46 protein-coding genes and 4 pseudogenes (2 of these 50 running past the window's edge) are annotated in these 57671 nt (G+C 35.2%); 22 read left to right on the plus strand and 28 right to left on the minus strand.

The genetic code is table 11. The features are described from left to right. The 5 genes from LEP1GSC059_RS08090 to LEP1GSC059_RS08110 form a co-directional block, all read right to left on the minus strand. Positions 1–344, minus strand: partial view of a hypothetical protein gene (locus LEP1GSC059_RS08090; protein ID WP_017213880.1) — the 5' portion only. Its footprint begins 1474 nt before the window's first position; 344 of the gene's 1818 nt are visible here — the first part of the coding sequence; the start codon lies at positions 342–344; its stop codon lies beyond the left edge, outside the window. 6 nt (positions 345–350) lie between these two features. After that, positions 351–944: a LolA family protein gene (locus LEP1GSC059_RS08095; RefSeq protein WP_000874918.1), complete on the minus strand. Its 594-nt coding sequence runs from the start codon at positions 942–944 to the stop codon at positions 351–353. Positions 945–1174: 230 nt separating this feature from the next. After that, positions 1175–2134, minus strand: a complete 960-nt coding sequence (locus tag LEP1GSC059_RS08100) for an electron transfer flavoprotein subunit alpha/FixB family protein (RefSeq protein ID WP_002155900.1) — start codon at positions 2132–2134, stop codon at positions 1175–1177. Between the two features lie 11 nt (positions 2135–2145). Next, entirely contained in the window at positions 2146–2907 is a 762-nt protein-coding gene (locus tag LEP1GSC059_RS08105) for an electron transfer flavoprotein subunit beta/FixA family protein (protein ID WP_017213881.1), read from the minus strand. An 83-nt stretch (positions 2908–2990) separates the two neighbouring features. After that, positions 2991–3392: an LIC10362 family protein gene (locus LEP1GSC059_RS08110; RefSeq protein ID WP_036026960.1), complete on the minus strand. Its 402-nt coding sequence runs from the start codon at positions 3390–3392 to the stop codon at positions 2991–2993. An 88-nt stretch (positions 3393–3480) separates the two neighbouring features. On the opposite strand from LEP1GSC059_RS08110, the gene LEP1GSC059_RS08115 reads away from it, so the two are divergent. Both LEP1GSC059_RS08115 and LEP1GSC059_RS08120 read left to right on the plus strand, forming a co-directional pair. Continuing rightward, on the plus strand, positions 3481–4665 hold the full coding sequence (locus tag LEP1GSC059_RS08115) for an acyl-CoA dehydrogenase family protein (protein ID WP_017213882.1): 1185 nt from the start codon (positions 3481–3483) through the stop codon (positions 4663–4665). Further along, the gene (locus LEP1GSC059_RS08120; RefSeq protein WP_020980579.1) at positions 4662–5366 is read left to right on the plus strand and encodes an O-methyltransferase; all 705 of its coding nucleotides are present in this window, start codon (positions 4662–4664) and stop codon (positions 5364–5366) included. Before LEP1GSC059_RS08115 ends, LEP1GSC059_RS08120 begins: the two co-directional genes overlap by 4 nt. A 389-nt stretch (positions 5367–5755) precedes the next feature. Here LEP1GSC059_RS08120 and LEP1GSC059_RS08125 read toward each other — a convergent pair whose 3' ends face one another. The 10 genes from LEP1GSC059_RS08125 to LEP1GSC059_RS08180 form a co-directional block, all read right to left on the minus strand. Beyond that, entirely contained in the window at positions 5756–6304 is a 549-nt protein-coding gene (locus LEP1GSC059_RS08125; RefSeq protein ID WP_002179860.1) for a hypothetical protein, read from the minus strand. Between the two features lie 487 nt (positions 6305–6791). Next, complete coding sequence (locus LEP1GSC059_RS08130; protein WP_036057349.1) at positions 6792–7331, minus strand: Ig domain-containing protein; 540 nt, start codon at positions 7329–7331, stop codon at positions 6792–6794. An 81-nt stretch (positions 7332–7412) separates the two neighbouring features. After that, positions 7413–7955 carry an Ig domain-containing protein gene (locus LEP1GSC059_RS08135; RefSeq protein ID WP_020980585.1) on the minus strand — a complete coding sequence of 181 codons (543 nt, stop codon included), beginning with the start codon at positions 7953–7955 and terminating at the stop codon, positions 7413–7415. A gap of 667 nt (positions 7956–8622) precedes the next feature. Then, entirely contained in the window at positions 8623–10056 is a 1434-nt protein-coding gene (locus tag LEP1GSC059_RS23410; RefSeq protein WP_036057352.1) for an SBBP repeat beta-propeller lipoprotein, LipL53 family, read from the minus strand. Positions 10057–10781: 725 nt separating this feature from the next. Further along, a protein-coding gene (locus tag LEP1GSC059_RS22950) for an IS5 family transposase (RefSeq protein WP_238323700.1) occupies positions 10782–11557 on the minus strand; the annotation gives its coding sequence in 2 pieces (ribosomal slippage) (positions 10782–11233 and positions 11233–11557; 777 coding nt in all). A 726-nt stretch (positions 11558–12283) separates the two neighbouring features. Continuing rightward, a complete protein-coding gene (locus LEP1GSC059_RS08160; RefSeq protein ID WP_017213890.1) occupies positions 12284–13525 on the minus strand; it encodes a hypothetical protein in 1242 nt (413 codons plus the stop codon). 261 nt (positions 13526–13786) lie between these two features. Beyond that, positions 13787–15334: an SBBP repeat beta-propeller lipoprotein, LipL53 family gene (locus LEP1GSC059_RS08165; RefSeq protein ID WP_017213891.1), complete on the minus strand. Its 1548-nt coding sequence runs from the start codon at positions 15332–15334 to the stop codon at positions 13787–13789. 786 nt (positions 15335–16120) lie between these two features. Beyond that, positions 16121–16840, minus strand: a complete 720-nt coding sequence (locus tag LEP1GSC059_RS08170) for a PPK2 family polyphosphate kinase (RefSeq protein ID WP_002150102.1) — start codon at positions 16838–16840, stop codon at positions 16121–16123. Positions 16841–16857: 17 nt separating this feature from the next. Further along, positions 16858–17544 (minus strand): TetR/AcrR family transcriptional regulator, encoded by a 687-nt coding sequence (locus LEP1GSC059_RS08175; protein WP_017213892.1) that lies wholly within the window; start codon positions 17542–17544, stop codon positions 16858–16860. An 8-nt stretch (positions 17545–17552) separates the two neighbouring features. Continuing rightward, entirely contained in the window at positions 17553–18380 is an 828-nt protein-coding gene (locus LEP1GSC059_RS08180; RefSeq protein ID WP_020980631.1) for an ankyrin repeat domain-containing protein, read from the minus strand. Between the two features lie 306 nt (positions 18381–18686). On the opposite strand from LEP1GSC059_RS08180, the gene srpB reads away from it, so the two are divergent. From srpB to LEP1GSC059_RS08200, 4 genes are all read left to right on the plus strand, one after another. Further along, the gene (gene srpB, locus LEP1GSC059_RS08185; protein WP_004422780.1) at positions 18687–19424 is read left to right on the plus strand and encodes a sigma factor SigX-regulated lipoprotein SrpB; all 738 of its coding nucleotides are present in this window, start codon (positions 18687–18689) and stop codon (positions 19422–19424) included. A gap of 873 nt (positions 19425–20297) precedes the next feature. Then, complete coding sequence (locus LEP1GSC059_RS08190) at positions 20298–20648, plus strand: PadR family transcriptional regulator (protein ID WP_017213895.1); 351 nt, start codon at positions 20298–20300, stop codon at positions 20646–20648. 2 nt (positions 20649–20650) lie between these two features. Beyond that, on the plus strand, positions 20651–21157 hold the full coding sequence (locus LEP1GSC059_RS08195; RefSeq protein WP_017213896.1) for a hypothetical protein: 507 nt from the start codon (positions 20651–20653) through the stop codon (positions 21155–21157). 7 nt (positions 21158–21164) lie between these two features. Then, a complete protein-coding gene (locus LEP1GSC059_RS08200) occupies positions 21165–21710 on the plus strand; it encodes a GyrI-like domain-containing protein (RefSeq protein WP_002154933.1) in 546 nt (181 codons plus the stop codon). 1301 nt (positions 21711–23011) lie between these two features. On the opposite strand, the gene LEP1GSC059_RS08210 is transcribed toward LEP1GSC059_RS08200, so the two are convergent. Beyond that, positions 23012–24709, minus strand: a complete 1698-nt coding sequence (locus LEP1GSC059_RS08210; protein WP_002180058.1) for an acyl-CoA dehydrogenase family protein — start codon at positions 24707–24709, stop codon at positions 23012–23014. A gap of 319 nt (positions 24710–25028) precedes the next feature. Then, positions 25029–26675, minus strand: coding sequence for a 2,3-bisphosphoglycerate-independent phosphoglycerate mutase (gene gpmI, locus LEP1GSC059_RS08215; protein WP_036057354.1), 1647 nt, complete (start codon positions 26673–26675; stop codon positions 25029–25031). A gap of 386 nt (positions 26676–27061) precedes the next feature. Between gpmI and LEP1GSC059_RS08220 the strand changes: the two genes are divergently transcribed. Further along, positions 27062–29080 (plus strand): hypothetical protein, encoded by a 2019-nt coding sequence (locus LEP1GSC059_RS08220; protein ID WP_017213900.1) that lies wholly within the window; start codon positions 27062–27064, stop codon positions 29078–29080. Between the two features lie 858 nt (positions 29081–29938). Here LEP1GSC059_RS08220 and LEP1GSC059_RS08225 read toward each other — a convergent pair. Beyond that, positions 29939–30778: an LA_0442/LA_0875 N-terminal domain-containing protein gene (locus LEP1GSC059_RS08225; protein ID WP_036057329.1), complete on the minus strand. Its 840-nt coding sequence runs from the start codon at positions 30776–30778 to the stop codon at positions 29939–29941. 103 nt (positions 30779–30881) lie between these two features. On the opposite strand from LEP1GSC059_RS08225, the gene LEP1GSC059_RS08230 reads away from it, so the two are divergent. Both LEP1GSC059_RS08230 and LEP1GSC059_RS08235 read left to right on the plus strand, forming a co-directional pair. Continuing rightward, positions 30882–31430 carry an RNA polymerase sigma factor gene (locus tag LEP1GSC059_RS08230; protein ID WP_002179770.1) on the plus strand — a complete coding sequence of 183 codons (549 nt, stop codon included), beginning with the start codon at positions 30882–30884 and terminating at the stop codon, positions 31428–31430. 150 nt (positions 31431–31580) lie between these two features. Next, positions 31581–32624, plus strand: a complete 1044-nt coding sequence (locus LEP1GSC059_RS08235) for a FecR family protein (protein WP_020980619.1) — start codon at positions 31581–31583, stop codon at positions 32622–32624. Between the two features lie 239 nt (positions 32625–32863). Here LEP1GSC059_RS08235 and LEP1GSC059_RS08240 read toward each other — a convergent pair whose 3' ends face one another. Then, positions 32864–33313, minus strand: a complete 450-nt coding sequence (locus LEP1GSC059_RS08240; protein ID WP_017213902.1) for a DoxX family protein — start codon at positions 33311–33313, stop codon at positions 32864–32866. 962 nt (positions 33314–34275) lie between these two features. Between LEP1GSC059_RS08240 and LEP1GSC059_RS23620 the strand changes: the two genes are divergently transcribed. From LEP1GSC059_RS23620 to LEP1GSC059_RS08250, 3 genes are all read left to right on the plus strand, one after another. Continuing rightward, on the plus strand, positions 34276–34446 hold the full coding sequence (locus LEP1GSC059_RS23620; RefSeq protein ID WP_001288293.1) for a hypothetical protein: 171 nt from the start codon (positions 34276–34278) through the stop codon (positions 34444–34446). Positions 34447–34562: 116 nt separating this feature from the next. Next, entirely contained in the window at positions 34563–36458 is a 1896-nt protein-coding gene (locus LEP1GSC059_RS08245; RefSeq protein WP_017213903.1) for an ABC-F family ATP-binding cassette domain-containing protein, read from the plus strand. A 465-nt stretch (positions 36459–36923) separates the two neighbouring features. Further along, a complete protein-coding gene (locus LEP1GSC059_RS08250; protein WP_002178260.1) occupies positions 36924–37259 on the plus strand; it encodes a rhodanese-like domain-containing protein in 336 nt (111 codons plus the stop codon). Positions 37260–37725: 466 nt separating this feature from the next. Here LEP1GSC059_RS08250 and LEP1GSC059_RS24150 read toward each other — a convergent pair. The 4 genes and pseudogenes from LEP1GSC059_RS24150 to LEP1GSC059_RS08275 form a co-directional block, all read right to left on the minus strand. After that, positions 37726–38235 (minus strand): annotated as a pseudogene (locus tag LEP1GSC059_RS24150) (transposase family protein). Continuing rightward, positions 38147–38635: a helix-turn-helix domain-containing protein gene (locus LEP1GSC059_RS08260; RefSeq protein ID WP_020980605.1), complete on the minus strand. Its 489-nt coding sequence runs from the start codon at positions 38633–38635 to the stop codon at positions 38147–38149. The pseudogene LEP1GSC059_RS24150 and the gene LEP1GSC059_RS08260 overlap by 89 nt, the downstream one beginning before the upstream one ends. A 97-nt stretch (positions 38636–38732) precedes the next feature. After that, complete coding sequence (locus LEP1GSC059_RS24655) at positions 38733–39269, minus strand: imm11 family protein (RefSeq protein ID WP_017213905.1); 537 nt, start codon at positions 39267–39269, stop codon at positions 38733–38735. A gap of 484 nt (positions 39270–39753) precedes the next feature. Next, on the minus strand, positions 39754–40365 hold the full coding sequence (locus tag LEP1GSC059_RS08275) for a TetR/AcrR family transcriptional regulator (protein WP_002178265.1): 612 nt from the start codon (positions 40363–40365) through the stop codon (positions 39754–39756). Between the two features lie 979 nt (positions 40366–41344). Here LEP1GSC059_RS08275 and LEP1GSC059_RS08280 point away from each other — a divergent pair. Then, the gene (locus LEP1GSC059_RS08280; protein WP_002178262.1) at positions 41345–42526 is read left to right on the plus strand and encodes an acetyl-CoA C-acetyltransferase; all 1182 of its coding nucleotides are present in this window, start codon (positions 41345–41347) and stop codon (positions 42524–42526) included. Between the two features lie 280 nt (positions 42527–42806). Here the strand turns inward: LEP1GSC059_RS08280 and LEP1GSC059_RS08285 are convergent, their stop codons facing one another. Both LEP1GSC059_RS08285 and LEP1GSC059_RS08290 read right to left on the minus strand, forming a co-directional pair. Beyond that, on the minus strand, positions 42807–44138 hold the full coding sequence (locus tag LEP1GSC059_RS08285) for a peptidoglycan recognition protein family protein (RefSeq protein WP_020980588.1): 1332 nt from the start codon (positions 44136–44138) through the stop codon (positions 42807–42809). Next, on the minus strand, positions 44135–44716 hold the full coding sequence (locus tag LEP1GSC059_RS08290; RefSeq protein ID WP_017213907.1) for a hypothetical protein: 582 nt from the start codon (positions 44714–44716) through the stop codon (positions 44135–44137). Before LEP1GSC059_RS08290 ends, LEP1GSC059_RS08285 begins: the two co-directional genes overlap by 4 nt. Before the next feature lie 109 nt (positions 44717–44825). Between LEP1GSC059_RS08290 and LEP1GSC059_RS22965 the strand changes: the two genes are divergently transcribed. Next, positions 44826–44978 carry a hypothetical protein gene (locus LEP1GSC059_RS22965; RefSeq protein WP_002149550.1) on the plus strand — a complete coding sequence of 51 codons (153 nt, stop codon included), beginning with the start codon at positions 44826–44828 and terminating at the stop codon, positions 44976–44978. Positions 44979–45138: 160 nt separating this feature from the next. Here LEP1GSC059_RS22965 and LEP1GSC059_RS08295 read toward each other — a convergent pair whose 3' ends face one another. Next, positions 45139–45948, minus strand: coding sequence for a tetratricopeptide repeat protein (locus LEP1GSC059_RS08295; RefSeq protein ID WP_020980609.1), 810 nt, complete (start codon positions 45946–45948; stop codon positions 45139–45141). Positions 45949–46057: 109 nt separating this feature from the next. On the opposite strand from LEP1GSC059_RS08295, the gene ribH reads away from it, so the two are divergent. From ribH to LEP1GSC059_RS08315, 4 genes are read left to right on the plus strand one after another with little or no spacing between them, the layout of a single operon-like run. Then, positions 46058–46513: a 6,7-dimethyl-8-ribityllumazine synthase gene (ribH, locus tag LEP1GSC059_RS08300; RefSeq protein ID WP_002178264.1), complete on the plus strand. Its 456-nt coding sequence runs from the start codon at positions 46058–46060 to the stop codon at positions 46511–46513. Next, positions 46514–46930 (plus strand): transcription antitermination factor NusB, encoded by a 417-nt coding sequence (gene nusB / locus LEP1GSC059_RS08305; protein ID WP_004451044.1) that lies wholly within the window; start codon positions 46514–46516, stop codon positions 46928–46930. Further along, positions 46923–48989, plus strand: a complete 2067-nt coding sequence (locus LEP1GSC059_RS08310; RefSeq protein WP_017213909.1) for a tetratricopeptide repeat protein — start codon at positions 46923–46925, stop codon at positions 48987–48989. Before nusB ends, LEP1GSC059_RS08310 begins: the two co-directional genes overlap by 8 nt. A 20-nt stretch (positions 48990–49009) precedes the next feature. Continuing rightward, the gene (locus tag LEP1GSC059_RS08315) at positions 49010–50326 is read left to right on the plus strand and encodes a HEAT repeat domain-containing protein (RefSeq protein WP_017213910.1); all 1317 of its coding nucleotides are present in this window, start codon (positions 49010–49012) and stop codon (positions 50324–50326) included. 605 nt (positions 50327–50931) lie between these two features. Here the strand turns inward: LEP1GSC059_RS08315 and LEP1GSC059_RS24155 are convergent. Next, positions 50932–51772: pseudogene (locus LEP1GSC059_RS24155) on the minus strand (hypothetical protein). Between the two features lie 230 nt (positions 51773–52002). On the opposite strand from LEP1GSC059_RS24155, the pseudogene LEP1GSC059_RS22970 reads away from it, so the two are divergent. Together LEP1GSC059_RS22970 and leuA2 are read left to right on the plus strand one after the other, a co-directional pair. Continuing rightward, positions 52003–53149: pseudogene (locus LEP1GSC059_RS22970) on the plus strand (IS3 family transposase). Positions 53150–53700: 551 nt separating this feature from the next. Beyond that, positions 53701–54984 carry a 2-isopropylmalate synthase LeuA2 gene (leuA2, locus tag LEP1GSC059_RS08335; protein WP_017213916.1) on the plus strand — a complete coding sequence of 428 codons (1284 nt, stop codon included), beginning with the start codon at positions 53701–53703 and terminating at the stop codon, positions 54982–54984. An 805-nt stretch (positions 54985–55789) separates the two neighbouring features. Here leuA2 and LEP1GSC059_RS08340 read toward each other — a convergent pair. Beyond that, positions 55790–56263, minus strand: a complete 474-nt coding sequence (locus tag LEP1GSC059_RS08340) for a HEAT repeat domain-containing protein (protein WP_002149643.1) — start codon at positions 56261–56263, stop codon at positions 55790–55792. 632 nt (positions 56264–56895) lie between these two features. Between LEP1GSC059_RS08340 and LEP1GSC059_RS23630 the strand changes: the two are divergent. Together LEP1GSC059_RS23630 and LEP1GSC059_RS08345 are read left to right on the plus strand one after the other, a co-directional pair. Next, positions 56896–57097, plus strand: a pseudogene (locus LEP1GSC059_RS23630) (hypothetical protein). 16 nt (positions 57098–57113) lie between these two features. After that, on the plus strand, positions 57114–57671 hold the 5' portion of the coding sequence (locus LEP1GSC059_RS08345; RefSeq protein ID WP_017213917.1) for an LptF/LptG family permease. 603 nt of this gene lie beyond the right edge of the window; 558 of the gene's 1161 nt are visible here — the first part of the coding sequence; its start codon is at positions 57114–57116; the stop codon falls past the right edge of the window.

Here is a 57671-nt window from a genome sequence, read left to right on the forward strand (position 1 = left end):
TTGGCGAACTTATTGATGGCAGGATTTCCTCCAAATAAATTTGTTAAAAATCCTATCCCAGCGGAAGAAGATTCGGTTTTTCGAGGGATTTTAGCGGGGCTTTTGGAAGTAGTCGATTTTTCTGCTGTCTTTTTAGACTTGTCTTCGTCTTCGGATTTTTTGTTGTCTTCTTGTCTTTTTTTCTCGAACTCTTCGTCTACCTTCTTCATCAAATCGATACGAATAAAAATGTCGTTCGACTTCTGGATTACTTCGTCGATTTTTTCCTGATGTTCGGGGCTTCTCTGTTTTCTATAGAGATCCGCGAATGTTTTATGGGCGTCGGTCCTTGAACTTCCAGACAAGAGAGTTTATTCCTTTTCGTTCAGAGGATTTTCTACGATCTGCGCGCTAGAAGGAGCGCTGAAGTTGAACAGAGAAGCGGAAAGTCCTACGTTTGTTTGTACACCTGAAAAACTGATGGATGTGTATTCACTGCTTCCTCTTTTTTTCATTCTTAAAGATTTAGGAGTGTTATCTGAATTCATGGTCACTACAATCTCTTCGTATGTTTTTGTAGGAGATTTGAGTCGAATCGAACCTCCAACTTGAGTAACTTCTTCGTAACCGCTTAGTAAACCAAAAACTCCCCCGGAAGTTCCGCGAAGATCTTGTTTTCCTACGATAGCCCTTGCGGGAGAATAAAACCAAAGAAATCTACCATTGGAAGATACAACCCTGCCATCTGAAAATTTGACGTGTAAATAGTTCGGTTTTTTAAAGGAAAGTGTTCCTGATATTTCGTTATTGATCGTTACGCTGGCTCTGAGGCTAGAAATTTCGCTCATTCTTCCTAAGAGTGCACCTAATCTGTCTCTTCCAGGATCTCCTGAAACAGAAATGCCGCAGACTAAGATCAGTCCTGCGGCACCCGGGAGAATTCTCCTGATTTTTAAAAATGCCATAGTTTCAAACTATGCGCGAAGGTTGATTATCCAAGTACTTTTTTGAATAAAAACTCATGCTCAACTTCCTCTAACGCAATTTCGCTCTCTGAACTCAATATCTCGCTTCCTAAGGGGCGCTCGATAGATCGCGAAATTCTCAATTCTGAGAATAACCAAAAATTACGCTCCGCTATTTTTGGTTTATTTCGCTCTCTAAGGATCGCGAAATAGGGCGTTTCGAAGGTTGGTTATCCAAGTACTTTTTTGAACTCTGCAGTTACTGCAGGAACTACTTCAAAAAGATCTCCTACGATACCGTAAGTCGCTACTTTAAAGATAGGAGCGTCTCCGTCTTTGTTGATCGCAACGATATACTTAGAAGACCCCATTCCGGCTAAATGTTGGATTGCACCAGAAATTCCACAAGCGATGTAACAGTTTGGAGAAACCGTCTTTCCCGTTTGTCCTACTTGATGAGAGTGAGAAATCCACCCTGCATCCACTGCCGCACGAGAAGCTCCCAGAGCCGCTCCAAGTGTATCAGCCAATTCTTGAAGGATGGGCCAGTTTTCTGGTCCTTTGATCCCGCGCCCACCGGATACAATGATAGAAGCTTCCGTTAGTTGAACTTTAGAACCACCACTTAAGTCGGAAGATACGATTTTGACTTTTGCATTTCCTGCAGAAGGGGAAGCGGCTTCTACTGCGCCAGCGCCTGCTTTTTGAGTGATTTCTTGAGAGTTCGGACGAACTGTAAAAATTTGGATCGGACTTGTAACCTTAAAGTTAGCGTAAGCTTTTCCAGAATAGATTGGTTTTTTCGCTACTACCTTTCCGCCATCTACGGAAAATCCTACAACATCCGCGATGATTCCAGCACCTACTTTTACGGCTACTCTAGGAGAATAATCTTTTCCTTGAGAGGTATGTGGAAGAAGAACTACAGCAGGGTTTTGCGCTTTGATCATTTCCGCAACTTGATTGGAATACGTTTCTGCGTTATACTCGCTTGCGTTTACGGTAAGAATTGTATCTGCTCCAACTGCGGCCAATTCAGGAGCGTGTTTTTCAACTCCATTTCCGATCAGAAGGGCAACTACTTTTCCACCGATAGAATCTGCGATTTTTCTACCTGCAGAAGTGATTTCTCTGGAGATTTTTTTCAGTTCTCCGTCTTTTAATTCGCCAACAATGAATACGTTGCTCACTTGTGTTCTCCTTATATAACCTTAGCTTCTTCTCTCAGAGCCTTGACGAGTTGAGATGCAAAACCGTTTGCGTCCGCTGCGTCTAATTTTCTACCTGGAATTCTTGGAGGGGGAGGTTCGAGTCCAACAATTTCGATTTTACTAGCGGGGTTACCTAGATCAGCTGCAGATTTAGTTTCTACAGGTTTTTTCTTAGCGGTCATGATCCCTTTGAGAGAAGGATAACGAGGTTCGTTTAATCCTTTTTGTGCGGTAAGAGCTACTGGAGTTGAGGTTTCAACGGTTTGAGTTCCACCTTCTACTTCTTTTGTGGCCTTTACTGCAGTTCCGTTGATTTCAAGATTGATTGCAAATGCGATATGAGGAATTCCTAAAAGTTCTGCAACTTGGATGACAACTTGAGAAGAATCCGTATCGATGGATTGTCTTCCTCCGATAATTACGTCTGCGTTTTCTGCTTTTGCAAAATTTGAAATCAGTTCTGCGGTATTATTCGTATCGAAAGGAACGTAGTTATCTACTTTGATATGAACTGCTCGGTCTGCGCCCATTGCGTAAGCGGTTCTAAGAGCTTCTACGACTCTGTCTGGTCCGAGGGAAACGGCGATTACTTCTCCACCGTGTTTTTCACGAAGTCTGATTCCTTCTTCGATGGCAAATTCATCATAAGGAGAGATAATCCATTTGATTCCGGTTTCGTTGATGGATTTGTCCCCTACTTTAATACTCGTTTCGGTGTCAGGTACCTGTTTCACTAATACGATGATTTTCATTCGATGGGTACTCCAAAAAAAATTAGTGCTGTTAACACAAAAATCTTGTGTCTATGTAGTGCAAACCACTTTTTTAAACGAGTCTAAACTGTCTCATCCGTTGAAAGTAGATATTTCAACCAATAATAAGTCCAGATCATAAATCCAATTACGATCAAAACGTTTGCGTCTGTTTTTAAGAAAAATGTTAATCCCCAAAATAAAGGTAAAAGCATCCAAGTACAAAGAGACAAAAGTAGAAAGATGGATTCTTTTTGAAAGGGAGAATGAAGCGCACTTTGGAATTGAGAACGAAGAACTGACGGTTTGAATAAGTTCGATTTGTTTTTTTTTATAGATTCGTTTTTTAAAGAACCTGTTCTTTTTGTCTCGGCTTCTTGCTGTTTTGAATCTTTTTGCAATAGAGTATCTGATTTTTGAAAGAAGCTGTAAGATAAAAAGAAAAAAAGCACACAAAGGATTGTCAAAATCAGAGCGTAGATCATAAGATAGTTTTTGGAGAACAAAGATTCTCTGTCGAGCTGTTTTAGTCTTGAGAAAGAGAATATTAGAGAATATTAGAGAAGAGGAAACATGAGAGCTTTACTTGAAAAATCAAATGATTTATTTAATCCGACGGAGAACCATCTTGCACTTCGAGAAAACGTTGCAAAGTTCGCGAAAGAAAATATGGACACTCAGGCAAAAGAACACGATGACCATGAAACTTTTAATCTATCGCTCTTTCGTAGAATCGGCTCTGAACTTGGACTTTTTGGGGTTACTGTTCCAGAAGAAGACGGTGGAATGGGAATGGATGCGGTTGCTGCAGTTATCATTCACGAAGAGTTGTCCGCTTATGATCCTGGGTTTACTCTTTCTTATTTGGCTCACGAAGTTTTGTTTGTAAATAATTTTTATCATAGTTCTAATCCTACTCAAAGAGCGAAATATCTTTCGAAAGTAATTTCCGGAGAATGGATCGGCGGAATGGGAATGACCGAGCCAGGAGCGGGAACGGACGTTTTAGGAATGAGAACGATTGCCATAAAGAAAGGCGACAAATACGTGTTAAACGGTTCCAAACAATATATCACCAACGGGAACATAGGGAGTGTATTTTTAGTATATGCAAAAATGAATAAAGATTCAAAAAGAACCACTTCCTTTATCGTAGAAAGTTCTTTTCCAGGATTTAGCGTTGGTAAAAAAGAAGAGAAGATGGGAATGCGTTCTTCTCCTACAACTCAGCTTATATTCGAAGATTGTGAAGTTCCTGTGGAGAACTTAGTCGGTCAAGAAGACAACGCACTCGTTCACATGATGAGAAATTTAGAAATTGAGAGAGTAACTCTGGCGGCTCAGTCTTTAGGTATCGCAAAACGTTGTGTAGACGTTATGGCGGATTACACAATTCGTCACAGAGAGGCGTTTGGAAAAAAACTTTCCGAGTTCGGACAAATCCAAAGACTTTTAGCGGAATCTTATGCAGATTATCAAGCGGCTAGAGCACTTGTATATCAAGTAGCAAGTGGAATTCATCCGGAAAGTAGGAATTCTCTTGGCGCCGCCTCTGCAAAGTTAGTTGCTACCCAAATGGCAGAAAGAGTTTCTCGAAACGCCATTCAGGCGTTAGGCGGTTATGGATATTGTCGCGAATATCCAGTGGAAAGATTACATAGAGATTCTATTCTTCTTTCGATCGGTGGAGGAACCAACGAAGCGATGCAAAAGAATATCATTGCCGATTTGAAAAAAATCTACGAGGGCACTCCTTGAGTCGAAAAAATATTTCCCTTACGGAAAATCTTGAGGATTACATCTTTCGGAATTCCGTAAGAGAGCCGGACTCTTTTCTAAAATTGAGAGAAGAAACCGGTAAGTTGGCTCAGGCAAACATGCAAATCAGTCCTGAAGAAGGACAATTTTTAAACATTCTCACTAAAATCAGCGGAGCAAAAAGAATTATAGAAATTGGTACGTTTACCGGCTATTCGTCCCTTTGTTTTGCTTCGGCCTTGCCAGAAGACGGTAAAATTCTTTGTTGTGATATTAGTGAAGAATGGACAAATATAGCCAGAAAATATTGGAAAGACAACGGTTTAGAAAATAAGATTTTTCTAAAACTCGGGTCTGCATTAGAAACTTTGCAAGTATTGTTAGATTCGAAATCTGCACCGGCTTGGGCCTCTGATTTTGCTTTTGGACCTTCTTCGATCGATTTGTTTTTTTTAGACGCGGATAAAGAAAATTATCCGAACTATTATCCTTTGATTTTAAAACTTATTAAACCAGGTGGGCTTTTAATTGCGGATAACGTTCTTTGGGATGGAAGTGTGGCCGATCCTTCTCATCAAGAGCCTTCTACGATTGGAATTCGTAAATTCAATGAACTTGTATATAATGATTCTTTGGTGGATGTCAGTTTGGTTCCGATTGCGGACGGAGTTTCGCTCATAAGAAAGAAATTGATTGAATGAGATAGAAACTTATATTTTTGGAAAACTCTTTCTCATTTTCTTACGCCGAACTCACGTTAATTTAGAGCCTGTCCCAAAACCTCAAAGAATTTTACGCGATCATTCTTTAGAAATTTTTAATAAAATGCAGTAGTTCCTACAAATTAAGTCCATTTGACAATTTAGGAACTTTCGAGCAATTCTAATGTCCTTAAATTTTTGTAATAGTGTCCACATTCATTTTATAAAACTAAAGTGTTTCACTTCCCATGGATCGCGTTCTATATTGAAACTAAAGATGTAATATTGTATTACGTTTCTTTTATGCAATTGATTGACCAGAGTTGAGAGCCCGGTCCGGCTGCTTATTACAGCCGGATTCGCCCAGGTTTTCTTACGTCGAGCTTACATTAGAATACGTCTACATGAATATCTCCGGGTAAACTTGCGCCTAAATTTTTACCGACGATTAATATAATCCCATCATAATCGGTGGTAAATTTAAATTGAGTTAAATTTACCGTATTCGTGTTTCCTAAAAAGACATTCGTATAACTAGCTCCTGAATAGGTTGCGATTTCCGAGTTCGTGCCGTGGCAACCTTCTTTTCTAAAAAGAAAAGTTAAGTTCTGATTTGTCGCTTCATACTTAACATTGGTCGTGACACTGGATACTTGAATTGTCTGTCCCTTTTTAATCGAGATCGGCATAATTGCTTTTGGAACTACGTTTCCACTGGGTGAATTGTAATACTGAGGTTTGTATTCGAAAGTTATTGCTGTTTTATTATAAGTATCAGATATTATCTCGGAACTAGTAACACAATCGTATTGAGTGGTTGCATTTATGAGAACACTATATAAAATATAAGTACTCAGTTCATTTTCCTTTTTTTCATCTGGACAAGAAACGAAAAAAAATAACATAAGTGATAAAATTAAAATCATTTTATTTTTCATGTTTACGACAAAAAATAATTCTAATCAAAACGTCAATTGTTAAACGAAGTAGAATATTCAATAAGAAGAATTAAACTTTGTTTTAAAACTTAGATGGTTCTTTTTACAAAAAAGTGATTTGCTGAACAACTACTTAAAATTAAATTTCAAGTTCACCCAGGTTAAGATGAGTAAGAAGAAATTATTTTTTGAAATTCAAATTCTTCGATTAATGTTAAAAACAATCTCTAAAAAACTTAATTAAAATTTTTTAAAAATTAATTCTCCATCTGTTTTCGTTCTATTGAAATGGAAAATTCAAGCAGTTTTTGCTAATCTCCACTATGTATCACCAACTCTATTGAAAAAATTGTTCTTAGAGACGATCTGTCTTAAGGATTTGTTCTTGTTGTAAGGTTTTTAGAAACAGTTTTCAATTTCTGATTGAAGTACGGTCAGAATTAAATCTTTTACTTTGCTGAGTTCGTAAATCTTAGAATTTAAACATTCAATAACAGTAAACGTCTTGCTTACAGTGTGATAATTCTCTATAACAAGTAGTAGGTTGAATTGCATCAGAGCAAGAATAAGGCTGTTCCGGACTACAACCTGGAAAAATTCCGGTAGTATTACAAGCTCCGCTTTCAAAACTTTCCTCGATCAAAATATAAAACTGGCTACTTTGTACTATATTTCCGGCGTTCTCATATTGAACTCGATACGTCGACTTGATCAGTGTTTGCGTTGGAGTTCCTGAAATAATCCCTGTGGAGTTATCCAAATACAAAGAAGTTGGTAAATCGGGGGCGATTGCAAAGGTTCCTTCGGTTGGAGTTATTTTTTTGGTTTCAGGAGTATAACTTGTATTTACGTTTTTTGTAAATATAAGCGGAGAATAACTATTGTACGTTATTGAAGGAGGTTCTAATCCGAGCACGATTGCATAACAATATATGTCACAGCTAATATTAATAGTAAGCCAAGAAGACGAACAACTAAAAGTTTGGATTGCAAAAATAAAAATATATAATTTTTTTCGAATATTCATTTTTTCTCCTTTAACATATTGAAAGATTCCAAATAAAGATTTTTGAAGAAGATTCAATTTATGATTATTTCATTTTACATTTTAATAACAGTAGACGTCGTTCTGACAATCGGAAACCTTAAAATAGCAATTGGCCGGTCGAATTGCGTTCGAACATGAAAACGGTCGTTTTGAATCGCAGCCGGAAAATACTCCGGTCGTATTACAAGCTCCACTTCCCTCAGTTTCTTCTACAAAAATACTGAATGGATTACTTTGAATCTGAGTTTCTTGATTTATAAAATCTACAATATAAACGGACTTAATTTGGGATAAAGTAGGTGTTCCGGAAATGGTTCCGGTGGAAACGTTTAAAGATAAGGAATTGGATAAATTTGGAGAAATCGCAAACGAACCGTTCGTCAAAGATGCGTTTTTTAAAACGGGAGAGTAACTTGTGTTTACATTTTTTTTGAATACCAACAGAGTTTTTTCGTAAGTTATAGATGGTCTTAACGCTAAGAACAAAATAAGATTTTTAAAATTTTCATCCTCGTCGTTATCGGTTCCGTAAGGGTTGAATTTCTTTGGATCACAATTTAGAATCATGATTACAATGAATGTAACTAGTAAAACCCTTTTCATAATTTGATTGCCTTATATGTTTTTGGCAACAGTACCCTACCTTCGTTATTCGAGAAGTTTTATTTTGAGTTACCTGCGATCTAGAACGCGATCCATAGAGAGGTATAACCTTACTTATTCATAGTTGAAGAGGATTTTAGAATCAAGAAGGATTCAAAACGCACATTTTTTAAGTGTTCCCACGAATGATTCTTTTTACTTGCTAAAAGTATGTTTTTCTGATAGAGAAAATCTCTCAAACCTTCTGAATTCAGAGACTCGTTTCTGGAAACTCAATGCATCGCTCCCTATGAGTCGCTTTGCAGGTCGTTCGACAGATCGCGTTAAACTCAGCAGAACGCTCTCTATGGATCGCGTTCTAAATTGAAAACTACGACGATAAATCTTATAATGTTCCTATATACAATTTATTGACCAGAGTTGAGCCCGGTTCGGCTGCTTATGGCAGCCGGATTCGCCCAGGTTTTCTTACGTCGAATTCACATTAAAATATTATTATATGATAATTGTTAAATAATTTGGAAAATTAAAATATTTTTCCTGAATTTTCATATTAGACTCCATGGGTTAATTTAGCCTGTGTTTGTGTCAAAACTCCGGAAATGATTCTAATTGGATGATTCAAAGACAAAGAAATCGGGCACGAATCATTATCCTTGTAAATGAATCATCTAAACTTCATTAGGAATGTGTCTACTGTTCCTCTCATTTTGTTTTGAAATAAGTCGCTAGTTGTCCATCCGGTAGTGTAGAGATTTCCATCTAAATCGATTCCGATTCCTGAACCGATCATATATTCTTGTATATTTCCCCATTGCCATAGTTTCAAAACTTCTCCCGAAGAACTGTGTTTTGTTACAAATACATCTTCTTTTCCTTCTGAAGGACTGTCGCCAAACTTAATAAGTCCACTGGTTGAACCAGTTGTAAAAATATTTCCAGCTCTATCGGTTGTGATTTCGTTGATTACAGTCGATTTTTGACGTGAACCCGGACCAAATTGTCGGATCCATTGTTGAGCACCGGATGAATTATATTTGACTATGGTTCCTATAAGGCTCTCTTTCTTTTCCCCTAACGTGAAATCTATATTTGAGTATGCACCTACTAGAACATTTCCAAATCGATCTACGGTAATTGTGTTACCAAAAACTGATCCCAAGGCAGAGCCTAACTGAGCAAAGAATTGCCTATTTCCGTTCTGATCATATTTAAGAATGAAAAGGTCGTCTTGTCCGATTCCCGGATTTGTATTGGTTTTAAAGTTTGCGTTGTGTCCCGATCCACACACATAAATATTACCAGAGAGTTTATCAAATACAACTCCAGTCGGCAAAATATTGCTACCTTCGATAGAGAGTTGTTTTATCCAGATCTGATTTCCGTCTGTATCAAACTTGATGATAAAACCATTTCCGTATCTTGCGCTGTCGCCTCCGAAAGGTCCGTTTGAAGTTCCGATAATATAAGAATTTCCGAATGTATCTACGGTGATTTTTCTAGGATTAACTTCGTAGATTCCTCCAGCCGGCCCCGTTTCTTTGATCCAATTTGGACTTCCGTCCGAGTTGACTTTAAATACGAACAAATACTGATTTTTATCGCTACCAGGTCCTTTAAAAGAACTACTTTTGGAACCGGTTATATATGCATTTCCTTTGGAGTCGACTGCAATTCCTGCAACGTCGAAATTGATACTGGGACTTCCCATTTGGTATAGCCAGATTTCATTTTTCTGAGAGTCATACTTTCCAAGAAGTAAGTTTTTACCTACTATTAACTTATTTATAGATTCTTCATAGAAAGGATCACTGTCTGTATCGGCTGCGACGTAAATAAAACCGTTTTCACCGACTGCAAGTGTAGAGTCTTTTGTAAGTTTATGAGGACCTCCGCCATATAACAAACTCCATTCAAGGTTGACTGAGTTTTCTCGAACCGATTCTGGATCCAAGGAATCTAAATTTTCACGAAGGGTAATCGAGCCGATTTCTTTTCCCTGTATTAAAGAAATCAAAAGAGGGATTATTGTTTGCTGATTAGAGGTTGGCAAACAAGCCTGAAAGAATATTATAAAAATTAGAATTGTTAAACGAACCAAAATTTTTCTCTCCACATAGAATTTTCCCGAGTAATTTTTTATTTATTTGATGTTTGGGAAGAGTTCCAGTATACTTTCTATTTTTTGACTAAGAATGTCTAAAAAATTTTAAAGAGATCTTGAGAGAGGAGTAGGGTATTTTCCCCTACTTTGAAATTGTTTTTTTTGAATTTATCAATAATTGTTTATAACTTAAAAACAGCTTGTATTAGAGTTTTTGAAAAAATTCGTATTAACTAACAAAACGGCTTTTTACCATTCGTTTTAATGAAAAAATGGAATTCACGAATTTTAATTTTTTGAACGAACTTATTAATCGGACACATGAAAACAATATTATGAATTTGTTTTCAAGAAAATTAGAATGTGGGATTTCCTTCATAAAGCTATGAAATTTCAGGTTAGATGTAATTTTTGAGAACTTCTGCATGTTCGCAAAATTGCACATTACTACTCGGATGCATAAGTAGAATACTTGGGTTAGATTGTTTCAATAATTTGAATGTTTTGGTCCCGTTCTAAAATGCAGTAAATCTCGCATTTGCGTTGTTTTTTAAGTATCGCTATTTTTTCCTAAATATCGACCGTTAATAACTTGGTGCTATTTTCATGAGTCTGGGTAGTATTCTTTTCATGTTTTTGTAATAAACGAAGAATATTCAAATACGTATCATTCTAATATAGAACTGTTAAAATGGCGAAGTTGCTAAGAGCCGGTCTCAAAACTACCTATCAAAAAAGTTAAAAGCAATGATAGAGCTTGCGAGATAAAGAGATGCAAGATAATTTTCAGATTTTCTTTCCCAACGAATTAGGATAGCCCTGAATCGATTGTGCCAACTGTTAGTTCTTTCAACGACCCAACGTCTAGGTTTTCCTTTATATTTACCGATGAGAGGCTTTTCACCTTTTTTCCGAATATGAGATTGAATGTTTCTTCTTTTGATTAAAACTTCTATATCTTTGAAATCATAACCTTTATCTAAACAAATATGTTTTGGCTTCTTTCTTCTTTTTCCGGAAAATATTAGGATTGAATTCAACGTATCTTTTACACCGTGTTTGTCATGAACGTTAGCTCCAGTCAATGTAATTGCCAAAGGAATTCCATTTCCATCTGTAAGAATATGCCGTTTAACACCTAATTTGGCACGGTCTGTAGGGTTTTTCCCAGTTAAGCTCCCCCTTTGGGAGCTTTAACCATTGCCGAATCCATCGAAGCCCAGTCCCATGCTATTTGATTCTTTACATCATAATATTTTAAAATAGATTTATAAATCTTTTTGAATACTCCTGCTCGTTCCCATTCTTGAAATCTTCTGTGACAAGTTTGGCCTGATCCAAACTCATTCGGAATGGCACGCCACTGACAGCCTGTTTTCATTCGATAGATGATACCTGACATTACTACTCGTGTTGGTACTCGATTGCGACCTCCTTTCGGATTTACATTTTCTTTCGGGATTAATGGGGCTATTTGTTTCCAAAGTGCATCCGGTATCTCTGAATAATATTTGTCCATTTCACATTGATATTATTACCCTTTCTCTCTACAAACAGTTTTGAGACCGGCTCTTAGTCACCTTGAATTTGCAGGCGAAACACTTCAAAGTGAAATTTCCGAAAATCTGCTATGCAACTCTTACTGATCTCTATCAAATTGAGTACCGTTAATTTTATCACAAAACACTGATTCCATAAAAAATATTAGTACTTTATAATGTACTTATCAGTAGTAAGTTTATATTATGCTTACTGTTGTGTAAAAAATATACAAACTTACATAATTAACGTGAGTTCGACGTAACAAAATTGGGGCGAATCGCTCGCAAATTTCATAGTTAAAATGGCTCACGACCGCGCTTTTCGCTCCAATTCCTTCGGAATTTTTCAAACTCAATGCTGCTCACTATGGATCGCAGCATAATAATCGCTTTCGCATTTGTTATGCCGAACTCACGTTAATTAATATTTAATTTAGAACATGTCCCAAAAATTCCATAAAATTTTAAAAAAGCCAATAGGTTTGAAAAAAAATACTACAAGCTATCTCAAAGATATTTTATCTTTGCCTAAAATTCCGATTATTAGATATTTTTGATATAGCTCGTAATAGTCAAATGGTGGTTTTATGCAAAAAAGCAATTCATCAAATTGTTGCTTCGAAATTTTGTAACTCTTGTTGTAAATTTTGTCTAAGAAAAAGTATTTGTGCTGACTTAAGCTTTTAATTCCCAAAAAATCCTTTTTCTGAAAAATTGATAAGAAGTTCTCTTGCTCGATCTGTATTAGGGAACGTTTTATATTCTAAACATTCTGTCATACAAGCTTTATCGATCATAATTTTATTTTTTTGAATCTTGAGTTGCGGAATATTGAGAAGATTTGTGTTATAATAAAAAACCAACGCAAAGAACAAGATTAATAGAAAATGCTTTTTGATTCTGATAAATGGGTATAAACAAATATAGATTAAAGAGTAAAGAAATAGAGTATTGATATGATAACGAGATGAAAAGGCTTGTTCAAATCCGAAACCTCCCCTTGTAATTACAAGCGAACTTAAACTAAAAAGTAGAAAAGAAATCATTGAAAGGTGAAGTTTTGAAATTTTGCTGTAGTTTTTATAAAGATATAAAATAGTTAAAAATGGAATCATTCCGAAAATGAATACGAATTTAGAATCGAATACGTTAGATAATAAAGCGAATCCATAATAAGCTCGACTTAAAAAGAAAAATTTTGTATTAGAAAAAAATTCAGGATGTTCTATCGGTTTTGTATAAGGGAAGATGATAAAGTATAATAAAATGATCATTATAAAAATGAGTAACCAAAAGAATAATTTAGATTTATTTTTGAATAAAAGAGAAACTCCGCTAAGAAAGACGAACATTCCGTTTCCTTGACAAAATACTGCAATTACTGCAAAAAAAATTCCTAAAACGAAATTGATATATTTATCTTTGGAGAGAAAGTATAAAGATAAGAATCCAAAATAAATTACAGGATAATTAGAAAGGGATGCCATTGCCCAAGTTTGGGTTTCCCAATTCGAAAAATTGAATATGACTAAAAATATTGGAGATATAAGAATCAATTTTCTTTTGTCTTTGATTGTATAATAAAGTAACAAAATACATAAAACGATAAATGTGTTTCCTATTAGAATCAAATGAGAAAAGTTTATTGTATGAAACACTTTGAAGTAAATTAGGCTTACAATTCTTAGAAAAACTAGTCTATGTTCATTGTATTGAGCAAATAAAATGGAAATTTTTGAATCACTTTCTTCCCAGAGATTTAGGAAACCAAGGATTGTATTATAATCGTCTCCAAAAGGAAAATTAACTGAATATTTACGAATCGTATGAAAATATGTATAAACACTGAAAAGAAAAATGAAAGACGTAACAATTTGAAAAATCAAAATTCTATTTTTCTTTAAGAACTGAATAGTTAGGTTCATTTTTAAATTTTAGTTTTACAAAAAAGAATAAAGTGAAGCTAAGGTTTCTTTCAGAATGAAAAATTCTTTTGAATCATTTCATTCTGAAAGATATAAATTAATTTCTATCGGGTTCACATGCTATTCGGCCGCATGAAAAGAATACTATACTTGTTTCAAAATTTATAATGTGAGATCCAAGTAGTAAGTGTATTTTCAAAATTAACTTCGAAAAGATCCATTCAAAAATTATAAAGTGAGAAACTAGGTTATGAAGTTGAATCATCTAAATTTCATGAGGAATAGATCTAAATTTCCACCTATAACTTGATAGTCTTTTCCGTTGTCGTCTGTAAGTCCGGTAATATATTGATTTCCATCAAAGTCGATTCCAATTCCACCAGAATATAAAGTTTCTTTTGGTCTTCCGATTTGACGTATCCATTCGATTCGTCCGAAATAATTGAATTTTGTTAAGAAAACATCTTGGTTTCCTAATGAATCGCTACGTTCATTAATGATGTTTCCGTTGGTTGTACCCGTAGTAAAAATATTTCCATTCTCATCGGATAAAATTCCGGTGATTTTAGTTGATCTATTAATAAATTGAACATCATTTCGAGGCCCCAATTGTCTGATCCATCTTTGAACACCATCGAAACCATATTTTATTAAAGTTCCACGAACGAACGTCCTTTCATCTGTGCCAAATTCTAGATCTATATAACTATATCCTCCAACTAAAACGTTTCCGAATGGATCTACAGTAAGAGAATTGAGCATTATACTATCTCTATATAAATTTGTTTGGGCAAAGAATTCTTGATTCCCGTTTTCGTCGAATTTGAGAATAAAAAGGTCTTCACCTCCTGCACCATTGGAATAATTAAAAGTTCTATTGGTTTTAAAGTTTGCATTTTTTGATGTTCCTGCTACATAAACATCTCCTGAATTTTCATCCACTGCGACTTTCTTTGGGTAGATACTGGCGTCAACTATCGAAATCTGTTTTACCCAAGTTTGATTTCCATTAGAATCAAATTTAATAATGTATCCACCGCCAAGATTACCATTTGCATTATCTCCGAATGGTCCATTAGAAGTTCCAACAATATAAGAATTTCCGAATGTATCTACTGTAATTCCTTCTGTAAAAACTTTATAAGTGTTATACACTCCTCTTACTTTTTGAGGAGCGGCCTGTTTTTTCCAGGCGATACTTCCATCAGGATTGAACTTAATTACGAACATATCCTGATCGGATATAAGCGTTTTTTCGAATGGACCATTGGTATAACCGGTTACATACGCGTTTCCGTTTATATCCGCCGCTAAACCGGTAACCATTAAATGAGTATTTCGGGAGCCGATTCGTTTCATCCAAAGTTCATTGTGATGAGAATCATATTTTTTTAAAATTATATCTCTAGTTCCAATTTTTAACTCATCTCCAATTAGATTAGCATTTGAATCAGAAGCCACATAAATGAAGCCATTCCCATCAATTGCAATATTTGGAATCTTAATCGCATCATCGGAAGGTATTTCAAGTAGCGTAGCCAATTCCAAATAAAGCGGATTCTCGCCAAAAACAAATGGTTTTTCCTTGGGAATAACTGCGTTTTCACCAATGATAATTGGATCTTCTTCTAAGATATTCGGATTTTGATCAAGATCAATCGGTTGTTCCTCTGGATTGTAAGTAGATGAATTTTTAGGAAAACTTGAGCTTCCTTGTATTAAAGGAATTAAAAAGTTTTTTATCTCTTTAGAAGTTGGCGTACAAGCCTGAAAGAATATTATAAAAATTAGAATTGTTAAACGAACCAAAATTTTCTCTCCACCTAGAATCCTCCCGAGTAATTTTTTATTTATTTAATGTATGGGAAGAGTTCCAGTATACTTTCTATTTTTTGACTAAAAATGTCTAAAAAATTTTAAAGAGATGTTGAGAGAAGAGTAGGGTCTTTTCCCCTACTTTTAAACGGTTCTTTTTAATTAACGTGAGTTCGACGTAAGAAAATTGGGGCGAATAATAAACTCAGGTGCAACGACTCCCTGAACGCCGACCCATAGGTAGGCGTTCACTGAGTTTCCAACGCAACCCATAGGAAAGCGTTGTGCTGAGTTCTTTTCGCTCCAATTCCTTCGGAATTTTTCAAACTTAGGTGCTGCTCACTATGGATCGCAGCATAATAATCGCTTTCGCATTTGTTATGCCGAACTCACGTTAACTATAGTGTATTATAAATGATATGAGTTTGACGCAAGAAAATGAGAAAGAATTTTTTATAAGTATAATATTTTTCTAATTTTAGAATTTGATTGTAGAATTATAGTTTTACAAACAATCATAAAACAAAATCTATTTTATAACAATTTCCTTAAGATAAATTTAAAAAACGAACGCTCTAATTTTTAAATTACTCATAACTATATAATAAAGTGCCTAATATTTTGCGTGGAATCAGTGGTTTATAATAAAATTAACTGTACTCAATTTTATAGAGATCAGTAAAACAGAAAACGTTTTAATACATTTATATAGTATAATATATTACTATTAAAAAAGTAAGTTTCGTGTAAATTGAGAAAACTTCAAAAAGAGGTTTTATTTTAGGAAATCATTTTTTCCAGTTCTTTACAGATAATTTTTACAACTTGATAATTCCGAAACCATTTCTTATCCGAAGGAATAAGATGCCATTCCTTGGATTGGTGTTTATCGTTCAAAATCATTTCATAGGCAGATTGATAATCATCCCAACGATCTTGAGTTGTTTGATCAGAAGGATCGTATTTCCAATTTTTATCCGGATCAGAAATTCTCTCTTGAATTCTTTTTAGTTGTTCTTCTTTGGAAATGTGCAGAAAAAATTTCAAAGTCACGGTTCCGTTTTCTCTGAAAAGGTGTTTCTCGAAATTTCGGATCGATTCCATTCTTTCTTCGATTCTTTGATCCGAAAGAGTTCCTTGAATTTTAGGCATAATTACGTCTTCGTAATGGGAACGATTGTGAATATAGATCATACCTTTCGAAGGAACGTATTTATGGATTCTCCAAAGAAAATCAAATTGTGCCTCTTCCGAATTTGGTATTGACCAAGATTTAACGTAACAACCTTGAGGATTGACTCCGGCAAAGACGTGTTTGATCGTGCTATCTTTACCAGCCGTATCTACACCTTGTAGAATGATAAGAATCGAATGTTTTTTCAGTGCATATAATTTTTCTTGAAGATAAGAAAGATTTCTAACGTATTCTTCTGTTTTCTGAATCACTTCTTCTTTGATCTCACCTTTTGACGGAAGTGTGTTTATTTCTTTGAGGTGCATTTAAGTTTACTTTTGGATTATTTCTTAAAGAGGTTTATTAATGATAAAACCGATTTACGAACGGATCTAAAAATTGGAAGCGAAGATAGTTTCAAAAGTTGGAATATTAGATCTAACCCTTTGTCGATTAAAAGTTCAGTTTTTCTTTTATGAGTAGATTCGTCAAAAAGCCAAACGTATATGATCCCGAGTTGAAAAAGCCAAAATAATAAAGGAAGATCTTCTTTTAGATCAGAAGGAAAAGGATTTTTTGAATCCGAAATTGCATTTCTAAAAATAGAAATTGCGTCTTCTCGAATTTGTTTTGTTTCCTTGCTAAACGGAGAAAGAGGATGTTTGGGATCTCCGCCGCTTCTAGAAAGAACGTGTAAAAATTTTTCGTAACCTATAAATTGTCCAAGTTTAAATCGAATTATATTTTTGATCCTATCTTTAAGATCCAAATTGGATTTACAAAATTCACTATTTTGAATATTCGCTTCTTCTTGAGTAGTTCTATAAAATTCTAAGACAATTTCTTCCTTTGTTTTAAAGTGATAGTAAGACGCTCCTACTGCCAAACCAGCCTTTTGTGCAATGGTACGCATTGTAGTTTTGTCATAACCTTCTTTTTGAAAAGATAAAATTGCGGTTTTAAAAAGAAGAGACCGGGTTTGTTGTGATTTGCCGATCTCTTTTTGTTTTACGGTTTTTTTCCGAATCATGTCGGGATTTAAGATTCTCCGAAAGTATTTGAGATTTTCTTTCTAAATTTTGCAAACAAAAATAGATTGAAAAAGTGCATCACTCCCAGGATTAAAAGGACTGTCCCAACTTTTTTAGTCAGAACTTCGATACATTCCGCAAGATCTAAAGGTTTTTGTTCAGTGCTCAAGGAAAGGCTAATATATCCTATGTTGATTAAATAAAATCCTACAATCAAAAGATGATTGATCGAATCTGCTAATTTTTCTTCTCCGTTGAACATTTTTACAAGAAAAATTCTGCCATTATAAAAGAGAGTTCTTGCGACCCAGATTGTCATTAAAATACTGATGATCAAATATCCGAAATAAAGGCCGATCGTATAAGGACCGGAACCAGGTTTGGAATGTTTCAGGCCCTGGGCGTTTAAAAAAGAAACTACGGCTGTGTTTTGATAACGAGCGGCAACGTCTAACGCGTTTTCACCGTGACGATTCAGATAATCCAGGTATGGAAATCTGGAATAATACAATTCTATAATTTTACTATCTGGAACTTGAGCTGCAATGTGAATCGGATAATCTCCTGCATTATCTGGGGCCGGATCCATTCCGATTTCATTTGTTTTAGATAAGATAAATTTTAACATCTCCGGATCTTCGCTTTCGATCGCGAAAAAGACCGAATTGCGATCTCTATTGTCTTTTTGATCCAATAAATTTGGTTCGGAAGCAAGAATCTTTTCCACCTGTGGCAGATTTCCTTTGCGTATCTTTTCAAAAAAATCGGACTTAGAATCTGCAAAAGTCGAAAGTGTAATTCCGAATAATATCACTCCAAAAATGATTTGTTTCATAGTGCTCTCCAAAATTTGAACATGTTCAAATATAATAACAGTGTTTTCTTTTGGCAATATATTTTTGAACGCGTTCAAAAATATATTTTAAAATTCTTCAATTGATGACTGTTATTGGCAGTTGGAATTAATCAATTCTTTTGAACCTGTCCCTAATACTTTAGAATTAAATTTCTTTGGATATTAGATAGAACGTGGTAGTTTCCCACATCTTTGTGAAACTCAAACGCTTCGTTTCTGGAGTTTTTTTGGCATAAGAAAAAACGAAAGTCGTAGGTATAAATGAAACAATTGGAGGATCCAATCATGATTCAGAAAAAAATAGTGATGTTGGTGTTTTTAATTTTACTCTTTTCTAACTGTCACAAGACAGAAGATAAACAAGATAATAATTTACTTTTACTTCAAGCCTTAGTTATTCAAGATCCAGGAATTGCAGGACTATTAGCTCCTATGGATCTTGTGCGTACTATGGGCGGTTCAGGAGGAGCAGGAGCTTACTCTAAAGGTGTCGTGTCCCTTTTTCAAACAACCAATACTACCGAAGAAGCTTCTAGTGTATGTCCGTCAGGTGGAAAGGCGTTGCACACTGGCGAATGGAATGAAAGTGATTCTCAAACTGGAGTGAGCTTTCAGTATTCTCTTAAAATAAAGTTTATAGAATGTAGAGTTATAGGTCGTGACACATCTGGCACTGGATTAAATCCTATTATGGTTTTAAACGGTGAGTCTATGACGGAAGGAAGAGCAGATTTAGTATTTGATGTTGGCTTTGCTCCTCAAGATGCAAATCCTGAGCTTAGATATACTATGAATGCTACTTCTAGAAACTATTACGATTCCTATACCGTAAACGGACATGCGTATCCTAAAACTGATATTACTTTTAAATCAAGTAATGGTAAATATGCCTTCGAACATATGGATGATGTGGATAAAGCAACGATGACTGTGGATGAAACTGTAGAAATTACTGGAAAGATAGGAGAAGCAGAAGATATCAATAAAGTGATAAAGTACAAAAGTACAACGAAACTTCACTAAAAACCATCTCAAAAATACTTATCTTTGTTTAAAATGCCGATTCAAGATATTTTTAAGATAACTTGTTTCTATTACCGTCGAGTAAGAAGACTCGGCGGGTTTTCTCATTAAAACTTTTCTTTAAAAAATTATCTTAACGTAATGTAACTTCGGTGTATGGAATTCATTTTTATAAAAAAATTGAGATCTAAACTTTATGGATCAATTCCTAAAATATGGAAACTCATACAGATTAAAAATTTATAATGTACTTAATTTGTAGGACCTACCGCAAATCGCGATTTTACAAACTAAATCTTAAATTGTTAGAAACTCACATTTTTGGAAAACACTTTCACTCACCTTACTATAATAAAATTAAGGCGAATTCGGCTTTGTCAAAGGCAAGCCGAACCAGGCTCTCAGCTCTGGTCAAGTTATTGTGAAATTCCAGAATCAGATTCAATTTTTATAAAATAACGTGAGTTCGGCATAACAAATGCGAAAGCGATTATTATGCTGCGATCCATAGTGAGCAGCATTGAGTTTATTATTCGCCCCAATTTTCTTACGTCGAACTCACGTTAAAATACCAATAACGCGACCTGTCGAACGACCCATGGGGAGTGAGACGCTGAGTTTCCTCGAACGACCTAAAACGCTTTCGTAAAAAGCGTTTTGCTTTAGTTTTTCTCGCATTGATTCCTTTCGCGTTCACATTATTTTAAGTCTGCCTTAAAAATAGGATAGAAGTTAAAAATTAAATTCTTGGCCGTAACTGTAAAAATGTTAAGACCCGAGAAATAAATATATCGAAGGCCACTTTTTAAGAATGTCGAGTTTATTCGTTTAAAAAATGATTGAGTCCGAAATAGATATATCTATAATGGATATATGTCCACTAAAGAAGAATCAATCGAAACGAAAGGAATCACTCCGGCTATGTTTCATATTCTTCTTTCCTTGGCGGAAGGGCCACAACATGGATATGGAATTGGAAAATCAGTGGAAATTTCCTCGGGAGGAAACTTTCATCTTGGGCCGGGAACTTTATATAGAACCTTGGAATTGATTCGAGGTTTTGGCTGGGTCCGATATTCCAAAAAGAAAGTGGTAGAAAACGACGATCCTAGAAGACTCTATTACGAAATCACTTCTAATGGTAAGGAGATTCTTGTCTACGAGCTCAAAAAAATGGAAACAACTTTAAAAAAAGCTAAAAAATTGAATCTGTTGGGAAACTGAAAATGATTTTTCGATGTTTTCAAAACTTGATCCAAATTGTATATCCTGTTTCTTTTCCAAAAAAAATGAAAGATGCGATTCAAATTCATTTGGAAGATTCATACCGAGATGGATCGTTTCAAATATTCGATTTATTTGATATTCTAATATCTGGATTTCGAGAAAGAATTTCGAGTGAAATGAGATCAATTCGACTTTTATGGGAATATGATCATCGTTCTGTTTTTGGTTTTATGATATTGATTCCATGGAATTTGTTTTTAATCCTGATTTTTGCAAGTTTGTTTATAGGCGGCCCTGGGTGGTTGAGGTTTTTTCATAATTTTCCTTATGAAAAAAATGTTTCTGCCGAATCCATTTTTCCTTTTTTATTATTTCTCGCTGTGGTTTTACTGGTTCAGGACTTATTTTTTCTAAAAAAGAAAAGATCCGTTTTTAAAAGATATTCTTATCTGTTTTATATAAATATGAGTTTAGTAGTTCCTTTTTTTCTAATTTTGATTCTTTGAGGAGTTTATGAAAATTTTTGCACTGAGTATTTTAGTTTTAGTAGTTTTACTTGTAGCGTTCCTATTTTATATGGGTGCCTTTGATCGGGTTCTGGTTCAAGAGGAAATGAAAGGACCGTTTTACGTTCTTTCGCATGAAAGGGTTGGGGATTATAGAAACGTTGGGCTTACGTTTGAAGCACTTCAAAAAGAATTGCCTGAAAAAGGAATTCGAAATTTTAAATTGTTCTCCATTTATTTGGACAATCCAAACGAGGTTCCTAAAGAAAAGTTACGATGTGAAGTAGGGGCTCTTTTTTCGGAACCACTAACGAAAGTTCCGGACGGGCTTTCTTTAGAACTGAAAACGAGAACCATTCCTTCTAAAAAGTATCTAACTGTAGAATTTCCATTGAGAAACTTTCTTTCTATTTTTCTTGGAATTTATAAGGTTTATCCAAAACTTTTTAGAGCCTGTGAAGAAAGAGGTTGTAATCTCAAAGGAAGGGCGTCCATTGAAATTTATGAACCTCTTACGGAACACAAGACTACATATCTTTTACCTTTAGATTAGAGTTATTTACTAAATCCTATCTTAAAATAAATTAAAATGTTTTGAATCTATATTTAAAAGTAATAATATACTATTTTTGAGATGGTATATTATTACGTAAGTTTGACGTAATAAAACCGGACCGGGCTCTCAGCTCTGGTCAATAAATTGTATGCAGGAAATATAATACAATTTATCGCTTTAAGTTCCAATTTATCGACCTAAAACGCGACCCTTAGGAAAGCGTTTTGCTGAGTTAACGCGACCCTTAGGAAAGCGTTTTGCTGAGTTAACGCGACCCTTAGGAAAGCGTTTTGCTGAGTTAACGCGACCCTTAGGAAAGCGTTTTGCTGAGTTAACGCGACCCTTAGGAAAGCGTTTTGCTGAGTTAACGCGACCCTTAGGAAAGCGTTTTGCTGAGTTAACGCGACCCTGCAGAGCGACCCTTAGGGAGCGATGCATTGAGTTCAGGAAAGCGTTTAGCTTTAGTTCATTCATCGATCCCTTTCGCATAATCCACGTTAAATAACGTAAGTTCGTGGAGAAAATCAGGGCGAATAAAAAAGCTCAATGTAACTCTCCTATGATTTGTAGCACAATGATCGCTTTCGCATTAGTTATACCGAATTCGCGTTAAATAACATTCGTAAAAGTAAAATGTGGGAACTACTGCAGATTTAGGTTTTACCGTTCAATTTCGAAAATGTAGGAACTCTTACAAATTCCGATCACGAGAAAATGAAATTTAACAATCTGTAATACGACTGAATCTGTGGGAACTACAGCAGATTTAGACGTTACCGTTCAATTTTGAAAATGTAGGAACTCTTACAAATTCCGATCACGAGAAAATGAAATTTAACAATCTGTAATACGACTGAATCTGTGGGAACTACTGCAGATTTAGGTTTTACCGTTCAATTTCGAAAATGTAGGAACTCTTACAAATTCCGATCACGAGAAAATGAAATTTAACAATCTGTAATACGACTGAATCTGTGGGAACTACAGCAGATTTAGACGTTACCGTTCAATTTTGAAAATGTAGGAACTCTTACAAATTCCGATCACGAAAAAATGAAATTTAAAAATTTGTAATGCAACTCAATCTGTGGGTACTACTGAAAATTCGGATTCCACAGTAAAATTGTAAAAAACCAAGCTCATTCAAACCAACTGTTTTTTACAACAATGTTCGGTTTTATTAACGTTTAAGTTTAAAATTAATTAACCGTTCATTAAACATCATAACCTGTCCTCTAAGCGAGCCTGAGATTTTTTTAATTTACGTTAAATTACATAAGTAAAATCTAAAGTTCTTTTTAGAAATGAATAACAGATTTTAGATTTTCCACATTTCCCGAAAAACTTTCTTTTTTAGAAAAAGTCTGAGAAGAATTTATTAAATCTAAATAACCGTCTAGGAACACCGACAGGCCTTTTTGAGAATCCGGAGAATTTTTTCCCGAAACGTCCGAAAGCGCTGCGAGTGCAAATGTTTCAAACGCCAAGTCTGCGATATAAATCCGATTTAGATCTAACTCCTGAGAACTTGAATGATCTAGTAAATCTTGTAAGAGTTTCGATTTTTTACGGATCGTTTCCGCTGCCTTAGAACTTGAATCAGTGATTTCTTCTACATATTTAAAAAATGCTTTTGCAACTTTCTCTCTTTTAAACCCGCGGAGTACGTGTTCGCTTAACAATAAATGAGTTCCTTCCCAAGTTTCGTTTATTATGGAATCATTGTGTAACCTAGGAATAGCGGAAAAGTCTCCTACGATACCGTTTCCGCCTAACACTAAAATAGAATTATAGGTGATCTCCGTTGAAGTTGCGGAGCATTTATACTTTAAAAGTGGGGCAAGCACTTCTCCCGCGAGTTTTAAATTTTCAGGAGTATGAAAATGCCTGAAAATGGAAGTTAACATAGCGGTGTGTTTAAGCCTTTGGTCGCTAAGTTGTTTTAGTAAAGAAGAAAATTCTAATATTTTACTGCCATAAGCGGTTCTAAATTTGGCGTATTCGTAGGCTTCCATCCAGGCTCTTCTGGAAATTCCGGAAGCCGCAATGGATACGTGTAGTCTTGAAATCCCGATTACGTATTTTATTAAATTGGCAATTCCATGCGCGGGTCTTCCGAGCGCTTCCGCTTCTACTCCGTCATAGACGATTTCTACGGTGAGTTTACCCTTGGAACCGATAATATCTTTTTTACGTAAAATATGATGTCCGTTTAATGTACCATCGTCTTTAATTCTAGGAACTAAAAACATTCCGATTGTGTTTGTGTCTTCTACTCTTGCGGTCGTTACCCAAAGATCTCCCGGATTAGAACAAAACCATTTTTCTCCAGTAAGAATCCATTTACCATTATCTTGTTTTCTTGCGATCGTTCTGTTCGCGCTTACGTTGGAACCTCCGACTCTTTCGGTTACATATTGCCCCGCCATAAAATGGGATTGGCTTCCTTCGCCTGCAACAAGAGAAAGGTATTTTTCTTTTTGTTCGGAAGTTCCAAGAGCTTCTATAACTTTAATCATACCTTCGGTCATTGCAAGCGGACAAGTGACTCCACCTTCTCCATTTTGATTGGCCAGATAGGCAAGAGCATAACGATGTAAATCCGTAAAAGGATGTTTCCAAGATGAATGATAGTTTAGATTTACAATTCCATAGTCGTACGAAATTTTTCTAGAAAGTTTTTGTTCGTTCGAATACACAACCGCGTCAATTCGATTTCCGGTTCGATCGTATTTAACGATTTCACCGTATTTTCCTTCTTTATGAGAAGCTTCCGTAAGTTCGTCTAGAACTCCACCAACCAAAGCGCCATAACCTAAAAGATGTTCGATCATTGCTTTTTTATGTGCGGAATCGTAACTTTTGGAATATTTATCTACAAGTGTCTGTAGTATTCTGTCTTCCTCGTAAAAGTTTTTTCCTCGATTACCTTTGTAGTTCGAAATATCAAAAGGGGCAAGTCCTGGATTTGCAGATTGATTGAATGGAAATTGCATCGTTCTCTCCTGGTTGATTCAAGTGAATCGTTTTATTTTTAAAATTTGTTTCAAAATCTAAAAGTGCGGAAACTCATATAATAGAATTATGAACTCGTAAGGATCTATTATATTATTAAGAAACTCTAATGTAAACCCATAAACTTTATTTAAAAGAACAAAGTAATTTGTAAAAACTACTTTGTTCTTTTAAACCTTCTGTTTTAAAAAAGATTTTTTGGGAAAGTATAACTTTGCCTGATTTGAGGGCGAGCCAAAAAAAGAAGAACAAACGTGAACATACATTCTTAAATTTCAGAAAATCGAACCGTTTTACGACTTAGGATTCATTTTCAATCAAAGAAGGATAATACCCTTCCGGGGTTTCGTATCCCATAACGTCTAAGATTGTGGCCGCTACGTTTGCAAGACCCGGGTTAGAAAGATTGGAATTGAATCGAATTTTATTTTCAGGATCTAAAACGGAAATTGGAACTGGATTGAGAGTATGACTCGTTTTAGGAATCGGATTTCCATGAGAATCTTTTTCAACGTTTCCTTCTTTATCTAATTGAAACATTTCGTCAGCGTTGCCATGATCTGCAGTAATCAATAAAACGATATTTTGTTTTTCGCATGTTTTCCAAAGACGTTCCACACAACCGTCTAAAAATTCCATCGCTTGAACGGTAGCAAGGTAGTTTCCGGTATGACCTACCATATCGCCGTTAGCGTAATTCACTCTATAAAAATCTTGTTTATTTTCATTTAGTGCTTTTTCCAAAGCTTCGGTAATTAAAAGAGCTTTCATTTCAGGACTTTGATCAAACGGGATCACGTCCGAAAGAATTTCACGATATTCCTCCGAATTTTGATCAAAGTAGCCGCTTTTATTGCCGTTCCAAAAATAAGTAACATGACCGTACTTTTGTGTTTCGGATAACGCATATTGAGGTATGTTCGAATTCGCCATATATTCGCCTAACGTGCGATCAATGGCCGGAGGAGCCACTAAAAAACGTTCCGGAAGTTTCAGATCCCCGTCATACTGCATGATTCCTGCATATAGAACGTTAGGAAGAGAGCCACGATCGAATTTAGTAAAATTTTTTTCAGTAAACGCCAAAGAAATTTCAATCGCTCTATCTCCTCTGAAGTTTGTAAAAACGACTGAGTCTCCGTCCTGAATTTTACCGATCGGTTTTCCATGATCAGAAATTACAAACGAAGGAAGATATTGATCGATTATCTTTGGATCTTCCGAACGAAAGGTTTCAATTGCTTCTTTTGCGGAGGAAAAATATCTGCCTTCTCCTTTGACGTGAACCTTCCAACCTCTTTCTACCATGGACCAATCCGCTTCGTAACGATCCATTGTGATCGTCATTCTTCCGCCTCCTGAAGCGATCCGGATGTCCGTTCCATTTTTTCTAAGAGAGTCCAACCAGGTTTCAAAAGGATTCAAATAATCTAATGCAGATTTTTCAGGAACGTCCCTACCATCTAAAAGAATATGAAGTCTGATCTTAGGAACTTTCTCTGAAATTGCCCGTAAAATTAAAGCCTTTGTGTGATCAATGTGAGAATGAACGTTTCCGTCAGAAAAAAGACCTAACAGATGTAAGGCGGAATTATTTTTTTTAGAATTTTCGATCACTTCTTTCCAAGCTTGACCGTTAAAAATATCACCGGACGCAATCGAATTAGAAACTAATTTGGCGCCTTGATCGAAAATGCGCCCGGAACCAAGAACATTGTGTCCAACTTCTGAATTTCCCATATCGTCATCCGACGGCATCCCTACTGCTTTTCCGTGAGCTTGGATATGAAGCGTAGGAAATTGATTCCAAACTCGATTTAAAAAAGGAAGTTTTGCACCTGCAATTGCATTACCGAATTTAGGACCTTTGGGAGAATAACCAACGCCATCTAAGATAACGAGTAGAACTTTTCTATACCGAAAGGTGTATTTCTTTGAAAGCTTCATATTAGGATTCATGGAACCAGTTGACTATAGCGGAAGTCAAGAGATTCAAATATTAAAAAAACTTGGAAATTTGCTTTCCTTTCCTAAATCAAATGAAAAGATAAGAGTGTACTATAATCTGTGATATTACGTTTAATGCTAAAAATAATAGAGTGTATCAGTTTATTATAACTAAAAAATACAAGAAGTGTTTTCTTAGATTGATTGTGTGGATCGTTTGACAGATCCGAATCGGAGATAAACGATATCAATTCCTAGTTGGCTTGCAACTTTGGAAAAATCTAAAGAGAAAGTTTGATGTCGGAACTAGTGATAAGGTTTTTTCGGAGATCTAAAGTCTCACGAGAATTTAAAAATGATTTCAATGTTGTTGACGGTGCAAATGGATGAGTAAGCCGGTTTTAAATCCAGCGTTCGGTGGCGCAAACCAAGCGCAAAGCTTTTTAAAAGTTAAAAAGATCAACGAAGTAGTCAGTTATTATCTAAATGATCGACTGACCCATTCTGTTTATAAAGCGATCGTTACACAAACGAGTCATAAAAACGTTCGATCTCAAAATTTATTCCAAGTAGAATCTAAGGTTCCAGAAGCTCCCGAACTTACTACTGCAGAAGTGGCGTTTCATATCAAAAGATTATTAGAAGACGGTGTTGTGCTTCAGTTTGCTTACTTTTATATAGATCCCGCCACATCCGAATTGAAGTTGAAACCTTGTTACGTGGCTTATTCGGATGCAGAATTGGGAGATCTTACCAGAATTTATCTTTTATTAGTAGATCTCTCTGTTAATTCGATACTATCTTATTTAGAAAATAGACCTCCTCTTGGAAAAGAAACGTTATGGGAGGATTTAGAGTCGGATTTTAAAGGAGAGAATGTACAAAAATTAAAACTCTTTTTTAATCCTGAAAGTTATTTCCAAGCTCCGAATATTAGCATTCCCTTAAATCCGGAATATGTAAAAGATATGCTGCTCGAAATCACGGATGGATTGGTTAAAAAAGGAAGAATTCGAGAAATACCGGAAGTCGGATATTTAGTCGTAAAAATAAAAGAACTTCAGACGTTATTTGAGCTTGTGGATGAATTTCACTTTAAAAAAGTATTTCCTAAATATAAATGGGCCTTATCGGATGCGTTCGCAGCAATTTCTCAAGAAGAAAGAATGCACGCAAACGATCCGTCTGCAATTCCGACTACTTTATTTGGTAAAAAAAGAGCGAGAGCAATTGAAAAAGCGTTAGAGTCGGATTCCGAAATAAAATCAAAACATAAATTGATGGGAGTAGAGCTGATTCTCAATTTAAGCGATGAGATTGAAAGTGCACTCAAGTCTTCTTATCAGGAACAGCTTCGAAATCGTTTTCACGAAATGACGGATCATCTTTCCAAACAGGTTGGTCGTTGGGATAAACTTGTATTATTTATTTCTGATGAAGAATTTAGGACGTATCCGGCCGAGTTAAAAAGACTTTTAACGGAAGATAGGCATATTGCGTATTCTCCTTGGGAAACTAAAGGAATTACAATCCATTCTTTTATGAGAATGGATACGGAAACCGTTCGGTCTGTGATAAAATCACTTTCAACAGCAACTAACGTAGAGGCTTGGAAAGTATTAGGTATTCGTAATTTAATAGAATTGAACGAAGATTCTATTCATTCTGTCTTTAAAGACGAAGAGTTTGTAAGAAACTACGGGAAGGTCCTTCGTAAAGGATACGTTAGATATTTTCCTTGGTACTTTTCGATTTTGGACTTTGTAGGAGTTGCAAAACTACTTCAGGATTTATTTTTTCAAGGAGCTAAAGAAAAAATTCGTTCCGAACAATCTTATTTCAAATCTAAAAATAGGGATGTTGCTTTTAAGTTAGAACAAAGTAAAATTCAGGAAAAATTAAAAGAGGATGAAAAAATCAAAGCCTTGGAACAAAAATCCAAACTTTCAGAAGCTTTGAATCAATATTATTTCGAAAAGAATATTCCGCCCGTGTTAAAAGAAATTCTTTATGAAGTTCCGGGATATTCACCAGAGTTGATTCATCAAATTGTAGATCGCGAGAAATTTGTACTCATACAAGATTCTTCGGGAGATAAGACGGATTCGATCTTGATATATCCAAACGACGAGTCTTTTCGTTTTAGAGCAAAAGAGATTCATAAGGTTTTAACTGAAAAAAAGAAAAGTCTGGATTTTAAGTTTAGAAACAAAGATGAAGATTTTCAGGGCGAGAAAATTACAAAAACTTTAAAATATTTGGATTCTTGGTTTGCATCTAAGCCGGAACAAGCTCATACTTCTAAAGACGGTAAAAATAATTCCGGAAATTCAAATGAAGATCCTTATGAAAATTTTCGAAAGGAAATCGTAAAGATCAAGGGCAAAGAAAAAATTTCAACTTAGAAAATTATTATATTCTGATAATTACTTCAAAGTCTACGTTAAAACTTGAAGTGTAAGGGAAGTAGATCCATATTAAAAATCCTTTATAAACGGCGTAAGTTTGTGGAAAAAATGAGAACTAATTTTCTAAAAGTATGAGTTCCTACAATTTAATAATTTGTTCGTAAAATTGTGGTTTGCAGTAGTTCCCACAAATTAAGTCACATTACAAATTTTTAAACATTTATTTTTTGTAGTAGCTCCTACATTGTAGGAATCAATCTGCAAAGTTCAGATTCCAACTTTTTTCAGAATCATAAATTCCTCCACGAACCCAGGCTAATTTAAACGTGAGTTTGTGGAAAAAAAATCAGGGCGAATCCGGCTGCCTATGGCAGCCGGCGGGCTCTCAGCTCTGGTCAAGTTATTGTGAAATTCCAGAATCAGATTCAATTTTTATAAAATACCAATAACGCTCTCTATGAATCGCGTTGGAAACTCAGCACAACGCTTTCCTATGGGTCGCGTTGTGGAGTGGGAACTAGTTTTACAGAGGATTTGTCATAATTCCCACAGATTTAATATTGAGATCCAAATACTTGTGGCGTTGGTTATGATAGAAAGCGTTCTGCTAAGCTCATTCATCGATCCCTTTCGCGTCACTTAGCAAAAAAAATCTGTGGGAACTACTGCGTTTTTACAAAAGAACGAGAGACCATATCCGGATTTGTTTGAAGATTGATTTTTGGGATAAACTTTGATAGGTGTTTTAACCAGTTGAAACAATAAGAATCTGTCCCAAAAAAATTGATGCAACGGCTCTCTGAATACTGACCTGCCCATTGGAGTTTTTATGACCGAGTTTGGTTTTGGAAAATTTTAAAATCGAATCGTATAAACGAAATTAGGTGTAATTTCTGTAGATCCGTTGATTTGATTTCTAACTACGGCAGCTGAAAATTTCCATCCTTCCGGATTTGGATTTGAAAGTAAGGATTGTAACTTTTGATAATCCTTAGCCAATAAAAAAGTATGAAGCAGTTGTAATCCGTAAATAGCGCCTAACAACCATTGAGCTTGGTTGTATTGAGAGGTAGCACGATCATAACTGTTAAAATAAGGATTGGTTGCGGCCGCCGTGGTTAAAATTCTAGTGACCAAAGCGGTTGTACGAACCGTTTCATCGGAACTGGTCGGGTTTAAATTCGGATCTGCAAATGCAACAATTGTGATTGCGGTTGAATTGATTTTATAATCGTTTTCTTCTGTTATGGCTTTTTCTTTACAATTGTTAACATATAAAGCAGCGCCTGCAAAAAGTAAAAAACCAATGATCGCCCATCTTTTTTGTCCTACTTTCCATTGACCCCAACCGGGAATAATTGCAGATCGCCCCGTGATTGCCCATCTGGCATCTTGCCAAGAAGATTGAGTCGTAATCGGATGGTTAATTGGCGGTTTGGTGGTGGTAGTCTCTTTTTTTTTGGATTCTTCTTTTTTAGGACCTTTCAAATTGATCTCGGAAATTTCGGCTTTAGGAATGGTTTGTAATTTGCCATTCACTTCTATTTGAACTTCGGTTCTGGATTGATTGATAATTTTACCTTGAAGAGTTTTTCCGTTTTTAAGAACGATTGAACTTGCTGTTAGAGGTAAAGAGAATAGAATCATTAAAACGAAAATTCCCGAAGAGGTTATAAGTTTATACGTTCGAGACATAGAATTATGATTTTCAGTCATGAAATTTTAAAATTCATCTTTTGTGCAATAAATTATCTTTTTGCTTGAAAAAACAAGTAGGAATTGGTGATTCTTTATTACCGTGGCACATACTTCCGAGTTAGAAAAACTCTATAACCACAATAAAGACGATTTATTTCATTATATAAGAAAATCGTTCTATGACGAAAATTCTGCCCAAGATATACTACACGATTCTTTTCTAAACTTTTTTAAATATTATGAAAATAGGGACATTCCAGATTCTACTTCTTGTAGAATGATTTTATTTAGAATTGCAAGAAATTTGATTATTAATCATTCTAAATCTTATTATCAGCGAAACGTATCTCTCGTAGGAGAAGATACAGGTAGTAGTTTCACGTCTAAATCTCCAAGTCCTGAATTTTCTGTGTTGGAAAAAATCGATCAATCGGATGTAAAAAATATCATAGATTCGCTCTTAGACACAATTTCTACTGAATATAAAGAAGCTTTACTTTTAAGATACCAACAGGATTTGAAACTAGATGAAATTTCTAAAATTCTTGGAATGAGTATTTCCGGTGTTTCCAGATTGATTGAAAGGGCCGAGAAGGCTTTGGCCCAAGAAGGTAAAAAAATAGGTTTTCAACCTGCGAATTATATATAATAAAATATTTTTGATTCTTTTTATACTTCCAGAAGTGAAGAATTAGGACTGTTATTATAAAAAAAATTAGAAATGGAAAAAAAAGCTCAAATTGACTCATTTAGTTTTGTTTAACGAACAGGAAGCGACGCAAACACGGGCAGCATAAATATGGAAAATAAAACAAATACTCCCGGATTTGAAGGATATGAGAAATTCCTAAAAGAAAAGGGTCCAACAACCCAACTTCCTGCTTTTGATCCGAATTGGATTGGAAAGCAACCTCGTTTTATCGTAGAGGACAAAATCATGAATGTCCCCACCGCCGTTATTCTTCGCTTTCCAAAGATGATGTGGTTAGCCGCTGCTGCTATTTTATTATTTACGATTGGAGTTTGGATCACCTTTCGTACTTCAAAGCCTGAGTCTGAAATTGTCCGAGGGACTACTTTAAGAGCTGCCGTAGTTTTTGTAAAAGGTCAGGTTTCTGTTATGAGAGACGAAGAGATGAAATTGCATCGAGGCGATCTTTTAAATGAATCTGATATAATTCTTACCGGTGCGGGCGGGGCGTTGGACATAAGTTTAACCGATTCTAGCGTAGTGCGAGTGAAAGAAAATAGTAAATTGATTTTGAAACAGTTAAGAGAAGACAACGGATTTCAGATTAAAATCAATTTAGCTTCTGGTAGGGTATTAAACATAATAGAAAAAGAGAAAAAAACGAGTAACTTTTATGTAGAAACTCCTTCTGCGGTTGCTGCTGTGAGAGGGACTTCTTTTGAAGTTAATGCGTCCGAAAACGAATCTATGGTTTTTGTTGTGGAAGGAGCTGTAGAAGTAATTTCTTTGAACTCTACAAAGAATATATATATATTAGAAAAAAGTAAATTAGTGACCGTAAACAAGGACGGAGAAATCGAATCGATTGATATTTCTAAACTAAATGCTACTCTACCGGAATATAAAGAAATGAGAAAGAATCTTGGAAGTTTAGATAGCGAACTTCTTTTAGACGTTCAGAATTTAAAATCCGCAAAAACCGAAGAAGAGTTAAGCAAAGTTTATGATCTTAGTATTGAACGTATTATTATGAAAGATGGAAGAGAGTTGAGAGGTGTAGTTGTTTCTCAAAAAAAAGGAAAACTAGTGGTTCAAACTTTGCAGGGTTCATATATTCTGGACGAAGATGCAATAGATAAGATTAAATATTAAGATTAGAGTTGTTGAATTATTAAATTCTCCATCTGTTTTATGGAAACGGTAATTAAAACAGTTTTGTTAATCGTCGCTATTGAATTTTTCAACAACTCTATTTTATTTTTCTATAAATTAAGCCGCTTGATTAAGATCCAGGCGGCTTTTTATTTTATGGTTTGTAAAGTGATTTAACTTTCTAATGTTTCTTTTCAGTGTTACCCGATATTTTAAATTTTAAGATAAATTCTTGTTTATCAGGAATCTAAGCGGTCATAGATCCAAGAATCTAAGGACCAAGAACCTCCTCCGAAAAGTAAAAGTGAAAGTCCCATAGAAACTGAAAGGATGTGGTATTCAAATCCTTCTCCGTTTTGGTTACCGAACCAGTTCATAAAAAAACCGATTTCTTTGTGAGCCCATCCGGCAACTGCCAAAGTACACGTAATTCCGAATGCGGAAAGCCTTGTGCAAAAACCTAATAAAATACCGATTGATCCGAAAAATTCAGATACGATTGCTAAAGTAGATAAGGTGGTCGGAAATTGGGCGGTGTTTACTAGATAATCCATGGATGCTTCGTAGCCCGCGCCTCCGAACCAACCTAAAAGTTTTTGAGCTCCGTGTGGAAAAATACAAATTGAAAGACCGAGTCGAAGTAAAAGAGGAAAAAACGATTCTTTTGTTGAGAAGAAATTTTGAACCATAGTGATAAACTCCAAAGAGTTCTTTTCGTTGCTGAACTTTTAAAGATAGATAAGTGGATAAAAAATCAAAGAGAAAAATATATTAGGGGTGTGAGTTCCCACATTTTAGAATTCAATTTTGATCTTATACTTTCTGAAAATTATGTCACTTTAAATGAAACATTCAAGAGTCCGTTTCAAAGTTTTAAAAGCAACCAGCGCAATCATTGGATCAGATCTTCACAGGAAATAGTAGTTCCCACAGATTATGCTCTCGAATCAATTTACTTGTTTTGGAAGCACATTTTGTTGTTAAATTTATGTGAGTTCCCACATTTATAAGTCTGACTTTGGAACTACGGAAAGTCTGAGATTTTAAGTAAAAACTTTGAGATGTGGGAACTGCTGCAAAATTTTTCCATAACACTTACAAAAAAGTGATCCTGATCCATTGAAAACTAGAATGAATATAAAGGGCTGTTCGATTTTATAATTTGTAGTGGTTAAAAATGACATAATCTGTGGGAACTACCACGAATCTGGAATTTTTACAGTAAAACTTACAAAATTCAAGATACTTTAAATAAGAGCCTGGCCCGTAAAAAATGAATGTGGGAACTCACACTTTTAAAAAACTTTTTAGTTTTCTAAAAACAAACTCATTATTACTCAAAGACCATAACAAAAGTCCCGGCAATTTCTCACTCAAAACAGTGTTTTACGATCAATATTCATAAGATTTTACTATTTGAAATAGTAACAAAAATTAACAATCGATTTTGCAAGATACAGAAGTTCTTAAAAAATTATATCTAACCGAAAATTGTAAGTTTAAGACAGATAGTATATTATTATGCGTCTGAGTCGTAATTTTTGTGATAAACCTAAAGTGATAAATTACATACAGAAATTTGACCTTAAAATCGGTTGTCGAATCTTGTTGAGTCTAAAAATCTGGCTTAAGATTATTTGGCGGAATATTCATGTCTGAAGAAACTCAAGAAAAGAAGAACAAAAAAATCAATAAAATGACCGTAGCAGAAATTAATGCTGCGATCCAAACTTCCAAAGAAAAAATGAACGGCTCTTCCAGCAAATACATTTTGCATCTTAATGCAAGATTGGAAGAACTCGCAGTAAAAGGTAAGAAATAATTTCTTTCCGGTCCGTCTATTTTTGACGGACCAATTCCTGCTCGTTTTTATTTTTCCTAATATTTCTATCCTTGCTTCAATTCATCGACATAAAACATCAGTACGGTTCTAACGTATTGTTTAACGGATTTTCCTGGCATATCAAACCGGGTTCCCGCGTTTGTCTTGTGGGTCCAAACGGTTCCGGTAAGTCGACTTTGTTTAGGATTGCGGAGGGAAAATTTATTCCGGATGAAGGAAGTGTAGCAAAATCCAAAAACACCGAAATTTCAGTATTCCAACAAATTCCAGAATTTAATCCTGAAGCATCTGTCATCGATACTGCATTAGAAAAACATAAACATTATCGGGAATATTCAGAACGTTTGAAAGAAATCAATCGTAAGTTTGATCTTGTTTCTCATGATTCGAAGGAATTTACTGCAGTTCTGGATGAACAAAGTAATTTGGAAGAATATGCGTTTACATATGAAGTACACGAACTAGAATCCAAAGCTCGCAAGGTTTTAAGCGGATTAGGATTTTCTAATGTTCAGATGGAAATGAAAGTCCGGGAATTTTCTCCGGGTTATCAACATCGTCTTGGTCTAGCGATCACTCTTTTAAATCCTGGCAATTTATTACTGTTAGACGAACCTACCAATCATTTAGACAATACTTCTAAAGAATGGTTGGCGGATTATCTTAATTCTACCGGTCAATCTTTTGTACTCGTAACTCACGATCCAGAATTTTTGAATGCAACTTGTGATACGATTGCGGAACTTTCATCTTCCGACGTTATAGAATTTCGAGGAACCTTAGAGGAATATTTTGAACATAAAAATGAACTTCAAGAAAAACTTAGGGCTCAGTTTCGAAAGGAAGAAACTTATCTCAAAAAAAGAATGGAATGGATTGAACGTTTTCGCGCAAAGGCTTCTAAAGCGAAACAAGTTCAATCTGCGATCAAAAAACTTGAAAAAAGAGATAAGGTGGAGACGCCTGAAGAATCCTTTTGGGATTCCAAATCGGATTATCATTTTAATTTTATATCTTCCGGAAAAATTATTGCGAGAATTGAAAACGGAGCTTTTTCTTACTCGGGTAAAACTCCATTTATTTTCAGTGGAACTAATCTGGAAATTTCAGCAGGTGATAAGATTGCAGTCGTAGGTCCTAACGGTGCCGGAAAATCCACGTTCCTTCGTTGTTTATTAGAAATTCATAAATTAACTTCTGGTAAAATTTATTACGGACCTAAAACAAAAATTGGTTATTTTTCGCAAAATCACCACGAAGAATTGGATTCTTCTAAAAATCTGATTCAAACTGTTATATCTGCTTATCCGGATCTTTCGGAACAACAAGCTAGAAGTCTTTTGGGTTATTTTTCCTTTTCGGACGATTCTGTTTATAAACAAACCGGTCTTCTTTCGGGTGGAGAACAAAGCCGTCTTCGTCTTGCAATGCTTGTTCGTTTTCCTGCTAATGCTATTTTTTTGGACGAACCTACCAACCATTTGGATTTGGTGGTTCGGGACAATTTACTTAGAGCGTTGATAGAATATGAAGGTTCTCTTCTAATCATTTCTCACGATCCAGAATTTTTAAGAAATCTTTGTAATCGCACTATTTCTGTGGATAAAGGGCAAATCCGAGATTTTAACTGCACGTTTGCGGATTATTTGAAATACAATCTGCAAGAGACCATACCTTCGAAGCTACAACCTGAAAGTTCGGTTTCTAAAAAAGAAGAAATCGGGCAAACGCGTTCTAAGAAAAATTCAGATAAAAACAGAATCAAAAAGGTTCAGAAAGATTTAGAGCAACTGGAAACTAAGATTGAACTTTTAGAAAAGTCAAAAAAGAATTTGGAAGAAGTTTTAGCCGATCCCGACTTTTTTAAGAATCGTAGTTATCAATTAGAATTGGATAATTTGAACGAAACCCGAAACGAAATTATACGTCTGACTTCGGAATGGGAATCACTCCAATTAGAATTGGAAGAACTTTCTGGAACTTTAAATTAGGAATTACTAAAGTAAACTTTTATAAAATCAAATTTTGTCCGGAATTGTTTTTTTACGATTGCTAAATCAAAAAATCGCCAATATGCTTTTAAAGATTACTACAAGTCGTCTCAAAAATATCTTAGACTAATTGGAATAGGCATTTTAAACAAAGATAACGTATTTTTGAGATGACTTGTAGTAACTATCTAAACTATTCTTTAACGTTGTTTCTAGATTCTTTTTATTCCAAAATAGAGACATTTGCGAGAACTTCTATATTATTGTTTGTTTTGACACTGTCTTTATGCTTAGGAAATTATTAAAACGATCAGAGTTGTCTAAAAATTTATTTTTCTTTTTGTGAAAATAAAATAATTTGTTCGCTTTAATAGGGGATATGAATTTTTTTAAGTTTGTTTGACCAAATAGAAAAGCAAATTTATTTAGTTTTATATTCTATTTTTATAATGAGGAAGATTGTGTATGACACCAAAAGAGCTAAAGTCTCGATTGGATCTGAGAGAAACAGCAAAAGATTCGTTTTATCTTTTGGATGTAAGAAATCCTAACGAAGTGGATATTTGTACGATCAAAGGGACAGATCTTTTAATTCCGGTTGGAGAACTTTCCAATAGGTTTGCTGAGATCGATTCTTGGAAACAATCGGGTAAAGATGTGATTGTATATTGTCGCTCCGGTGGACGTTCCGCAATGGCCTGTGAAATGTTAAAACAGTTCGGCTTTTCAAAAGTGTATAATGTGGAAGGTGGGATTTTGCTTTATTCGGATGAAGTTGATTCTTCTATTATGAAATACTAATATAATTTGCATTTGATTGTAGAAAGTTATGTAATTTTAAAATTGTAATAGTTTTTTATATCTAATTTTTATATGAAAATTTGATTAGACAATTATCCTTTTGGGATTTTATAGAGTTCCTTTTAGGTATTTTTTAAAGTTTTGAACTAAACTTTTAGAAACTTGTTCGTTATCGCCAATGATACGTAACCTGTGGGAATTACTATGTTTTTAAAAACTAAAAATTAATTATCTCTACAAATGAATGTAAGAGCTCCTACTACATTAAAAGTTATAAAATACATGTCATATTTTTCAAGTGTTCCGACAAGAATGGGTCTTTTTACTTGGAAAAAATATGTTTTTTTGATAGAGAGAAGTCTCTCAAACTCAGCGTCTTGTTTCTATTGGCGCTCGACAAATGGGTATAAGTTTTACAGAGGATTTGTCGTAATTCCGACAGATTTATATTAGAGTTGTTGAAAAATTAGTAATTAAAACGTTTATTAAAAAATAAATGAAGGTTCCAAAGCCCTGCGGCTAAAACAAAAACGAGATGTTTAAAGTCTTTTCTAAAACATCTAATGACATCCGATGTAATTCTAAATCTTTTAATACCGGCAAAAGCATTTTCTACGAAAATCCTTTTTTTACTAATTCTTGTATTCTTTGCTTTTTGTGTAGCGGTAAGTTCTCTTTTCTTAGGTTTCTTTTTCGGTTTGATAATATTCACTTTTTTTGATGTCTATTCAATTCCTTCAAAACCGGAGTCAAGGATACATACCACATCTTTAGGAATCGCAGAAGTAATCATCGTATTCTCCGCAACTTTAAGATCGTGCGTTTTACCAGATATCGTGTTCGATAAGAATAAGATTGCTTTATCTTTACTTGTCAAAATTAAGTTTTTAATCGTATGTCTTTTCTTTTTTCCTAGAGTAGAATTCTTTTTGTAAATCCTTACCTGTTGGCCTTCTGATGGGCCTTTCTGTTCCATCTATGATTACATACTTCAGTTTTTTTAACTTCTTCAACTTTTTTTTGAGATCGGAAATTTCATTTGCGGGAAGAGTATTCATTGAACCAAGTGAAAGAAATAAAACTTCCGCCAAAAGCTTTACCAACTTACAAGCAGTAGTCCTATCCATTTTAAATACCGCTCCCAAGACGTCGTAGGTCGGATAAGTTTTTAGATAAAAAAGAATAAAAAATAAATTCTCTTCTATATCCTGTAAGATTGATTTTCTACCTTTGGTAAAATTATGTTTTATTTCTTCTTTCAAAGATAAATACGCAAGGCCAAAGGGTACGCAGAGTGTTTTGAATTCTTGATGGGAGACACCAAGCAAGGCTTGCGACATTCTAAGATTCTTTAAAACTTTTTCTTTCGATATCATTACACATAGAGTTGTATCTTCAGGTATCGGTACAAGAATTTTACCAATTTTTCAACAACTCTATTATTTAAATGAGAACCAGCATAATTGCTTTTATTCAAACTCCATCATATTCTTGTGTCGGTTGCAGAAGTAATGCTTTAAAATCCCATTTTCGTAAGTAATTGGCCACGGCTTCGGTTACAACGAGTAATCCGGGACCATCTACAAGTCTAAAACTTTTTAAATCGTCTACTTTTTCAGACGAGATGACAATGGATTTAAATTTTCTAAGAGCATTAGGCGTAAACAGCGATTTTTCTCGATCGATCGCATCGATTTCACCGATAAAGTTTACGGCGCTGAAATTATGATATTTTTCACCAGTGTCCACTCTACGTAAGGTCATTGGATAGGAGTCGAAATTTTTGACTCCTATTTCACTGAATGCTTGAATAAGTTTATCCGACATCACTGTCCAGCTCGTATCGAAGAAATCCGCCAGTTCAGTGCCGTACTCAGGATCGAGATCAAGTGTCCGTTGAGATATTGGTTCGGAAAATTTTTTACCAGAGATCCAGATACGATCCGTTGGAGTAACGATCTCTAAAGTGTTTGTCTCTTCGAAAAGGTTTTGTCGGCAAAAGTAGTACATATTCTAGATGCATAAACTATACAAGTGTCCTTTAAGTTTTTGTAAATCGATTTATCAGGTTTTATAATTTGTTGGATTTTACTTTATTCTAAAAGTGCATTTCAAAACCTTCTTGAAAAAATTAAAAATGAATATAAATCTCACAATTTAAAACGTAGTAAGGATCATTTTTTCGGTTTTACATTTCCAATTGAATTAGAGTTCTGAAAGATTTTGTTTTATTAGAATATTTCTGCAATTTGCTGATCGAAATAATATTAGAGTTGTTGAAAAATTTCATAGTGACGATCAATAAAACTGCTTCAATCGACCGTTTCCATAAAACAGAAACTAAGTGGCGATTCATTTTTCAACAACTCGATTATTAATTTTAAGTATGGTCTTTACTTTTTTAAATACACATTGTTGTTATTCGGATAAAACTTTTCGGAATTATATTCGAAAATCTAGAATTACTTTTATAATTTTAGAGTTATCTGAAAATTCATTCCTCTAAAAGAATTTTTTGGAAATATAAAAAACCTTCGGTTAACGGATCGTCTTTTCCTCCACGACGACGTTTTAGCATATTCGTAAGATCTAATACCATCAATCCATACATCCAGGCCCACATCATTCTTGCGATTGCTGGATATTCTGATTTAGGTAGTTTGAATTCTTGGCTGGCACAACCGTTTCGTATGGTTTCTAAAAATACTCTATAACTGGTAGGTAAACTTGGGAATGCCTTTCGGTGCATGTGTCCATGAACTGTATTAAACATTACTTTATGTAATTCTTTATTGTTTAAGGAAAAATCCCAATAAGCCCGTGCGATTCCCGCCAACTGTTCGAACGCGTTTTTTCCATTTTTCTGCGCGTTCCGTAAAAGTTGAGTTAATTCGGTTTCTCCTTTAGCAATCAGTACTTGTATAATTTCTTCCTGACTTTTGAAATGAGAATACGGACTTGCTACGCTGCAGTCCAATTTTTCGGCGATCTTTCTCATGGAAAGTCCGTCGATTCCTTTTTCTTGAAGGATTTCCATTGCAACTTGTACGATATTTTCTCTGTTTAAACTGTTTCTAGATCTTCTCTTATGCCGCGCCACTGTCATTTTTTAGGTTTTACTCTATCAAGTTATGAATCGTTAAATGTCTTTTTTATATTTGTAGTCTTTTTTATTCAATTCTACTTTATTAAAAAAATCAAACGAATAACAATAACTTGCTATTACGTTTTGATTCTTTCGTAAATTCCAATTTGTAATTTGTAATTTGTGTTTTCTGAAGTCGTATTTATGAGTTTCGTTTGGTTTTTTCGAGATGAAAAAATAGGCGGCTTTAATTTTATTCTACTTCTTGTGCTTGAAAGCAAAACCATTTATATTTAAAGAAAGTTTTGAAAAAAATCGAAATTTTTTTAAGGACTTAGAGGAATGTTTTCTTTTATCGTTTGATAGGTGGAAAAAACTGTGAAAATGAAATTTGTGGGAACTACCCAGATTTCAATTTTCTTACAAGACGGTTTCCAAAAAAATCGTAGGAGCTACTTCCATCACATTTTTCTGATGATTCTAAGATCGCTTGTAGTCTTTTTCTTGAGCGGAAATGAGGAAAAAATTCTTAGGAATGAAAAAATAAAGGTATGATTTTTGTTTTTAGCAAAATGTCGATTTTACACTGGGTGTTCTAGAAAAAACGGGTTTATCTGGATCTAAAGTAGGAAATCAAACTAAGGTTTAATTTTTGCGTAGCGGAAATTAGTTTTTTAGAGTAGTAATTTTGACCGAAGTTTTTGTTACGACAAAAATTCTTTATTTCAAAAATTTAGGATGAATCTTTAGAAACGTGATGGATTAAGATGGAAGAAACTCGGAAAAATGAAGTAATCATCTAAGATAGATTAGGTGAATTTTAAAGTGAAAATTTATACAACCCATTTGAACTTTTGTTATCATTTCAAATAAAATTGATTCTATACAAAATGAAATAAGTTATAAAAGTATTATGTTTTTATACTTACAATTTTTGTGGCGATCGATATTTTTTATATGGAATTTTAAAATTAGAATATTATAATTATTAGGAGTAATTATGGAAGAGGCGGTTATACTGGATGGGATTAGAACTCCGTTCGGAAATTTCGGAGGAACCTTAAAAGATTTAAGTGCGGTCGATCTGGGAGTTTTGGCTTCTAAGGCTATTTTGGAGAAAACGGGAGTTTCTCCGGACGCGATTGGAGAATCGATTTTTGGAAACGTAATTCCTACTGGAAAAGAGGCAATTTATCTTGCACGTCATATCGGTCTGAAAACGGGTCTCCCTTTAGTAGTTCCCGCTTTGACTCTCAATCGTCTTTGTGGTTCTGGCATGGAAGCTATTATCCAAGCAGCAAAAAAGATTTATCTAGGTGATGCGGACGCGGTTCTTGCGGGTGGGGTGGAATCGATGAGCAATGCTCCTTACGTTGTGCGTAACGCACGTTGGGGAGTTCGTTACGGTTCAGCAGAATTTGAGGATACTTTAGAACAAGGTCTTACCGATCAATATGTAGGTTTGATCATGGGTCAGACCGCTGAAAACCTTGCTGATCAGTATAAAATTTCCAGACAAGAACAGGATGAATGGGCAGGGATCTCTCAAACGCGTGCCGAAAAAGCTACTTTGGAAGGACGTCTCAAAGAAGAAATTTTTGCCGTTACGATTCCGGGTAAAAAACCTGTTATATTAGAAAAAGATGAATTTATTAAGGGTGCCGCTGGTGTTGATAAACTGGGAACTCTAAAAGCGGTTTTTAGAGAAGGTGGAACCGTAACTGCTGGAAACGCTTCTGGTTTAAACGACGGTGCTGCTGCTACAATCGTGGCTTCTTCCTCTTATGCTAAGAAGTTAGGTAAAAAACCTTTGGCGATTATCCGAGGTTATGGTCACGCCGGTTGTGATCCTGCTAAAATGGGGATTGGTCCGGCGCTTGCGATTCCGGCTGCTTTAAAAAAAGCGGGTCTTAAACTTTCGGATATGAGTTTAGTGGAAGTAAATGAAGCTTTTGCAGCTCAATATCTTGCGGTTCAAAAAGAACTAGGACTCAATCCGGAGATTACCAATGTAAATGGTGGTGCTGTAGCGATCGGACATCCTTTAGGAGCTTCCGGCGCCAGAGTTACGATTACACTGGCGTACGAACTCAAAAGAAGAAAAGCGAAATACGGAGTTGCTTCCCTTTGTATTGGAGGTGGTCAGGGAATTGCGCTCGTTTTGGAAAATCCAGAAGTATAATTAATATTTCGTATAACGTTTTGCAAGGCTCGAAAAGAGCCTTGTTGTTTATGTCTTGAGAGTAGGTGAGATTTTTTTGTAAGAACTTTACACTCAGACGGATTGTGAATGCTTAAACCAAAACTTAAATTACGTAGTCTTCGATTGGTAGAGATGGTTTTAATTGAATATTAGAATTATTTAAAAATGAATTCTGTTTTTATTTTTTGGGAACGCTAGATTGAAGTAGTTTTGTTAATTCGCCACTATGGAATTTTTCAACAACTCTATGATCGATTTGTTATGGTTGAAAATCAGTAAATAAAAGAATCCAATTTTCGCTTTGTCTATCGAACCAGTTTTCTTCCGGATAATAAATTCCACCAGCTTGATCTAAAATTTCTTTCATATAAGGTTCGCCAGGATCAAAGTCTTTTCCATCAAGATAAATGGAACCTCCCCATTTTTTCTTGGCTTGTGTGTGAGAATATACACCCCGTAAGGATTCTATACGTTCATTGTTAAGAGGAATCTTATATTTTTCGGAAAGTTCTTTTACGAGATGAACCACCGCTTTGGTCTGTTCCTTATTGGCTAAAAGCATTTCCGTATCTTTTCCTACAATTTCCACTTGAAAACAGTTTGAATTTGTTCCAGCCGCTGCTGCCGCAACGTCTAAGATGGAATCTAAGAGTTGATAAACTTTTCCATCTTGGTCTGCAAGAAACGTAGCGGATAAATTCCGTTTTTCTAATACGTCTAAAGTTTTTTGATAATCAGGAATTGCAGTAAAGTGTAACACGATACAATCGGGAGAAATCGATCCACGATGATTATAACGAAGCCTTTTTTCTTCAGGGGCTTTTCCATCGGATGTTTTTTCGACTGAATTTAATTCTATGGTTGGAGCGGATGTTGTACCTCTGCCTCGGTTGTATGTCTGAACAATTTTTTTGCCGGATGAATCCGTAAATTTTTCCTTGCGAATTACCCAACCAGAGGCAAACCGATCTTTCCATTCTATTTCTGGAAAAAATTTTCCTTGGAGTTTTAAAAGAACGGAAGATAACACTTTTTCACTTCCACATTCTCCGGTATCTAAAAAACGGCCGAATTTTTTCTTACTCTGAGTGTGTGTAAAAATTCCTTTTTTTGAAGCAATATCATAGTTGTTTAGAGGAATTGAATGTTCTTTTGAAAGAGTTTCAACCAGATTGACAAGAGATTTTAACTGAACCTCATTTTTTAAAATGGAATCTTCGTTTCCTTCCCAAGAAACGTGGATTGTGCTTTCGTCCATTCCAGGCGCGGCTTTGTAAAGTATTTTAGAAGGTTCTTTTACTCCGTATATACTTCCGTTTTCAAGAACGATAAAATGTATCATCCATCCTGAAGATCTGCTTTTGTCTAGATATTCTACCGCCTTTAAACCATAAGTATGATGTAAAAGAATCGATTTGACCCCAAAGAACCAACGTTTTGTACCGATTGATCTGAGAGAATCTTTACCAATTCCTAAAGTCAAAAAAGGAAGCACTTGATTGGAACTTAACACTTCCGATTCTTTTGTTGGAAAGGAACAATTTAATATAAGTATGAATATCGCTAATTTGGAAAAAAAAATATTTTTCATCTCGATACCTTATCTCGAAGACGAGTTAAATCTTCTCTTAGTTTTTCAAGGGTTTTGGAAAGTTTTCTATGGCGATTAATTATTTCTGAATATTCATAAATTTTAAATTTTATCCCGTCTTTTTTTTGGTCCTCCTCTGGAGTGATAGGGATTGATTTAAAAATTTCGGAAGATGTTTCGAACTCCCGAGTGAGTTTTAGATATTCTGTCGAACAAGCGGAAAAAAATTCTGGAGAAAGATTTTGTCTGGAAGTTTCTATCTGTTTTCCGAGAGATTCTGTTGCCGTTTTTAAAAACGAAAAAAGGGATTGGTTGTCTTGAACCAGTTCGTTCAGAGATTCTTGAAGATGGATTTCAGTTTTACTTTTAGAATGAAGGATTCCTCTTTTTGCCTTCCAGTAAATCAGATAAATTAGAATTACGGATGTGATAAAAATAAAAGAGAATAGGAAAAAGGTTCTTTTTTGGTAGATCCATTCCAAAGTTTCCCATTGGAACAAATCGGGAGAATAGGTCGCTAAAGCTAAACCGATTAAAATCATTCCTGTGGAAAAGTAATAGAATATACGAATCGCCATTCCGTTTCATAACACATCTATAGGTCATACTTGTCAAGGAACCTTCTGGTCTTAGGAAAACTCTTACATAAGTTAAGATTCTACTTCTATTTTTCCGATATTCAAAGAGATGCAAGAACCTACTCTAAAACCGAATTTTCAATCTAAGGTAGTAAATTTCGGTCTTTATAAAATCAAAAAAGCCCTTAAGGAAGAAGGATTTGAAGTCGTGGAAAAACCCAACGGAAAAATCGTTTTAGTAATTCGAGTTGGGAAAAAATGATATGTAGGTTTTATCGTTTCAAATTTTCAAGAAAATTTACAACCTTCGGTGATTGATAAAGTAGCAGTTTCTACATTTTCTGAATTTATTTGTAAAATCCGGATTTATGTTAGTTTCCACAAGTTCAAGATTTTATAATATTCTTATTTTTTAATTCCGTTTACATTGCGTCCGGATCTACATCTGGAAGTTCTACTACTTCTTCTTTTTGGGGCTCAGGTTTTAAAAATTCTCCACATTTCTCTTTGAGTTGGTCGTGTATTTTCCACTTGTCTCCGGCGAGAGGCATAACTCTGAGATAAAGTCTATAGTTTCGGATAGAACCTCTACAATAGCCTCCTTTCAAATACAATTGACCGAGTAGTTTTCTGGCTGCGGGATGTGCCGGTTCTAATTCGATCACTTGATTGGCAAGTCTAACTGCTTTATCCGGGTTATTTGCTACAAGTTTTCTTGCTTCTTCCCAGGCCGGAAGAGTTTCCTTTTCGTACTTTCTATAAAGATCCGTATTCCCCATTTGAAACAGACGAAAGATGATCGCGTCTTCTTTTCCGTTTCGACAAATTCCGTACCAAACGTCCTCTTCTTTTTCGGTAATTCGGTTGGCTCTGATTCCTGCAAGTCTGGAACCGTCTATACAACCTGTGGCTTCAAAAAGATCTTTCATTGCTTGTGGAGAAGTTGCCAGAATTCTTCTGGTTTTGTTTTCAAAACTTGCGATCTCGTCTTCCGGAAGAGAATCTTCCGGGTTTGGAAGATCTTGTAAGCCGGATAAAACTCTTAACTTGATGTTAGATTCTAACACCCATTCTGGCAAGTTGAGGGATTTTAAAAATTCATCTTCTTTTGGAAAAATTCTCCGATAGGCGGAACATTCCGAAAGAAAAAGAAAAAAGAAAAATAAAAAGAATAATCGAATACAATAGGTGAAATAAAAGCCGGAGAGAATTTTTCGAATCATCGATAACAAGAGATTTATCCTTGACTATAATATTAGGACAAAATGTTCTAATATAGATATTTTAATTTACCACAATGGTAAGATGTGATTTCTCAACAATAGAATCAATCAGGAATCTATGATCCAAGAACTCAAAGCAGATCTAAACGGAAAGGGACAAAAACACTGTGTAATCGTTTCTCGTTTTAATGAATTTATCACGGAAAGTCTACTGAAAGGAGCACTTGAGTCGTTTCGGATGCACGGAGTTGAAGACGTGACCGTGGTGCGAGTTCCAGGTGCCTACGAGATGCCAGTGGTGGTTTCTAAAGCGGCCGTTTCTAAAAAATACGATTCTATCGTTTGTTTGGGTGCGGTGATCCGAGGTGCAACTGCTCATTTCGATTTAGTAGCGGGAGAATCCGCAAAGATTGGATCGATTGGAGTTCAATATTCCATTCCTGTCATTTTTGGAGTTTTGACCACAGATACAATTGAACAAGCGATTGAAAGAGCGGGAACCAAGGCAGGAAATAAGGGTGCGGAAGCCGCAGCCACCGCCGTTGAAATGGTAAACCTGCTTTCCCTTCTTTGAATGTCAGCCAGACGTACTTCCAGAGAAATCGCCGTAATGGCACTTTACCAATTGGAACTGACTCAACCTCCTTTAAAAGAGGTTCTCAAGTTTAAATGGTACGATAAAAAAACGGAACCTGAAGAAAGGGATTTTGCCATTTCTATCGTAAATGGGGTTGTGAAAAATCAAGAACAGATCGATACTCTAATTAAGAAATACTCCAAAAATTGGGACTTTTCAAGAATCAGTATCGTAAACAAAGCGATTCTACGTTTGTCTATATACGCGTTGTTATATACCTGGGAAGTTCCAAAGAATGTTACGATCGATGAAGCGGTAGAACTTACAAAAGAATTTGAAAGTGAAGAATCTGCTCGGTTTGTAAACGGAGTCTTAGACGCAATTCTCAAAAACGAAATCAAATCCGATGGATAAAGAAATCCAAAAAAACAGGTTGTTTTTAGAGGGAATCGAGGAAGAAGAATTTTATTTCCCGGAAGACAAAGAGCCGGTTCGGATTCGCAGATCGTATAATAAACTTATCATATTCTGGATTTTGATGGGCCTTTTTGTATTGGGGGGAATTGGTTTCGCCGTTTATCATCAATTTTTCCGTACTTCTTCCACCGGTTCCGAGCTTGCAGGTGCTTTTAATAAGGATCTGATCCAAAATAAGTCAGACATAAATCGTTTATTAGAAAGACCTTATGTACCTGACGGGAACGCAAACCCAGCGCTTACAAAATGTATCAATCTTTATAAAGAAAGATTTACCAGGCAAGCATTTGATACTTGTAATGAATTTTTAGATTCTACAGGAACTCAGGAAGAGAAGTCGATCGCATTGACTGTGTTAGGTGTAATTCACGACGAGAGCGGGCGTTATCCGCAAGCGATCGAAAGACTTCAAAAAGCAATTCAATACGATCCTAAAAATTTTTACGCATATTACAATCTCACTCTATCTTACAAACACGCTGGAAGATTTGCAGACGCTCGAATGGCTGCTCTGAAAGCGAAAGAGATTGCACCTAACGATCCTAGGGTTTCGTTACTCGCCGGAAATCTATTTAACGAGCTGAACGATCCGGACGCTGCAATTGACGCATATAAAGAGGGTTTGTCAACTTCTCCGGACGATATGTATCTAACTTACAACTTAGGAGTCAGTTACTTTAAAAAAGGCGAAATTCCGCAAGCAGAAGAAGAATTTAAGAAAGTTGTAATGAAAACTCCATCCGGAAGATTAGCTGCGTTATCTCATTCTTATTTGGGAAATATTGCTTATAATAAACAGGATTATAAAAATGCGGAATATTATTTCCGACAAGCGAGTAACCTTTCGCCTAACGAAGCAAAGTATCTTTATAATCTCGCTATAGTTTTACAAAAAAATGGAAATAAAGAAGAGGCTCTAAAATATCTAGAACTTGCTAGAGACGCAGGCGCGAATGATCCCGAAATTTATAGATTGATCGCAGAAGGATTTTCCAGTCTGAATCAGGAAGAAATGTCCATTTCGGCACTTCAAAAAAGTCTAAAATACAATCCAACGAATGTGGATGCGCTCTTTCAACTTGCGGAGGTATATTATAACAAAGGAGATTTACTTTCTGCGGAAGAAACTTATCGTAGGATCGTATCTTCCACTCCAGGAGATAGTTTTACTGAAACCGCTCTGATTAACTTGGGAGTCGTTTTAGATCAGATGGAACGTTATGGAGAAGCGGTTGCGACTTTAAATCGTGTGATAGAACTTAATCCTAAAAACGCGAAGGTATATCATACATTAGGAATTGTTTATAAACATTCTGGAAATGGAACACTTGCAATAGAAAACTGGAGAAAGTCAACGGCGATAGAACCGGAAAACATACAAAGCCGTGAAGCTCTCGGAGACTATCTACTGGAAAATAAATTTTTTCGGGAAGCCGTGGAAGAATATACAGGATTAGTAAAACATAAAGACGACGCTTACAAAGTATATCTCAAAATGGCGGAAGCCTATATGGGAATGCAGGACGATTCCAATGCCGAAAAAATTCTATTGAAAGTATTGAACTCTTCAAGAGATGGCGCAGATTTGAAGAACGCACATAAAAAATTGGCACTGTTATACAATAAGTCCAAGGATCCAGATTTAAAAAACAGAGCTAAAGACGAGGCTTTTCGTTCTGCACATATGGATCCGAACGATATGGAAGGTAGGTTGGTACTTGCGAAAATTCTAATAGATTCTAATTCAATTTTGGATCGAGAGAAGGCTATTGATGAATTGACTGCGATTGTGAGATCCGACGTGAGACCTAAAACGGCAGCGACTGCTTATAATTATTTAGGGATTTGTTTTTATAAAAATGGGGAATTTAAAAGGGCGGTTCGGGCGTTTCAGAGTTCGATTGATTTAGATCCGTCTTTGTCCGAAGCCTATGAGAACAAGCGGGCAGCGTCCGCTGCGTTAGAAGAAAACACTCGCAGGGAGGGATATTTCTGAAAAATTACTTCTTAGCGTTTTTGATTTCATTCCTTTTTATAACTTCGATCCAAGCAGCCGAAACACCTAAAGACGAATTTAAAGAAAAAGTATTCAATTTTTCTAAATCACAAGCTACTGCGATTGCAGAGATACGAGCCAAAAACAGATTGGATCTCGTAAAAGAATTACCTAATATTTTTCAAAATGAATCTATTGAAGAAAAGGCTCAGATTGCAATTTTAAAACTATTTTCTGAATTAGAGGATTTGGACAACCTCGCGCCGAATTGGGTGGGGGTTTTAGACTTGGTCTTTCAAAATACGACTAACGTAAGTTTGAAAAAAGAAATTCTGTTATTGGCTGAGAAGAAAAAAGAAAAACGACTGATTTATTCGGTGATCGCGGCGTTTAGTGATCCTGAGACACAAGTAAGAACTCTAAGTTATCGACTGATGAATTTGTTGAAAGACGATAGAGCGTTACCGATTTTACTCGATATGTCTTTATCTAAAGATCCGGTACATAGAATGTATTTTTTGGAATCGTCTTTGATCATTAAGGACGAAAGGATTCAAAATCAGATTCATAAATTGGCAAATGATGAAAGTTCGGGAGTCAGAAAAAAATATCTCATAACAATCAATCGACTTGGAATGACTGAAAAATTTTCGCAGTTTCAAAAATCTGCCACCAGCGATCCTGACGATGACGTCAAGATGGTTGCATTAGAAATTCTTAAAAATAAAAAAATCCGTCAATATCTATCTTTGTTTTACAAAGGGCTTAACGATCCTAATCCGGATATACGAAGAATTTCTTTAGAAGCGTTATTGCTCTATCAAGATAAACAAGGAGCCAAAGCGGTATCAGACCAATTGATAAAGGAAGACAATTCTTTTTTAAAGGCGAGAATGATTGATCTATTGTTGGATCTTGGAAACAACGGAGGAGGGCAAGGAATTCTTGCGGTGTTGACTAATGCAGAAGAAACGGAGTTGAGAACAAAAGCGGCTTACGCGGTAGGGAAACTAGGAGCAAATACAACTGCGGTTGAACTTACAAAAATTCTATCAGAAGAAAAAGAGAATGCGGTCAAGTGGCAACTCATTCATTCTTTAGGAGAGCTTAAAGATAAAAATGCAGTACCTGCGTTACTCGTGCTTGCTAGAAATCCGAGAGAAAAACTAAATTTAAGAATTGAGGCAGTTAACACGATCCGAACGATCAATGATCCGGATAGTCTACCCTCTATCTTTGAAGCCTATGTATCCGAAAATGAACAAGCTCTTCGTACCGAATTAGAAAACACATTACGCGAAATTTTAAACCTAAAATTCCCGCCTAAAATTCCTTGAACATAAATAGAGTTGTTGAAAAACTCCATAGTGAGGTTTAATAAAACTGCTTCAATCGACCGTTTCCAGAAAACAAAAACTAAGTAGCGAATTAATTTTTCAACAACTCTAATATTTTTTTACCACCTAACTTAAGTTAGGCGCTTACGAAGTAAAAAATATTTTCTAATGGTAGTTCCTACAATCCATGTCTCCTCTGTGAAAGTTTAGCACTCCTAATGCTGGAATTTATAACTGGATGGGCGAGAAAAATTTGCTTTAGACTTTAATATAAGAACTTGTCTTAAAACCCAAAGAATTTTACGCGATCATTCTTTAGAAATTTTTAATAAAAAGTAGTTCCTACAAATTAAATCGTATTTGGTAATTTGTGAACTTTCGAGCAGTTTGAATCTTATTAAATTTTTATGGCAGTTCCCACATTGGACGGTTTTGTGACAAGTTCTAAATAAGTTCGATTCAATTTGTGGGAACTACCATAAACAGAAATCTAACACACGGTAAAATTTTCAAAATGTAGAAACTCTTACAAACTGAGATTTTACGATAAAACTTTAAACTGTGGGAGTTCATACTTTTAGAAAATTCTATCTAACGAATTCAATTTATTTTACGTTTATAAATTCTAGATCCTGTTTTTGAAACCAACCTAAATTATAGACATTGTTTTTTATGTAAGGAGAAGGAATCAAAACGAAATACCAATCAGACATTTCTTTATCGTTCAAACCGTTTGAAAGTGCAAAACCTTCAAAATTTGTATTGTATGAATCGATAATATTACCCTGAATTTTTTGATCTGAACAAGGATCTGGAATTTCTTTGTTGTCGATCACCAAGGCTGTTCTTAATTTCGCAGAACTTTTAGAAACTCTAAAACGTTTGAAATATTCGAGTTGTGTAGGCTGATGTAAAACTCCAGAATAAGAAACGGAAATTTGACTTTTAAGTTGATTGGAGTTGAAATCAAAATTAAGAATTTCTAAAGAACCATATTGAATACAACAACAAGAAGGAGTTTTTATAAAAAACGTCACAAATTTTTGAGAACGTTTAAAATCCACGATCATAGAGCAATTTGTAACCCTTAGAAGTGTTTAAATAAATTAGTACAAAATCCTGAGTAGGATATTCAGGATCATAAATTAAATCTAATTTGCCGTCTTGATTGAAATCGACTTGATGAAAGTTTTTAAGACGATTGGTTTGTTCGATTTCGTTAAATGTTTTTAAGACTTCGGATTTAGATCCTTTATTGATTTTGTTTTTGAGAAGATTGAAATCAATTTGAGTTTCTAGGTTTTTCCAATGAACTCTATGATCTTTTTGAATATGTTTTAGAATTTCACTCGTTTGTTCTAAATCTAATTTCCAATTTTCACCAAACAAAGAAATAGAAACAAAAAAGAAAATAGTCGCTATAATTGGAAAGATATAAAAATACATTCAAACCTCTTTACGATAGATTTTACAGAGTTTTTAAAACTGTTTGAAAAAATAAAACGAAATCAATTCAAAACTGTTCGGTAAATTGAAAATTAAATTTTTAGAAAAGGTTTGGCCTTTTACAAATTATCTCGTTTTGCGATCATTTTACTTTAAGGATAATGTAAGAAACTAACCTAGTTACGTAAAAACGGACACCTTTTTCTCAGCAAATGAGGTAAAGGTGAAAAATGAATAAAAAAGGAAAATACTCTCCGGAGTTTAAAGAACAGCAGTAAAGCGAACGCTTTCAGGATCGTTTACGATAAAAGAAGTCGCCGAGTCCTTGGGAATCAGTTATTTTGTGTTACGACAATGGAGAACAGAAAACTTGAAGAAGTCGGAACAACAAAATCCACCAACGGATAAGCAGTTAAAAGAGATCGAAGAACTGAAAAAACTACGGAAGGAAAATCAGAAACTCAAGGAAGAGAACGCTATCCTAAAAAAGTTTGCAGCCATGCTTTCGAGAGAACAAAATCCCGATTGATGTTCATGGAAACTCATCGATTTGAGTTTCCGATTCGAAGCATGGCTAACGTCTTAGGAGTATCACGTTCAGGATACTATCAATTTCTGAAACGAAGCAAAAACGAATTAGAAAAATATAATCCCGAACTTGTAGAGTTCATTAGGGAAACGTGGTTAACAAATCGCAAGAATTACGGTTTGGTTCGGTTGCTTCGGTAAGTGAAGAAAGTGTATTCAATTTACGGAGCAAGAACAGTTCGAAAAGTGATGAAACTTTGTGAAATTCGTGGAAAACAAGAGAAGCGCTTTCGGATTGCCACGACAAATTCTAATCATGGGAATCAGGTTGCTCCAGACTTAGTCAGGCGGAATTTCAAAGCGAATAAGAAGAATCGAATCTGGGTTTCAGATATTACTTTTTTGAGATCCTCCTTAGGTTGGATTTATCTTTGTGTAATATTAGACCTTTATTCTCGGAAAGTAGTAGGTTGGTCGATTTCGAATGCTAATGATTCCAAATTAGTCTGCAATGCTCTTTCCAAAGCGATCGAATTGAGAAATCCTCCCAAGGGTTTGATTTTTCATTCTGACCGAGGATCCAATTATTGTTCGAACGAAACTCGAAAATATTTGCTCGTCAACAAAATTCGCAGGAGCAATAGTAGAAAGGGAAATTGTTGGGACAACGCGGTCGCCGAGTCCTTCTTTGGTTCTCTGAAAAGAGAAATGGAATATGATTACTTTTATAGAATTCAAGAAGCGGAAGAATTACTTTTTGATCATATAGAAGTTTATTATAATAGGCAGAGATCTCATTCATACTTAGACTTTGTGAGTCCTGCAGAATTTGAAGAAAATGCTGCGTAAAAAATGTGTCCAATTAACCGTGACTAGGCTAAACCTATAGTTCTGAAAAAACTGAAATCTGAGCTTTATAGATCAATTCCTTAAATTTGGGAACTATTACAATTTAAAAAAATAGAAGTTTATAACTGTCGTATTCAAGTGTGGGAACTCTTACAGAACTTAGGTTTGTCCGTAAAATGATGTAGGAACTCTTACTTTTAGAACTTGTTTGTAATACCGTGATCTGTGATAGTTCCCACATTTTTGAAAATTTCACTTACAAAAAATTGAATAGGTTTTGAAATTGAAACCATCAGTTTATAAGTAAGTTTTGATTCTAAAAAAATACTTGTATTTTTAAAGAATCAAATTAATCCTGAACGTTATATGTTTCGCAATGTAACTCTACTACTGCTTTCTATTGAGCTTTTACTCCTCCTTAGTTAGGGGGAGCCGGTAGAGTTGTAAAAAAATACACGAGCCTGCTCCTCCTGGAGTGGGCTTTTTTATTTCCGAGTTCATCTCTGCTTGGAAAATCCCTCTCCTGGATCGGCTGGTAAAAGGAGAAAACAATGAAACAAGATTCACAATCGGAGAACGAGCGTAGAGTTCGTGATCTTTCTTTTTTCAAAGATCAAAGAAACGTAAAGTTCTTTTCAGACCTTCAAACTACAATTCCAAAACATTCGCCTTTCTTTATGGACGTGACTTTAAGAGACGGAAACCAAGCACTTCGTAGGCCTTGGAATTTGGAACAAAAGGAAACAATTTTTAAACAACTTTTAAAACTAGGAGTACAAGGAATCGAAGTTGGATTTGCTTCTTCTAACGAACAAGAATTTGAAGCATGTAAACATCTTTCTACAATTGCGCCGGAGAACGTAGTTATATCTTCTTTATCCAGGGCTGTAGAAAAAGAAATAGAAATTTCTTGGAAGGCGATACGGTTTGCTCCAAAACCAAGGATTCACATCGTATATCCTGTATCTGCTTTTACGATTCAAAACGTATTGAAGATAAGTCCAGAAAAAGTATTAGATAGAATTTCACAATCAGTAGCTTTCGCAAAAAGCCTTGTAGGATCAAAAGGAGAAGTTCAATTTTCGGGAGAACATTTTGGGGATTCAATGGAGAATTTAGATTTTGCCGCGAGAGCGTTTCAAACCGCATTGGATTACGGAGCCGACGTTGTAAATCTTCCGAACACGGTGGAACGTTATCGTCCTTGGCTTTTTGTTTCTATGGTAAAGGCAGTTGCTAATTTATTACCAGAGAATACAAGAATTTCGATTCATACACACAATGATCTTGGAATGGCAACTGCGACAACTGTAGAATCTTATTTTGCAGGTGCGGTTCAATTGGAAACCGCGTTAAACGGATTGGGAGAAAGGGCGGGAAATACGAATACATACGAAGTAGCCATTGCTCTTCATAACTGCGGAGTGAAAGTTCCTTTAAATTTTGGGGCGATTTATGAAACATCTCGTTTAGTTTCTTATCTATCGGAGATTCCGATTTATGAAAAAGCACCTTTGATTGGAGAAGACGTAATTTCTCATCGATCCGGAATTCATCAAGATGGGGTAGCAAAAACGCGTCATTTGAAAAAAGGCGCCTATCGCGCGTTTGACGCCGCATTGATTGGAAGACCGGAAGGAGATAAAATCGAATTTACAAATCAATCCGGTAAAAGCGCGATTTATTGCATTTTAAAAGATGCGGGAGAAAATATTACTTTAGAAGAAGCTGGTAGATTACAGCCGATTTTAAAAAAGGTTTCCGAAGATTTAGGTAGAAGAGAGCTGACTTTAGAAGAAATTCGGATCGAATGGAATCGACTAAAAGCAATATAAAAAATACCTAATATATTTTACTTAAATAGGGTTTTGTAATGAATATATTTGACGTAAGAAAATTTTGGCGAATCCGGCCGCCGCCGGCAGCCGGACCGGGCTCTCCGCTTTGGTAAATAAATTGCATGCAAAAAAACGTTATATAATAACCGTCTTAAGTTTCAATTTATTTACCTCGCATCGATCCCTTTCGCATTGGAATCAGAGTTCATTGAATTAACGTGAGTTCGACGTAAGAAAATAAGAAAGAATTTTCTAAAAGTATGAGTTCCTACAATTTTAGGATTTATTCGTGAAATCGTGATTTGCAGTAGTTCCCACATTTTAGGAATCGATCTAAAAGGTTCGGATTCCGACTTTTTTAAGAAAAGTGAATCATGACCAAACTCTCGCTAAAATATAAATTTGTGAGAGTTCCCACAAATTAAGTCACATTACAAATTTTTAAACATTCATTTTTTGTAATTTAAGTTCCCACATTTATTTTTTATGGAAAAATCAGGTTTTTATAACACAAATTTCTTAGGCCGAACTCACGTTAATTAGTCTTATAGAAATCGATTAATCCTATTTTGCAGGGCGGTTCAATTGGAAACCGCGTTAAACGGATTGGGAGAAAGGGCGGGAAATTGGAAAATGACTACAAAAATCAAATCGACGTCTAACGACAATTAAAGGATAAACCGTAAATTTGATTAAACAGGACGATGCTTTCCAAAAGGAAAGCATAACGTCTTTAAAAGTTTTTTGTAAAATTTGTTTAGGAATTTCCGTTCTCAATTTTCTGAACGGAATGAATAAAAAGTTAGAGTTTGAGTTTCTTTTTGATTAGATCTAAAAGATCTGCTACAAATTCATCACTTCTACGATTTTTATCTGCATATTCAAAGGCTTCTTTTGTAGAATCTTCTATCTTTTCATTTTTTGTGGTGATGTTTAAAAGAGAAGCCAAAGAAGCGTAAACTATATCTCCGTTTTCGGAAGAAATAATTTTGTTTTTCAAAGCGATTGTAGAGTCTCCCGGTTCCGCTATTTTACCCAAAGAGATCGCTGCGGCAGTTGCGATTTTAGGTTCGTTGTTGCGATTTAAAAGCTGGATCAGTTCCGGGATTGCGGATTTTTCTTTGTTCTTTCCAAGAGCAACTGCAGACTCGTATTTTTCGGAATCGGAACCGGAAGAAAGCGATTTAATATGTTCCTCAGTAGATTTTTCCGCGAGTAACGCGCCGGATGTAAAAAAAACGGCAAGCGCAAGAATGAAAATAGAACGAAATTTCATGAGAGACTCCTTTCCTTCGGAAGAATCGTGTAAAGAAACGAGAGAGTCAATCTAAAATTCGAAAGTGCTGTGCGAGTTCCTACAATTTAGTAGAAGTGTAAGTTTGGATTTCAGAGATAAAGTGGTGGTTAGAATATTTAGAATAGGGCTCACAAAAATTGTAATTGTTGTGATAGTTTCTCAATTTTCAAAACTAGAATAGAGTTGTTGAAAAATTCCATAGTGCCGATTAACAAAACTGCTTCAATTGTCCATTTCAATCCAATACAAACAGATCAAGAATTAATTTTTCAACAACTCTATTCTAGTTTTATCTTCAATTTTTAGAAGAGAAAGATAAACTTTTAAAAACTTGTCACTGAATTCAAAGTGAGTTCGGTGTAATTCAATGCGAAAGCGATTGAGGCGTGATCAACAAATTGAATTTATGAAAAGTTTTTGTTTTCAAGCGAACTCTCAATTTGTTGATCGGAGCTGAAAGCGCGGTCCGGCGAACGCCGGATTCGCCCGAATTTTCTTACGCCAAACTCAAGTTCAATTTTATAAGAATCAGTAAAATTCTAAGTTCAATCAAGCAAGTGTTACGATGAAAATTTATGGTACTTAATTTGATAGAGATCAGTAGTAATCAAATGTCAAATCACTCTGAAAAGAAATTGCCATCTTCAAAAAATCTAGAAGTGATCTTTTACAGACGTTTGGGAAGATAATTTTGGCGATCGGTAAAGTGCTTTATTATTTTAAAGCACTCGTAGAATGGTATTCAGTTTTCACTTCCGAGATCAAGAGAGTATACTAAAAAAAGGGTCCAGTAAATTTTGGAACAAACTTTAAATTTCTAACAAATTTTATGTCGGCAAGTTCTTTTCAATTTCATTCACTTCAATCCTTTTTTCAAAAATGGAAGAAAGAATTTTTTCCATTAAGAATTTTAGATAAGTACTTATTTGGAGAATTTTTTAAAATCTTTATCGGAACTGTGATTTTGCTAACAGGGATTATGCTACTTTCCCTTGTAAATGATAACCTAAGAAATTTTACCGCAACCAAGGCGCCTCGATACCACGTAGCACTTTTTTTAGTTTATAGTATTCCGAAGATCATATCTACAACAGTAGTTTCAATGTCTTTGATGTTTTCGATTTGTTTTACGGTCGGGCAGTTTTCCGTAAATAAAGAACTCGTATCTATGATGGCCGCAGGGGTATCTTTTTTTAGAATTGTAACTCCTCTGATCCTATTTGGAATTTTAATGTGGATTATAATGTTGCTCGCGACAGAGCTTATCGTAAGGCCAGTCAATAAATTAGCAAAGATAGAACATGACATACTAACCGAGGGAATGGGAACTCTTGCTAATAGTGTGTATCAATTTCATGTAAAAGGAAAAGAAGGTTTTTATTATTTA

It is taken from the genome of Leptospira noguchii serovar Panama str. CZ214 (assembly GCF_000306255.2).
In the GTDB taxonomy this organism is placed as follows: domain Bacteria; phylum Spirochaetota; class Leptospiria; order Leptospirales; family Leptospiraceae; genus Leptospira; species Leptospira noguchii.

Coding starts and splice junctions, on each gene's coding strand:
- LEP1GSC059_RS23620 (WP_001288293.1), top strand. CDS start 34,276: ATGTCTGAAGAAACTCAAGAAAAGAAGAACAAAAAAATCAATAAAATG.
- LEP1GSC059_RS08135 (WP_020980585.1), bottom strand. CDS start 7,955: ATGAAAAGGGTTTTACTAGTTACATTCATTGTAATCATGATTCTAAAT.
- LEP1GSC059_RS08105 (WP_017213881.1), bottom strand. CDS start 2,907: ATGAAAATCATCGTATTAGTGAAACAGGTACCTGACACCGAAACGAGT.
- LEP1GSC059_RS08260 (WP_020980605.1), bottom strand. CDS start 38,635: ATGATATCGAAAGAAAAAGTTTTAAAGAATCTTAGAATGTCGCAAGCC.
- LEP1GSC059_RS08340 (WP_002149643.1), bottom strand. CDS start 56,263: ATGAAATTTCGTTCTATTTTCATTCTTGCGCTTGCCGTTTTTTTTACA.
- gpmI (WP_036057354.1), bottom strand. CDS start 26,675: ATGAAGCTTTCAAAGAAATACACCTTTCGGTATAGAAAAGTTCTACTC.
- LEP1GSC059_RS24655 (WP_017213905.1), bottom strand. CDS start 39,269: ATGTACTACTTTTGCCGACAAAACCTTTTCGAAGAGACAAACACTTTA.
- LEP1GSC059_RS08180 (WP_020980631.1), bottom strand. CDS start 18,380: ATGAAACAAATCATTTTTGGAGTGATATTATTCGGAATTACACTTTCG.
- srpB (WP_004422780.1), top strand. CDS start 18,687: ATGATTCAGAAAAAAATAGTGATGTTGGTGTTTTTAATTTTACTCTTT.
- LEP1GSC059_RS08280 (WP_002178262.1), top strand. CDS start 41,345: ATGGAAGAGGCGGTTATACTGGATGGGATTAGAACTCCGTTCGGAAAT.
- LEP1GSC059_RS08210 (WP_002180058.1), bottom strand. CDS start 24,709: ATGCAATTTCCATTCAATCAATCTGCAAATCCAGGACTTGCCCCTTTT.
- LEP1GSC059_RS08170 (WP_002150102.1), bottom strand. CDS start 16,840: ATGCACCTCAAAGAAATAAACACACTTCCGTCAAAAGGTGAGATCAAA.
- LEP1GSC059_RS08095 (WP_000874918.1), bottom strand. CDS start 944: ATGGCATTTTTAAAAATCAGGAGAATTCTCCCGGGTGCCGCAGGACTG.
- LEP1GSC059_RS08125 (WP_002179860.1), bottom strand. CDS start 6,304: ATGAAAAATAAAATGATTTTAATTTTATCACTTATGTTATTTTTTTTC.
- LEP1GSC059_RS08285 (WP_020980588.1), bottom strand. CDS start 44,138: ATGAAAAATATTTTTTTTTCCAAATTAGCGATATTCATACTTATATTA.
- LEP1GSC059_RS08275 (WP_002178265.1), bottom strand. CDS start 40,365: ATGACAGTGGCGCGGCATAAGAGAAGATCTAGAAACAGTTTAAACAGA.
- LEP1GSC059_RS08290 (WP_017213907.1), bottom strand. CDS start 44,716: ATGGCGATTCGTATATTCTATTACTTTTCCACAGGAATGATTTTAATC.
- LEP1GSC059_RS08195 (WP_017213896.1), top strand. CDS start 20,651: ATGATTTTTCGATGTTTTCAAAACTTGATCCAAATTGTATATCCTGTT.
- nusB (WP_004451044.1), top strand. CDS start 46,514: ATGTCAGCCAGACGTACTTCCAGAGAAATCGCCGTAATGGCACTTTAC.
- LEP1GSC059_RS08235 (WP_020980619.1), top strand. CDS start 31,581: ATGGAAAATAAAACAAATACTCCCGGATTTGAAGGATATGAGAAATTC.
- LEP1GSC059_RS08200 (WP_002154933.1), top strand. CDS start 21,165: ATGAAAATTTTTGCACTGAGTATTTTAGTTTTAGTAGTTTTACTTGTA.
- LEP1GSC059_RS22965 (WP_002149550.1), top strand. CDS start 44,826: ATGCAAGAACCTACTCTAAAACCGAATTTTCAATCTAAGGTAGTAAAT.
- LEP1GSC059_RS08225 (WP_036057329.1), bottom strand. CDS start 30,778: ATGTCTCGAACGTATAAACTTATAACCTCTTCGGGAATTTTCGTTTTA.
- LEP1GSC059_RS08160 (WP_017213890.1), bottom strand. CDS start 13,525: ATGAACCTAACTATTCAGTTCTTAAAGAAAAATAGAATTTTGATTTTT.
- leuA2 (WP_017213916.1), top strand. CDS start 53,701: ATGAAACAAGATTCACAATCGGAGAACGAGCGTAGAGTTCGTGATCTT.
- LEP1GSC059_RS08240 (WP_017213902.1), bottom strand. CDS start 33,313: ATGGTTCAAAATTTCTTCTCAACAAAAGAATCGTTTTTTCCTCTTTTA.
- LEP1GSC059_RS08220 (WP_017213900.1), top strand. CDS start 27,062: ATGAGTAAGCCGGTTTTAAATCCAGCGTTCGGTGGCGCAAACCAAGCG.
- ribH (WP_002178264.1), top strand. CDS start 46,058: ATGATCCAAGAACTCAAAGCAGATCTAAACGGAAAGGGACAAAAACAC.
- LEP1GSC059_RS08190 (WP_017213895.1), top strand. CDS start 20,298: ATGTCCACTAAAGAAGAATCAATCGAAACGAAAGGAATCACTCCGGCT.
- LEP1GSC059_RS08110 (WP_036026960.1), bottom strand. CDS start 3,392: ATGATCTACGCTCTGATTTTGACAATCCTTTGTGTGCTTTTTTTCTTT.
- LEP1GSC059_RS08130 (WP_036057349.1), bottom strand. CDS start 7,331: ATGAATATTCGAAAAAAATTATATATTTTTATTTTTGCAATCCAAACT.
- LEP1GSC059_RS08175 (WP_017213892.1), bottom strand. CDS start 17,544: ATGATTCGGAAAAAAACCGTAAAACAAAAAGAGATCGGCAAATCACAA.
- LEP1GSC059_RS08250 (WP_002178260.1), top strand. CDS start 36,924: ATGACACCAAAAGAGCTAAAGTCTCGATTGGATCTGAGAGAAACAGCA.
- LEP1GSC059_RS08115 (WP_017213882.1), top strand. CDS start 3,481: ATGAGAGCTTTACTTGAAAAATCAAATGATTTATTTAATCCGACGGAG.
- LEP1GSC059_RS08310 (WP_017213909.1), top strand. CDS start 46,923: ATGGATAAAGAAATCCAAAAAAACAGGTTGTTTTTAGAGGGAATCGAG.